The sequence below is a fragment of the Sulfitobacter sp. G21635-S1 genome (genome assembly GCF_027213915.1).
GTDB lineage: Bacteria > Pseudomonadota > Alphaproteobacteria > Rhodobacterales > Rhodobacteraceae > Sulfitobacter.
In genome coordinates this window covers 1-56,003 of sequence record NZ_JAPWGV010000012.1, presented here as the reverse complement: position 1 = coordinate 56,003, position 56,003 = coordinate 1, and the positions used below count along the sequence as shown (strand labels likewise).

52 protein-coding genes are annotated in these 56,003 nt (G+C 64.4%); 31 read left to right on the top strand and 21 right to left on the bottom strand.

The features are described from left to right. Positions 1-30: 30 nt before the first annotated feature. The 10 genes from O4H53_RS13160 (at position 31) to cysE (ending at position 8,734) form a co-directional block, all read left to right on the top strand. Positions 31-456, top strand: coding sequence for a phage major tail protein, TP901-1 family (locus O4H53_RS13160; RefSeq protein ID WP_114273276.1), 426 nt, complete (start codon positions 31-33; stop codon positions 454-456). A 2-nt stretch (positions 457-458) separates the two neighbouring features. Continuing rightward, the gene (locus O4H53_RS13155; protein ID WP_269364333.1) at positions 459-773 is read left to right on the top strand and encodes a GTA-gp10 family protein; all 315 of its coding nucleotides are present in this window, start codon (positions 459-461) and stop codon (positions 771-773) included. Further along, on the top strand, positions 770-982 hold the full coding sequence (locus tag O4H53_RS13150; protein ID WP_269364331.1) for a rcc01693 family protein: 213 nt from the start codon (positions 770-772) through the stop codon (positions 980-982). The genes O4H53_RS13155 and O4H53_RS13150 overlap by 4 nt, the downstream gene beginning before the upstream one ends. Further along, positions 975-1,631: a phage tail tape measure protein gene (locus tag O4H53_RS13145; RefSeq protein ID WP_269364329.1), complete on the top strand. Its 657-nt coding sequence runs from the start codon at positions 975-977 to the stop codon at positions 1,629-1,631. Before O4H53_RS13150 ends, O4H53_RS13145 begins: the two co-directional genes overlap by 8 nt. Before the next feature lie 14 nt (positions 1,632-1,645). Next, positions 1,646-2,278: a DUF2460 domain-containing protein gene (locus O4H53_RS13140; protein WP_269364327.1), complete on the top strand. Its 633-nt coding sequence runs from the start codon at positions 1,646-1,648 to the stop codon at positions 2,276-2,278. Then, positions 2,278-3,165: a DUF2163 domain-containing protein gene (locus O4H53_RS13135; protein ID WP_269364325.1), complete on the top strand. Its 888-nt coding sequence runs from the start codon at positions 2,278-2,280 to the stop codon at positions 3,163-3,165. Before O4H53_RS13140 ends, O4H53_RS13135 begins: the two co-directional genes overlap by 1 nt. Next, positions 3,162-3,596 carry an NlpC/P60 family protein gene (locus tag O4H53_RS13130; RefSeq protein ID WP_269364323.1) on the top strand — a complete coding sequence of 145 codons (435 nt, stop codon included), beginning with the start codon at positions 3,162-3,164 and terminating at the stop codon, positions 3,594-3,596. The genes O4H53_RS13135 and O4H53_RS13130 overlap by 4 nt, the downstream gene beginning before the upstream one ends. Then, positions 3,596-7,525, top strand: a complete 3,930-nt coding sequence (locus O4H53_RS13125) for a baseplate multidomain protein megatron (protein ID WP_269364322.1) — start codon at positions 3,596-3,598, stop codon at positions 7,523-7,525. The genes O4H53_RS13130 and O4H53_RS13125 overlap by 1 nt, the downstream gene beginning before the upstream one ends. Continuing rightward, positions 7,525-7,848, top strand: coding sequence for a DUF7742 family protein (locus O4H53_RS13120; protein ID WP_269364320.1), 324 nt, complete (start codon positions 7,525-7,527; stop codon positions 7,846-7,848). Before O4H53_RS13125 ends, O4H53_RS13120 begins: the two co-directional genes overlap by 1 nt. A 73-nt stretch (positions 7,849-7,921) precedes the next feature. Continuing rightward, positions 7,922-8,734 (top strand): serine O-acetyltransferase, encoded by an 813-nt coding sequence (cysE, locus tag O4H53_RS13115; protein WP_269364318.1) that lies wholly within the window; start codon positions 7,922-7,924, stop codon positions 8,732-8,734. 163 nt (positions 8,735-8,897) lie between these two features. Here cysE and O4H53_RS13110 read toward each other — a convergent pair whose 3' ends face one another. The 5 genes from O4H53_RS13110 to O4H53_RS13090 form a co-directional block, all read right to left on the bottom strand. Continuing rightward, entirely contained in the window at positions 8,898-10,211 is a 1,314-nt protein-coding gene (locus tag O4H53_RS13110) for a pyruvate dehydrogenase complex dihydrolipoamide acetyltransferase (protein WP_269364316.1), read from the bottom strand. Positions 10,212-10,222: 11 nt separating this feature from the next. Continuing rightward, entirely contained in the window at positions 10,223-11,608 is a 1,386-nt protein-coding gene (locus tag O4H53_RS13105; RefSeq protein WP_269364314.1) for a pyruvate dehydrogenase complex E1 component subunit beta, read from the bottom strand. Positions 11,609-11,612: 4 nt separating this feature from the next. Next, entirely contained in the window at positions 11,613-12,623 is a 1,011-nt protein-coding gene (pdhA, locus tag O4H53_RS13100; protein ID WP_269364312.1) for a pyruvate dehydrogenase (acetyl-transferring) E1 component subunit alpha, read from the bottom strand. Between the two features lie 139 nt (positions 12,624-12,762). Then, on the bottom strand, positions 12,763-13,062 hold the full coding sequence (locus O4H53_RS13095) for an FtsB family cell division protein (protein WP_114273264.1): 300 nt from the start codon (positions 13,060-13,062) through the stop codon (positions 12,763-12,765). A gap of 170 nt (positions 13,063-13,232) precedes the next feature. After that, complete coding sequence (locus O4H53_RS13090) at positions 13,233-14,420, bottom strand: phosphoglycerate kinase (RefSeq protein ID WP_269364309.1); 1,188 nt, start codon at positions 14,418-14,420, stop codon at positions 13,233-13,235. A gap of 129 nt (positions 14,421-14,549) precedes the next feature. Here O4H53_RS13090 and O4H53_RS13085 point away from each other — a divergent pair, with 129 nt between their 5' ends. Together O4H53_RS13085 and O4H53_RS13080 are read left to right on the top strand one after the other, a co-directional pair. Continuing rightward, positions 14,550-15,056 (top strand): peptidylprolyl isomerase, encoded by a 507-nt coding sequence (locus tag O4H53_RS13085; protein ID WP_114273261.1) that lies wholly within the window; start codon positions 14,550-14,552, stop codon positions 15,054-15,056. Then, entirely contained in the window at positions 15,049-15,603 is a 555-nt protein-coding gene (locus O4H53_RS13080) for a peptidylprolyl isomerase (RefSeq protein WP_269364307.1), read from the top strand. Before O4H53_RS13085 ends, O4H53_RS13080 begins: the two co-directional genes overlap by 8 nt. A gap of 394 nt (positions 15,604-15,997) precedes the next feature. Here the strand turns inward: O4H53_RS13080 and O4H53_RS13075 are convergent, their stop codons facing one another. The 4 genes from O4H53_RS13075 to O4H53_RS13060 all read right to left on the bottom strand — a co-directional run bounded on the left by O4H53_RS13075 (position 15,998) and on the right by O4H53_RS13060 (position 19,288). Continuing rightward, positions 15,998-16,507, bottom strand: coding sequence for a bactofilin family protein (locus O4H53_RS13075; RefSeq protein WP_114273259.1), 510 nt, complete (start codon positions 16,505-16,507; stop codon positions 15,998-16,000). Then, positions 16,497-17,825, bottom strand: a complete 1,329-nt coding sequence (locus O4H53_RS13070) for a M23 family metallopeptidase (RefSeq protein ID WP_269364303.1) — start codon at positions 17,823-17,825, stop codon at positions 16,497-16,499. The genes O4H53_RS13075 and O4H53_RS13070 overlap by 11 nt, the downstream gene beginning before the upstream one ends. A gap of 195 nt (positions 17,826-18,020) precedes the next feature. Then, a complete protein-coding gene (locus O4H53_RS13065; RefSeq protein ID WP_269364302.1) occupies positions 18,021-18,830 on the bottom strand; it encodes a ferritin-like domain-containing protein in 810 nt (269 codons plus the stop codon). Further along, on the bottom strand, positions 18,827-19,288 hold the full coding sequence (locus O4H53_RS13060; RefSeq protein WP_269364301.1) for a peroxiredoxin: 462 nt from the start codon (positions 19,286-19,288) through the stop codon (positions 18,827-18,829). Before O4H53_RS13060 ends, O4H53_RS13065 begins: the two co-directional genes overlap by 4 nt. Positions 19,289-19,383: 95 nt before the next feature. On the opposite strand from O4H53_RS13060, the gene O4H53_RS13055 reads away from it, so the two are divergent. The 8 genes from O4H53_RS13055 to uvrA all read left to right on the top strand — a co-directional run bounded on the left by O4H53_RS13055 (position 19,384) and on the right by uvrA (position 33,184). Further along, complete coding sequence (locus tag O4H53_RS13055; protein WP_269364300.1) at positions 19,384-22,755, top strand: YhdP family protein; 3,372 nt, start codon at positions 19,384-19,386, stop codon at positions 22,753-22,755. 22 nt (positions 22,756-22,777) lie between these two features. Then, positions 22,778-23,833 (top strand): tRNA preQ1(34) S-adenosylmethionine ribosyltransferase-isomerase QueA, encoded by a 1,056-nt coding sequence (gene queA / locus O4H53_RS13050; protein WP_269364298.1) that lies wholly within the window; start codon positions 22,778-22,780, stop codon positions 23,831-23,833. A 900-nt stretch (positions 23,834-24,733) separates the two neighbouring features. After that, a complete protein-coding gene (locus O4H53_RS13045; protein WP_269364297.1) occupies positions 24,734-25,993 on the top strand; it encodes an MFS transporter in 1,260 nt (419 codons plus the stop codon). A 121-nt stretch (positions 25,994-26,114) separates the two neighbouring features. Continuing rightward, entirely contained in the window at positions 26,115-26,702 is a 588-nt protein-coding gene (locus tag O4H53_RS13040; RefSeq protein ID WP_269364296.1) for a DUF924 family protein, read from the top strand. An 87-nt stretch (positions 26,703-26,789) separates the two neighbouring features. After that, complete coding sequence (gene lpdA, locus O4H53_RS13035) at positions 26,790-28,196, top strand: dihydrolipoyl dehydrogenase (protein ID WP_269364294.1); 1,407 nt, start codon at positions 26,790-26,792, stop codon at positions 28,194-28,196. Positions 28,197-28,493: 297 nt separating this feature from the next. Continuing rightward, positions 28,494-29,054 carry a methyltransferase domain-containing protein gene (locus O4H53_RS13030; protein WP_269364292.1) on the top strand — a complete coding sequence of 187 codons (561 nt, stop codon included), beginning with the start codon at positions 28,494-28,496 and terminating at the stop codon, positions 29,052-29,054. A gap of 12 nt (positions 29,055-29,066) precedes the next feature. Then, complete coding sequence (locus O4H53_RS13025; RefSeq protein WP_269364290.1) at positions 29,067-30,227, top strand: MFS transporter; 1,161 nt, start codon at positions 29,067-29,069, stop codon at positions 30,225-30,227. Positions 30,228-30,307: 80 nt separating this feature from the next. Then, positions 30,308-33,184 carry an excinuclease ABC subunit UvrA gene (gene uvrA / locus O4H53_RS13020; RefSeq protein ID WP_269364288.1) on the top strand — a complete coding sequence of 959 codons (2,877 nt, stop codon included), beginning with the start codon at positions 30,308-30,310 and terminating at the stop codon, positions 33,182-33,184. A gap of 93 nt (positions 33,185-33,277) precedes the next feature. On the opposite strand, the gene O4H53_RS13015 is transcribed toward uvrA, so the two are convergent. The 6 genes from O4H53_RS13015 to O4H53_RS12990 form a co-directional block, all read right to left on the bottom strand. Continuing rightward, complete coding sequence (locus tag O4H53_RS13015; protein WP_269364286.1) at positions 33,278-34,309, bottom strand: hypothetical protein; 1,032 nt, start codon at positions 34,307-34,309, stop codon at positions 33,278-33,280. Between the two features lie 124 nt (positions 34,310-34,433). After that, positions 34,434-35,318 carry a 3-hydroxyisobutyrate dehydrogenase gene (mmsB, locus tag O4H53_RS13010; protein ID WP_269364284.1) on the bottom strand — a complete coding sequence of 295 codons (885 nt, stop codon included), beginning with the start codon at positions 35,316-35,318 and terminating at the stop codon, positions 34,434-34,436. 11 nt (positions 35,319-35,329) lie between these two features. Beyond that, entirely contained in the window at positions 35,330-36,355 is a 1,026-nt protein-coding gene (locus O4H53_RS13005) for an enoyl-CoA hydratase/isomerase family protein (protein WP_269364283.1), read from the bottom strand. 9 nt (positions 36,356-36,364) lie between these two features. Next, complete coding sequence (locus O4H53_RS13000) at positions 36,365-37,507, bottom strand: acyl-CoA dehydrogenase family protein (RefSeq protein WP_269364282.1); 1,143 nt, start codon at positions 37,505-37,507, stop codon at positions 36,365-36,367. 80 nt (positions 37,508-37,587) lie between these two features. Continuing rightward, positions 37,588-38,745, bottom strand: a complete 1,158-nt coding sequence (locus O4H53_RS12995; RefSeq protein WP_269364281.1) for a tetratricopeptide repeat protein — start codon at positions 38,743-38,745, stop codon at positions 37,588-37,590. A 70-nt stretch (positions 38,746-38,815) separates the two neighbouring features. Further along, entirely contained in the window at positions 38,816-40,315 is a 1,500-nt protein-coding gene (locus O4H53_RS12990) for a CoA-acylating methylmalonate-semialdehyde dehydrogenase (RefSeq protein WP_269364278.1), read from the bottom strand. Between the two features lie 125 nt (positions 40,316-40,440). Between O4H53_RS12990 and O4H53_RS12985 the strand changes: the two genes are divergently transcribed. From O4H53_RS12985 to coaD, 3 genes are all read left to right on the top strand, one after another. Continuing rightward, positions 40,441-41,334, top strand: coding sequence for a LysR family transcriptional regulator (locus O4H53_RS12985; RefSeq protein ID WP_269364277.1), 894 nt, complete (start codon positions 40,441-40,443; stop codon positions 41,332-41,334). 60 nt (positions 41,335-41,394) lie between these two features. After that, positions 41,395-41,829, top strand: coding sequence for a CBS domain-containing protein (locus O4H53_RS12980; protein WP_269364276.1), 435 nt, complete (start codon positions 41,395-41,397; stop codon positions 41,827-41,829). A gap of 64 nt (positions 41,830-41,893) precedes the next feature. Beyond that, positions 41,894-42,385 carry a pantetheine-phosphate adenylyltransferase gene (coaD, locus tag O4H53_RS12975; RefSeq protein WP_269364273.1) on the top strand — a complete coding sequence of 164 codons (492 nt, stop codon included), beginning with the start codon at positions 41,894-41,896 and terminating at the stop codon, positions 42,383-42,385. A gap of 2 nt (positions 42,386-42,387) precedes the next feature. On the opposite strand, the gene gap (O4H53_RS12970) is transcribed toward coaD, so the two are convergent. From gap (O4H53_RS12970) to gap (O4H53_RS12960), 3 genes are all read right to left on the bottom strand, one after another. Next, entirely contained in the window at positions 42,388-43,392 is a 1,005-nt protein-coding gene (gene gap / locus O4H53_RS12970; RefSeq protein ID WP_269364271.1) for a type I glyceraldehyde-3-phosphate dehydrogenase, read from the bottom strand. A 163-nt stretch (positions 43,393-43,555) separates the two neighbouring features. Then, the gene (locus O4H53_RS12965) at positions 43,556-43,699 is read right to left on the bottom strand and encodes a hypothetical protein (RefSeq protein WP_269364270.1); all 144 of its coding nucleotides are present in this window, start codon (positions 43,697-43,699) and stop codon (positions 43,556-43,558) included. Positions 43,700-43,766: 67 nt separating this feature from the next. Continuing rightward, positions 43,767-44,768 (bottom strand): type I glyceraldehyde-3-phosphate dehydrogenase, encoded by a 1,002-nt coding sequence (gene gap, locus O4H53_RS12960; RefSeq protein ID WP_269364267.1) that lies wholly within the window; start codon positions 44,766-44,768, stop codon positions 43,767-43,769. 188 nt (positions 44,769-44,956) lie between these two features. On the opposite strand from gap (O4H53_RS12960), the gene O4H53_RS12955 reads away from it, so the two are divergent. After that, positions 44,957-45,934: a DUF808 domain-containing protein gene (locus tag O4H53_RS12955; protein ID WP_269364265.1), complete on the top strand. Its 978-nt coding sequence runs from the start codon at positions 44,957-44,959 to the stop codon at positions 45,932-45,934. Between the two features lie 556 nt (positions 45,935-46,490). Here the strand turns inward: O4H53_RS12955 and tkt are convergent. After that, positions 46,491-48,506 (bottom strand): transketolase, encoded by a 2,016-nt coding sequence (gene tkt, locus O4H53_RS12950; RefSeq protein WP_269364263.1) that lies wholly within the window; start codon positions 48,504-48,506, stop codon positions 46,491-46,493. Positions 48,507-48,755: 249 nt separating this feature from the next. Between tkt and O4H53_RS12945 the strand changes: the two genes are divergently transcribed. The 3 genes from O4H53_RS12945 to O4H53_RS12935 are packed head-to-tail and all read left to right on the top strand — an operon-like array spanning position 48,756 to position 49,989. Further along, complete coding sequence (locus O4H53_RS12945) at positions 48,756-49,265, top strand: hypothetical protein (protein ID WP_269364261.1); 510 nt, start codon at positions 48,756-48,758, stop codon at positions 49,263-49,265. Further along, positions 49,265-49,654, top strand: coding sequence for a cell division protein ZapA (locus O4H53_RS12940; protein ID WP_269364259.1), 390 nt, complete (start codon positions 49,265-49,267; stop codon positions 49,652-49,654). Before O4H53_RS12945 ends, O4H53_RS12940 begins: the two co-directional genes overlap by 1 nt. Further along, positions 49,651-49,989: an MliC family protein gene (locus tag O4H53_RS12935; RefSeq protein ID WP_269364257.1), complete on the top strand. Its 339-nt coding sequence runs from the start codon at positions 49,651-49,653 to the stop codon at positions 49,987-49,989. Before O4H53_RS12940 ends, O4H53_RS12935 begins: the two co-directional genes overlap by 4 nt. A gap of 71 nt (positions 49,990-50,060) precedes the next feature. Here the strand turns inward: O4H53_RS12935 and grxD are convergent, their stop codons facing one another. Continuing rightward, positions 50,061-50,423 (bottom strand): Grx4 family monothiol glutaredoxin, encoded by a 363-nt coding sequence (gene grxD, locus O4H53_RS12930; RefSeq protein WP_269364256.1) that lies wholly within the window; start codon positions 50,421-50,423, stop codon positions 50,061-50,063. A 24-nt stretch (positions 50,424-50,447) separates the two neighbouring features. Beyond that, positions 50,448-50,684, bottom strand: a complete 237-nt coding sequence (locus O4H53_RS12925) for a BolA/IbaG family iron-sulfur metabolism protein (protein ID WP_269364254.1) — start codon at positions 50,682-50,684, stop codon at positions 50,448-50,450. Between the two features lie 221 nt (positions 50,685-50,905). On the opposite strand from O4H53_RS12925, the gene O4H53_RS12920 reads away from it, so the two are divergent. The 4 genes from O4H53_RS12920 to O4H53_RS12905 all read left to right on the top strand — a co-directional run bounded on the left by O4H53_RS12920 (position 50,906) and on the right by O4H53_RS12905 (position 55,919). Further along, complete coding sequence (locus tag O4H53_RS12920) at positions 50,906-51,871, top strand: XdhC family protein (RefSeq protein ID WP_269364252.1); 966 nt, start codon at positions 50,906-50,908, stop codon at positions 51,869-51,871. Continuing rightward, positions 51,868-52,860 (top strand): molybdopterin-binding protein, encoded by a 993-nt coding sequence (locus O4H53_RS12915; RefSeq protein WP_269364250.1) that lies wholly within the window; start codon positions 51,868-51,870, stop codon positions 52,858-52,860. The genes O4H53_RS12920 and O4H53_RS12915 overlap by 4 nt, the downstream gene beginning before the upstream one ends. A 126-nt stretch (positions 52,861-52,986) precedes the next feature. Next, the gene (locus O4H53_RS12910; RefSeq protein WP_269364248.1) at positions 52,987-53,472 is read left to right on the top strand and encodes a (2Fe-2S)-binding protein; all 486 of its coding nucleotides are present in this window, start codon (positions 52,987-52,989) and stop codon (positions 53,470-53,472) included. A gap of 83 nt (positions 53,473-53,555) precedes the next feature. Then, positions 53,556-55,919 (top strand): xanthine dehydrogenase family protein molybdopterin-binding subunit, encoded by a 2,364-nt coding sequence (locus O4H53_RS12905; protein ID WP_269364246.1) that lies wholly within the window; start codon positions 53,556-53,558, stop codon positions 55,917-55,919. Positions 55,920-56,003 lie beyond the last annotated feature (84 nt).

Below are 56,003 nucleotides of genomic sequence, written 5' to 3'. Positions count from 1 at the left end.
GAATTTTCGGGATCAAGCAGGAGACGTGAAATGGCTGTTCAAGCTGGTAAGGACCTTTTGGTCAAGGTGGACATGACAAGCGACGGGCAATTCGAGACCATTGCCGGGCTGCGCGCCACGCGGGTGAGTTTCAATGCGGAGACCGTGGATGTCACCACGCTCGACAGTGCCGGGGGCTGGCGGGAATTGCTGGTGGGGGCGGGGGTGCGTTCGGCCGCCATCAGCGGATCGGGGGTGTTTCGCGATGCGGGCACCGATGAACGGGCGCGGCAGTTGTTCTTTGACGGGCTGACGCCGGATTTCCAGATCATCATTCCTGATTTTGGCGTTGTGCAGGGGCCGTTCCAGGTGACGGCGCTGGAATATGCCGGGTCGCTGAATGGCGAGGCGACATTCGAGGTCAGCCTGATGTCGGCTGGTGAACTGGCGTTCACGCCCGATGCCACGGAGGTCTGAGCATGGCCAACCGGTGGCGGGGGGATGTGGCGGTTGTCATTGACGGTCAGCGCCATGTGGCGCGGCTGACGCTGGGGGCGCTGGCCGAGCTGGAAGAGGCGCTTGAGGCGGGGTCGCTGGTGGCCCTTGTGGAACGCTTCGAGAGCAACAGCTTTGCCAGCCGCGATGTTGTGGCGCTGCTGGGGGCGGGGCTGCGCGGCGGGGGGGCGCGGATCAGCGATGCCGCCCTCGCGCAGGCGGAGATCGGAGGCGGGCCGATGGCGGCGGCGCGGGCGGCGGCGGAGCTGCTGGCGCGGGCCTTTGTGGTGCCGGAGTGAGCAGCGGGCAATCTCTGGACTGGGGTGCGCTGATGCGGGCGGGGCTGCATGGGCTGCGGCTGAGCCCGGATGTGTTCTGGGCGCTGACCCCGGTGGAACTGCAGATCATGCTGGGGCGCGCAGGCGCGCAGGCCCCGATGCTGAGCGATGGGTTGGCGGCGCTGATGGCGGCCTATCCGGATCAGAGGAAGGAAACCGGCGATGGCTGAGTTTGAAGACATGGACGCGCTTGAGGACAATGCGCAGGGGCTGAACAGCACGCTGGCCGAGACCGGTGGGCTGGTGGCGGCCTTTGACGGTGAGTTGGGGCGGATGCGGGTGTCGCTGGCCGCGACCGGCAAAGACGTGGCGACATTGGAGCGGGGCCTGAGCAAGGGGTTGCGCAAGGCTTTTGATGGCGTGGTGTTCGACGGGATGAAACTGTCGGATGCGCTGACCACGGTGGCCCAGTCGCTGATGCGCACGACCTACAACGCGGCGATGCGCCCGGTGACCGATCACTTCGGAGGGCTGATCTCTCAGGGGGTGGGCAACATCATGCAGGGCATCCTGCCCTTTGCCGATGGGGCCGCCTTCAGCCAGGGGCGGGTGATGCCCTTTGCCAGTGGCGGCGTGGTCAGTTCGGCCACGGCGTTTCCGATGCGCGGCGGCATGGGGGTGATGGGCGAGGCAGGGCCGGAGGCGATCATGCCGCTGGCGCGGGGCAGTGACGGCAAGCTGGGGGTGCGCGGGGCCGGGGGCGGCACCACGGTGGTGATGAACATCACCACGCCGGATGTGCAGGGCTTCCAGCGCAGCCAGTCGCAGATCGCGGCACAGATGAGCCGCGCGCTGGGTGCCGGCAATCGCAACAGATAGGAGGGAGCAGCATCATGGCATTTCACGAGGTACGATTTCCCGCCAGCCTGAGCTTTGGCGCGATGGGCGGACCGCAGCGGCGCACGGATGTGGTGACGCTGGCCAATGGCTTCGAAGAGCGCAACACCCCCTGGGCGCATTCGCGCAGGGTCTATGATGCGGGTCTCGGGATGCGGTCGATTGACGATCTGCAGCTGCTGATCGGGTTTTTCGAGGCGCGGATGGGGAAGCTGCATGGTTTCCGCTGGAAGGATTGGGCGGATTACAAATCCTGCCGGGCGTCGCGGGAGCCTGCCTTTGACGATCAGACCATCGGCTATGGTGACGGGGTGAAAGCCGACTTCCCGCTGGTCAAGACCTATCGCTCCGGCGCGCAGAGCTATCTCCGCCCGATCCGCAAGCCGGTTGCGGGCACGGTGCGCCTGGGGCTGGAGCAGGATGAAGTGCAGGAGGGGCTTGATTACGAGGTGGATCTGACCACGGGCATCGTCAGCTTTGCCCATCCGCCCGATCCGGAGATCGAAATCCGTGCGGGCTATGAATTTGACGTTCCCGTCCGGTTCGACACCGACCGCATCCTGACCTCGGTTGCCAGTTTTCAGGCCGGGCAGGTGCCGGATGTGCCTGTCATCGAGGTGCGGATCTGATGGCCGGGGTGAGCGCGGCGCTGCAGGCGCATCTGGAGAGCGGACATACGACGCTGTGTCATGCCTGGCGGATCACGCGGCGGGACGGGGTCGTCTTTGCCTTTACCGATCATGACGTGCCGCTGGTCATGGAGGGTGAGCTGTTCCGCGCCGATACCGGGTTGAGCGCCAGGGCCATTGCGCAGAGCACGGGGCTGGCGGTGGACAACACCGAGGCGCTGGGCGCGCTGAGTGACGTGACCCTGCGCGAGGACGAGATCGAGCAGGGGCGGTTTGACGGGGCGCAGGTGCAGGCCTGGCTGGTCAACTGGGCCGATACATCCCAGCGCAAGCTGCAGTTTCGCGGCACGATTGGGGAATTGCGCCGGGTTGGGGGGGCGTTTCGCGCCGAATTGCGCGGGTTGACCGAGGTGCTGAACCAGCCGCAGGGGCGGGTCTATCAGAAGCCCTGTACCGCGGTGTTGGGCGACAGCACCTGTCGTTTTGCGCTGGAGACGCCGGGCTATGCCGAGACGCGGAATGTGCAGGATGTGGAAGAGGGCCGCATCTTTGCCTGGGACAGCTTTCAGGGGTTCGAGGCGGGGTGGTTCACGCGGGGGCGGCTGGAGGTGCTGGACGGCACCGCGCAGGGGCTCTGGGGGTTGATCAAGCATGACCGGTTCGACGGTGTGCGGCGCGTGATCGAGCTGTGGGAGCCATTGCGGGGGGATCTGGCGGAGGGCACCTCCGTGAGGCTGGTGGCGGGCTGTGACAAGCGGATGGAGACCTGCCGGCTGAAATTCAACAACCTGCTGAATTTTCAGGGGTTTCCGGACCTGCCGGGCGAAGACTGGGTGGTGGCGGTGCCACGGTCAACGGGGGCGAACACGGGCGGGTCGCTGCGGTGAGCCGGATCGTGGAGGCCGCACGCGGCTGGATCGGGACGCCCTATGTGCATCAGCAGGCCAGCAAGGGGGCGGGCTGTGATTGTCTGGGCCTTCTGCGTGGGGTCTGGCGCGAGGTGCTGGGGGCGGAGCCCGAGGCGGTGCCGGCCTATTCGATGGATTGGTCCGAACCGCAGGGCGAGGAGCTGTTGTGGGCGGCCGCCCTGCGGCATCTGCGGGCCAGGCCGCTGGATCAGGCGCGGGCGGGTGATGTGCTGCTGTTCCGGATGCGGGCGGGATCGGTGGCCAAACATCTGGGGCTGCAGGCGCGGGCGGGCCGGGCACCGGCTTTCATCCATGCCTATGCGGGGCGCGGCGTGGTGGAAAGCCCGCTGAGCGCTCCCTGGGCGCGGCGGATCGTGGCGCGGTTTGAATTTCCTCAAGGAGACGGTTGATGGCAACGGTGATTTTTTCGGCTGCGGGTGCGGCATTGGGTGGCTCTGTCGGCGGCACGCTGGCGGGGCTGTCATCGGTTGCCATCGGACGTGCCGTGGGGGCGACGCTGGGCCGCTTTGTCGATCAGCGGTTGCTGGGGCAGGGCGGGCAGGCAGTCGAGACCGGCAAGGTGGACCGGTTTCGCCTGACCCGCGCGGGCGAAGGGGAACCGGTGGCGCAGGTCTATGGCCGGATGCGCATTGGCGGACATGTGATCTGGGTGTCGGATTTTCAGGAGGCGGTGAATGTCTCGGGCGGGGGCAAGGGGGCGCGGCCCACGCCGCAGACAACCGAGTACAGCTATTCGGTGAGCCTGGCCATCGCGCTTTGCGAGGGGGAGATCACCGGCATCGGGCGGGTCTGGGCCGATGGGGAGGAAGTGGCCCGGGACGATCTGAACATGCGGGTCTATACCGGGGGAGCGGATCAATTGCCCGACCCGGTGATGGAGGCGATCGAAGGCGCGGGGCAGGTGCCTGCCTATCGCGGGACCGCCTATGTGGTGATGGAGGACCTGCAGCTGGCGGCTTTTGGCAACCGCGTGCCGCAGTTTTCCTTTGAGGTGTTGCGCCCCGAACAGCGCGGCGCGCCGGGTTGGGCGCATATGCCGACCCATGGGGTGCGCGGTGTCGCTCTGATCCCCGGAACCGGGGAATACGGGCTGGCCACGACAGATGTAACTTACGTCGATGGCGCAGAGGCGCGGTGGAGCGCCAATGTGAACACGCCGCAGGGCAAGGCGGATTTTGCCGTGTCGCTGGAGGCGCTGGGCGAGGAATTGCCCGAATTGGAAGCCGCATCGCTGGTGGTGTCCTGGTTCGGCGATGACCTGCGCTGTGGGGAATGTACGGTCCGCCCCAAGGTGGAAGACCCCACCATCGAAGGGGAAAACATGGCCTGGCAGGTGGCGGGGCTGACCCGAAGCGCGGCGCAGGTCATCGCCCGGCAGGACGGCAGGCCGGTCTATGGCGGCACGCCGACGGACCGTTCGGTGATCGAGGCCATTCAGGCGATGACGGCGGCGGGCAAGGCGGTGATGTTCTATCCCTTTATCCTGATGGATCAGGGGGAAGGGAACGACCTGCCCGACCCCTACAGCGATGCCAGCAGCCAGCCGAAACTGCCCTGGCGCGGGCGCATCACCCTGTCGCAGGCGCCGGGACGGCCCGGCAGCCCGGATGGCACCGCCGGGGCCGAGGCAGAGGTGGATGCGTTCTTTGGCACGGTCACGGCGGCGGATTTTGCCGTGTCGGGCGAGATGGTGAGCTATTCCGGGCCGGATGAATGGTCCTTGTCGCGTTTCATTCTGCATTACGCGGCGCTTTGTGCCGCTGCGGGCGGGGTCGAGGCCTTTTGCATCAGTTCGGAAATGCGGGGGCTGACGCAGATCCGGGGCAGCGGCAACAGCTTTCCTGCGGTGGCACGGTTGCGGGCGCTGGCGGGGGAGGTGCGTGCCCTGCTGGGGCCGCAGGTCAAGATCAGCTATGCGGCGGATTGGTCCGAATATTTCGGCTATCAGCCGCAGGATGGCAGTGGCGACCTTTACTTTCACCTTGATCCGCTCTGGGCGGATGACAACGTCGATTTCATCGGGATCGACAATTACATGCCGCTGGCGGACTGGCGCGAAGGCGAGGATCATCTGGATGCGCAGGATCACGATGCGATCCATGACCTCGATTACCTGCGCGGGAACATCGAGGGCGGCGAAGGCTATGATTTCTATTATCATTCGCCCGAGGCCCGGGCGGCGCAGATCCGGACAGAGATCACCGATGGCGCCTATGATGAGCCCTGGGTCTACCGCTACAAGGACATCCGCAACTGGTGGCAGAATGCGCATCATGATCGGCTGGGGGGCCTGCGGCAGGAGAGCCCGACGGATTGGGTGCCTGCATCAAAGCCGATCTGGTTTACGGAATACGGCTGTGCGGCGGTGGACAAGGGGGCCAATGAGCCGAACAAGTTTCTGGATCAGAAAAGCTCGGAAAGTGCGCTGCCGCGCTATTCGACGGGGGCGCGCGATGATCTGATGCAGATGCAGTATCTGCGGGCGATCTCCTCCTACTGGGATGATCCGGCGCATAATCCGCTGTCTTCGGAATATGAGGGGCGGATGCTGGACATGACGCGGGCCTTTGTCTGGGCCTGGGACGTGCGGCCCTATCCGTTCTTTCCCAACAACCGCGATCTGTGGAGCGACGGGCAGAATTATGCGCGCGGTCACTGGATCAACGGGCGCAGCTCGGCCCGCACGCTGGCCTCTGTGGTGGGCGAGATCTGCAGGCGGGCGGGGCTGGATGCGTTCAGCACGCAGGGGCTGCATGGATATGTGCGCGGCTATGTCGTGGATCAGGTGGCGGATGCGCGGACGGCGCTGCAGCCGCTGATGCTGCGCCACGGTTTCGATGCGGTCGAGCGGGACGGGGTGCTGTCCTTCCGGTCGCGGGACGGGCTGAAGCCGCAGGTGCTGGACCCGGCGCTGCTGGCGGTCAGCGAGGAACTGGACGGGGTAAGCGAACAGCTGCGCGAGGCGGAGGCCGAAATCTCGGGCCGGGTGCGGCTGCGCTTCGTGCAGGCGGATGGCAATTTTGACACCATTGCGGAGGAGGCGGTTCTGCCCGATGAGGCGACCCATGCGGTTGCGACGTCAGAGCTGAACATGGCGCTGACCCGGGCCGAGGGCCGACAGGTGGCCGAACGCTGGCTGGTCGAGGCGCGGGTGGCACGCGGGCATCTGCGGCTGGCCTTACCGCCCTCAAGGCTCGCGCTGGGCGCGGGGGATGTGATTGAACTGCCCGGTGAGGGGCAGGAGGGCGCGGCGCTTTACCGGATCGACCGGGTGGAGCAATCGGACCTGCAGCTGGTGGATGCGGTGCGGATCGAGCCGGAGGTCTATGATGCCGCCGAGCTCACGGATGAGCTGGTGCCATTGCGGCCCTTTGCAGCGCCGGTGCCGGTGCAGCCCTATTTCATGGACCTGCCGCTGCTGCGCGGCGACGAGGTGCCGTATGCGCCGCATCTGGCGGCGACGGCACAGCCCTGGCCGGGGGCGGTTGCGGTCTATCAGTCGAGCACCGATGCCAATTACCGGCTGAACGGGATATTGCCTGCGCGCAGCACCATTGGCGTGACCCTGAACGATCTGGCGGCGGCATCGCCGGGGTTGATCGACCGGGGCGACGCCCTGGAGGTCAGGCTGACTGCCGGCACGCTGGAATCGGTGACCGAAGAGGCATTGTTGAGCGGGGCGAACCTGGCCGCGATCGGAGACGGATCGGCGGACAACTGGGAGTTGTTCCAGTTCCGGACAGCGACTTTGGTCGCACCGGGGGTCTACTGGCTGTCGGGGCGCCTGCGGGGGCAGGCGGGGAGTGACGCGCTGATGCCGCCGGTCTGGTCCGCCGGATCGCGCTTTGTCCTGCTGGATGGCAGGCCGCAGCAGATTGATTTCAGCCCGAACCTGCGCCAGGTGGCGCAGCATTTCCGCATCGGGCCCGCGCGGCGCGGCTATGACGATCCGTCCTATCGCCATCTGGTGACGGCCTTTGCCGGAAACGGGCAGCGCCCGCTGAGCCCCTGTCACCTGAGGGTCGTCAAACAGGCGGATGGCAGCTTTGATGTGAGCTGGATCAGGCGGACGCGGTTGAACGGCGATTCCTGGGAGGTGCCGGAGGTGCCATTGGGCGAGGAGAGCGAGCGCTATCTGCTGCGCATCACGGCGGGTGGCAGCATCCTGCGCGAACAACAGGTGGATGCGCCGGGCTGGACCTATAGCGCGGCGGATCAGGATACCGATGGTCTGACCTTGCTCTTCGAGGTCTCGGTGGCGCAGATCTCGGCGGTCTATGGGCCGGGGCTGGCGGAGACGCGGGTGGTGGGTGGCTGATGCGCGCGGTGCTGCTGAGCGACGTCCGGACGGCGGCGCGGGCCCTGCGGGCGGTGCCCGCGCCACAGCGCGCGGCGCTTTGTGCGCGGCTGTTCCTGGAGGCGGATTGGGCCGACCGCCACACCCGGCGATTGGGGCGGGTGCATCCGTTATGGGGCAATGGCACCTTGCTGGCCGCCGCCGGGGCGCGGCGGCTTGCCCCGCCGGGCCGCTTTGACGATGCGGAGGATTGCGCGTGTTTTCAGATGGTTGTCACGGCGGTCCTGGAAAAATGCGCGGCTGCCTCTTGCAAGCAGGGCTTACATGCACACATGGGAAATTAGTTGCATCACGGGTTTGCCATTGGTTTTCTGATGCGGCATGAGGTAGTCTGAGCGCAGCAAAGGACGTGATGTTATGGCCGAACCCCGCAGAAATATCTCCAGCGTTGACCCGGTCTGGCAGCAGATCCAGCATGAGGCGCAGCAGGCGGTGAAGGATGAGCCGCTGATCGGCGGCTTTGTGCATGCCTGTATCCTGCACCATAAATCCATCGAAAAGGCGCTTTCCTACCGGATTGCGGCAAAGCTGGCGTCGAATGAGATGTCGATGGTCGTGGTGCGCGAGATCGTGGATGAGGCGATTGCCGAGGACCCCGGTCTGGTTGAAGCGGCGCGCGCCGATCTGGTGGCGATTTACGAGCGCGACCCGGCCTGTCACCGGCTGGTGCAGCCGATCCTCTATTTCAAGGGCTATCAGGCGGTTCAGGCGTACCGCGTGGGGCATCACCTGTGGAAGAAGGGCAAGCGCGATCTGGCCTATTTCGTGCAGATGCGGGTGAGCGAGATTTTCGGGGTGGATATTCACCCCGCGGCGCGGATCGGCAAGGGGATCATGATCGACCATGCCCATTCGATTGTCATCGGTGAGACGGCAGTGGTGGGCGACAATGTGTCGATGCTGCATTCGGTGACGCTGGGCGGGACCGGCAAGGAAGAAGAGGATCGTCACCCCAAGATTGGCGATGGCGTGCTGATCGGGGCCGGGGCCAAGGTGCTGGGCAACATCAAGGTCGGCCATTGCAGCCGGATCGCGGCGGGCTCCGTGGTGCTGGAGGAAGTGCCGCCCTGCAAGACCGTCGCGGGCATTCCGGCGAAGATCGTGGGCGAGGCGGGCTGTGATCAGCCGTCGGTGCTGATGGATCACATGTTCGGGACCAAGAGCGTCTGACTGCCAGCTGACATTGTGAAGAATTCAAAAAGTGAAGAATTGAAAAAGCCGGGGCGCGCGTGCGCCCCGGCTTTTGCATGATCACGGCCGCGTCCCTGACGCGGCGGGTGAGGGGCTGTCTGCCCCTCACACTCCCCGAGGATATATGCCTGCCAAAAAGGGATCAGGCGAGCATGGTCATCGGCGATTCGAGGTTGGCCTTGATCGCGTTCAGAAGCTGCGCGCCCAGGGCACCGTCGATGACGCGGTGATCGACCGAGAGGGTGACCGACATGACCGTGGCCACGCTGACCTGGCCTTCGGCATCCACCACCGGCTTTTTCACCCCTGCACCCACGGCCAGGATCGCGCCATGGGGCGGGTTGATGACCGCGTCGAAGTTGTCGATGCCGAACATGCCGAGGTTGGAGATGGCAAAGCTGCCGCCCTGGTATTCATGCGGCGCCAGCTTGCGGTCGCGGGCGCGGGTGGCGAGATCCTTCATCTCCGCCGAGAGGGCAGAGAGGGATTTCATCTCGGCGTCTTTCAGGACCGGGGTGAACAGCCCGCCTTCGATGGCCACGGCGACGGCGACGTCGGAGGGTTTGAGCTTGAACACCTTGTCGCCTGCCCAGACGGCGTTGGCCTCCGGGACCTCCTGCAGCGCCAGGGCGCAGGCCTTGATGATGAAGTCATTGACGCTGAGCTTCACGCCCCGTGCTTCGAGCTGTTTGTTCAGCTGGGCACGGAAGGCCATCAGCGCGTCAAGCTGGATGTCGCGGCGCAGGTAGAAATGCGGCACGGTCTGCTTGGCTTCGGTCAGGCGCGCGGCGATGGTGCGGCGCATGCCGTCGAGTTTGACTTCCTCGTAGTCGCGGCCTTCGTACATTTTGGCGATGGCATCTGCGGAGGGGCCGGCCGGGGCCGCGGCCCTGGGTGCAGCGGCAGCGGCCTCGGCAGGTTGGGAGGCGGCGGCTTTGGGCGTGTCGGAGGCGGAGAGCCCTTCGACATCGGCCTTGACGATGCGGCCATGCGGGCCGGAGCCGGTGACGCCGGAAAGGTCCAGCCCCTTGTCCGCCGCGATGCGACGGGCCAGCGGCGAGGCAAAGATGCGGTTGCCGTCACCGCCTTTGGGGGCAGGTGGGGCGGCAGCGGTTTCGGGCCTGGCGGCTTCGGGTGCCGCCTTTGGCGCGTCCTCTTTCGGGGCTTCGGCCTTTGCCGGTGCGGGGGTGTCACCGATGTCATCGGCGCTTTCGCCCTCTTCCAGCAGCACGGCGATGGGGGTGTTGACCTTGACCCCTTCGGTGCCGTCGGTCACGAGGATCTTGCCGATCACCCCTTCGTCCACGGCTTCGAATTCCATCGTGGCCTTGTCGGTCTCGATCTCGCACATCACATCGCCGGAGGCGACGGTATCGCCCTCCTTGACCAGCCATTTGGCAAGCGTGCCTTCTTCCATGGTGGGCGAGAGGGCGGGCATGAGGATTTCTGTTGGCATCTGTCCGCTCCTTACTTGTAGGTGACTTTTTTGACGGCTTCGATGACCTCGTCGGTGGTCACCAGCGCGTGTTTCTCAAGATTGGCTGCATAGGGCATCGGGACATCCTTGCCGGTGCAGTTGATCACCGGGGCATCGAGATAATCGAAAGCCTGCTGCATGATGACACTTGAGATGTAATTGCCGACCGAGCCTTGCGGCCAGCCTTCTTCCACTGTGACGCAGCGGTTTGTCTTCATCACCGATTTGATGATGCTGTCGGTGTCCATCGGGCGCAGGGTGCGCAGGTCGATGACCTCGGCCATGATGCCTTCTTCTGCAAGTTTGTCAGCGGCTTGCAGGGCATAGCTCATGCCGATGCCGAAGCTGACGATGGTCACGTCGTCGCCCTCGCGCCAGATCCGGGCCTTGCCGAAGGGAACCGTGTAATCCTCGATCTCGGGCACGTCGAAACTGCGGCCATAGAGGATCTCGTTCTCCAGGAAGATCACCGGGTTGGGATCGCGGATCGCGGTTTTCATCAGGCCTTTGTAGTCCGAAGCGGAATAGGGCATCGCCACTTTCAGGCCGGGGATCTGCATGTACCAGGCGGCGTAATCCTGGCTGTGCTGCGCGCCGACGCGGGCCGCGGCACCGTTGGGGCCACGGAACACCATGGGCGAGCCCATCTGGCCACCGGACATATAGAGCGTCTTGGCGGCGGAGTTGATGATCTGGTCGATCGCCTGCATGGCGAAGTTCCAGGTCATGAATTCGACGATCGGGCGCAGACCGCCCCAGGAGGCGCCGACACCGATGCCGGCAAAACCATGTTCGGTGATCGGCGTGTCGATCACGCGCTTGGAGCCGAATTCATCCAGCAGACCCTGGGAGATCTTGTAGGCGCCCTGATATTCGGCAACCTCCTCGCCCATCAGGAAGACGTTTTCGTCGCGGCGCATTTCCTCGGCCATGCCGTCGCGCAGGGCTTCGCGGACCGTCTGTTTCTTCAGCGTGGTGCCTTCGGGCCAGTCGGGGGTTGTATCGACCCTGGGTTCGGGGTGCGACCTGGCCTCTGCCGGGGCCGCTGCGGATTTTTGCGGCGCGTCATCGGCGGCGGGGGCCGCTGCCGGTGCTTCGGGTTTGGCGGAGGTGTCGATGTCATCCGCGCTTTCGCCCTCTTCCAGAAGAATGGCGATGGGGGTGTTCACCTTGACCCCTTCGGTGCCTTCGGCGATCAGGATCTTGCCGATGGTGCCTTCGTCCACCGCTTCGAATTCCATCGTGGCCTTGTCGGTCTCGATTTCGGCCATGATGTCGCCGGAGGCGACGGTGTCACCCTCCTTGACCAGCCATTTGGCCAGGGTGCCTTCTTCCATGGTGGGCGAGAGGGCGGGCATGAGAATTTCGGTTGCCATAGTCTTATGCCTCCTGCGGGACTTCGGTTGCGTAGATATCGGTCCACAGCTCATCAAGTGCGGGTTCGGGGCTTTCCTTGGCGAATTCGGCGCTGTCGTTCACGACTTTCTTGATGTCCTTGTCGATGGCTTTCAGGTCCTCTTCACTGGCATGTTTGCCGGTCAGCAACAGGTTGCGCACGGCCTCGATCGGGTCGCGTTCGTCGCGCATCTTCTGCACCTCTTCGCGGGTGCGGTATTTCGCGGGGTCCGACATGGAGTGGCCGCGATAGCGGTAGGTCTTGATTTCAAGGATATAGGGGCCCTTGGCGGCGCGGCAGTGCGCGACCGCCTTGTCGCCCGCTTCCTTCACCGCCAGCACATCCATGCCGTCGACGGCCTCGCCGGGGATGCCGAAGGCCTTGCCGCGTTCCCAGATCTCAGCGGAGGAGGTGGAGCGTTGCTGCGATGTGCCCATGGCGTATTGGTTGTTTTCGATCACGAAGATCACCGGCAGTTTCCACAGGGCCGCCATGTTGAAGGCCTCATAGACCTGGCCCTGGTTGGCGGCACCGTCCCCGAAGTAGGTAAAGGTGACGTGATCGTTGCCCTTGTATTTGTCGGCGAATGCGATGCCCGCACCCAGCGGCACGTTGGCGCCCACGATGCCATGGCCGCCGTAAAAGCGTTTCTCTTTCGAGAACATGTGCATGGAACCGCCCTTGCCGCGTGAATAGCCGCCTTCGCGGCCGGTGAGTTCGGCCATCACCCCGTTGGGGTCCATGCCGCAGGCCAGCATATGGCCGTGGTCGCGGTAGGTGGTGATGCGGCTGTCGCCTTCCTTGGTGGTGGCCTCAAGGCCGACAACCACGGCTTCCTGTCCGATATAGAGGTGGCAGAAACCACCGATCAGGCCCATGCCGTAAAGCTGGCCTGCTTTTTCCTCGAACCGCCGGATCAGCAGCATGTCCTTGTAATAGGCTTTCAGCTCGTCTGCCGAAACATTGGGTTTCCTGGTGGTTTTTCTGGCGGCCATGGGCATCTCCTCAGTGCGCGCGGGTGGCGGGCTGCGCAATTAGTTTAGCGTTAAACTATTCTGTAGCGGATTCGGTGACAGAAGTGTAGAGCGGTTTTCTGCACGCGTGCAACCGGGCGAAAATCCGTGCGTTTGAGGCTTATCTGATTACAATTTCATCAGGGCGCACCATGCCGAGCACCCGGCGCACCTGTTCGTCGACCAGATCCAGGTCCAGGTAATCGTCCGACATGCGCTTGGTCAGGTTCTCCATACGCGCCACATCCATGCGTACTGTGGACAGCTGGCTGCGCAACTCCTGGCTTTCGGCAAGGATTTCGGCGCGGCGGAACAGGCCGTAATCGCCCTGGACGGCGGCAAAGGTGAAATAGAGGCTGAGCGCGAATGCAATCGCAAAGAACAGCAATGTGCCGAAAGCCGGGCGTGCGGTGCGTGTCATCTGGTCTGCCTCAATTCGTCTCTTGGTGGACGTGACGGGAGTATGACACAGGTGATTCGCCAATGGAATCCCCTCTGTGTGCGCAGATCAGTTTTTTGACATGAATATACCGGTCATTGCACGGGCAACACCGGGGGCAGGGCGGCGGGATTGGCCGCCGAATGCCTGTTTCAGCTGTTCAGCGCCGCGACGCCGGGCAGTTCCTTGCCTTCCATCCATTCCAGGAATGCGCCCCCGGCGGTGGAGATATAGGTGAAATCATCGGCCACACCGGCCTGGTTGAGGGCGGCAACGGTGTCACCGCCGCCCGCGACGGAGATCAGCGTGCCGGCACGGGTCTGGCGCGCGGCGGCCTGTGCGGCGGCAACGGTGGCGGTGTCGAAGGGGGCGATTTCAAAGGCGCCCATCGGGCCGTTCCAGATCAGGGTCTTCAGCCCGGCAAAGGCCGCTTGCAGCACGGCGATGCTTTCCGGGCCCGCATCCAGCACCATCTGGTCCGCTGCCAGTTTTGCATCCGGGCCCAGGGCCATGACCTCATGCGCGGCCCCTTCGGCGAATGCGCGCGCCACCAGCCCGTCGACCGGCAGGATCACCCGGCATCCGGCCTTGTCCGCCTGCGCCAGGATGTCCCTGGCGGTGCCGTAGAAATCCGGTTCTTTCAGCGATGCGCCCATGTCGGCACCAAGGGCTGCAAGAAATGTATTGGCCATGCCGCCGCCGATCACCAGCACATCGAGCCGGTTCACGAGGTTCTCCAGCAATTCGATCTTGGTCGAGACCTTGGCCCCGCCCACCACCGCGCCCACCGGGCGTTCCGGGGTGGCAAGGGCGGCTTCCAGCGCGCTCAGCTCGGCCTGCATCAGACGGCCTGCGCAGGCGGGCAGCAGCCGCGCCAGCGCCTCGGTCGAGGCATGGGCGCGGTGCGCGGCGGAAAAGGCATCGTTGCAATAGATGTCCCCCAGCGCGGCGAGGCGGCGGGCGAAGCCTTCGTCATTGGACTCTTCCCCGGGGTAGAAGCGGATGTTTTCCAGCAGCAGCACATCGGCGTCCGCGTTCAGCCCTTGCTCGGCGGTCTCAAGGCTGTCGATCAGGGCGACGGAACGTCCCAGCGCGCCCTCAAGCGCGGGCAGCAGCGGTTTCAGCGACATCTCCGGCACCACCTTGCCCTTGGGGCGGCCGAAATGCGCCAGCAGCAGGGGCTTGCCGCCCGCGGCAAGGATATCCGCGACGGTGGGCACGATCCGTTCGATGCGGGTGGCATCGGTGACGCGGCCATCCTCCACCGGCACATTGATGTCGACGCGCACCAGCACTGTCCTGCCGCCGAGTTCCATGTCGTCCAATGTCTTCCAGCCCATGCCGTGCCTCCGGTTTCAAATATGCTGGCTGTCTTTTGCCATATCAGGCGCGGGGGTCAATGCATCTGCTTGGCAATCGGCACAATCGACCTTAGGTATCGCTCAACCAATTTTGCGAAGGAGACCCGCATGGCTGAGATCAAAGACCCCGAAAATACGATCCTGATGGAGCTGAAAGGTGGCACCGTGACCATCGAACTGCTGCCGGATGTCGCCCCCAAGCACGTCGCGCGGATGAAGGAACTGGCCCGGGCGGGCAAATATGACAACGTCTGTTTCCATCGGGTGATCGACGGGTTCATGGCCCAGACCGGCGATGTGGAACATGGCAACATGGAAGACGGTTTCAACCTGCGGATGGCAGGCACCGGCGGGTCCGATCTGGGCAATGTGCCTGCCGAATTCTCCAAGGTGCCGCATGCGCGCGGCTCGCTGGGCGCGGCGCGTTCGGCCAATCCCGACAGTGCCAACAGCCAGTTCTTCATCAACTTCAAGGACAATGATTTCCTGAACGGCCAGTATACCGTTTACGGTCAGGTGGTGTCGGGGATGGAGCATGTGGATGCCATCGCCAAGGGCGAGCCGCCCGCCCAGCCGGACCGCATGATCAGCGTCAAGGTTGCCGCGGATGCGTAAACTGATCCTCTGCGGCCTGTGCGCCACCCTTGCCGCCGGCCCCGCGCTGGCCACCGGGCTTGAAATCGTGGTCGAGGGCGAGGCCAATGGCACCGTGACCATCGACCTGCTGGAGGACCTCGCACCCCAGCATGTGGAGCGCATCACCACGCTGGCAGAGCAGGGGGCCTATGACGGCGTCGTGTTCCACCGGGTGATTGACGGTTTCATGGCGCAGACCGGCGATGTGGAATTCGGCAAGGAAGGCGGCGACATGTCCCGCGCGGGCATGGGCGGCTCCGACATGCCGGACGTGCCGGCCGAGTTCTCCGACACGCCTTTTGACAAGGGTGTCGTGGGCATGGCCCGGGCGCAGAACCCGGATTCGGCCAACAGCCAGTTCTTCATCATGTTCGATGAGGGGCATTTCCTGAACGGCCAATACACCGTGGTCGGCCGGGTGACCGGCGGCCAGGACGTGGTGGACGCGATCAAACGCGGCACCGGCGGCAATGGCGCTGTCGAGGGTACGCCGGACGTGATGCGCAAGGTCACCGTGACCGAGTGATCTGTGCTGCAGGCAAAGCAAGGGGCGGGCCGTTTGGTCCGCCCTTTTGCGTTTGGGGAGGTGGATGCGGTGAAGGGTGGTTCTGAGATCAACGTGTCGTGGGGCGCAAGCCGGGTATCGCCCGACCTGGAGGGCGTTCCGAACTTAAGTGTGGTAGGGAACATCTCAGCCCGCAGGCCGGTCATGGTTTGGCAGAGGCTGCAAAATCGCCCTCCGGGGGGAGGTCGGGCGATGCCCGGCTTGCGCCGGGCGGGGTGGGCGCGGGTCGGGCGCGGGGCGTCCGGGCGTTGTGGTTAATCGGGGCTTCGGCCCGTACAGCCAATCCCACATCACCCCCCAAAAGCAAAAAGGCGCCGCAATCTGCGACGCCCTTTGAAACCGGGATGCCGATGCCTCAGGAGGCGGGGTTCGGCTTCTGGGTCGGTGCGTTCTTGGCACCGGGGTTCAGCGGGTCGTCCTGACGCTGGACGGAGCCTTCGAAATGCGCGCCGGATTCAATCGCGATGGTCTTGTGGATGATGTCGCCTTCGACCCGTGCGGTCGAGGTCAGGCGGACCTTGAGGCCGCGCACGCGGCCCACGATACGGCCGTTGATCACCACATCATCGGCAACCACTTCACCCTTGATGGTCGCGGTTTCGCCGATGGTCAGCAGATGCGCGCGGATGTCGCCCTCCACGGTGCCTTCGACGTTGATATCGCCCGTGGTCTTCATGTTGCCGGTCACATGCAGATCGGAGGACAGGACCGAGGCCGGGGGTTTCGCCTTGGGCGCCGATGCCTTGAACTCGTTGGGCTTGGGCTGGGCAGGCGTGGACTGCGCCGGGGCCTGCGGTGTCGCCTGGCGCTGGCTTTCGGCATCCTTGTTCGGGGCGGGATCGTTGATTTTGCTCTTAGAAAACATCGTTTGCAGCCTTGATATAGATCATGGGGTTAACAGCTTTGCCGCCGACTCGGACTTCATAGTGCAGATGAACGCCGGTGACACGTCCGGATGCTCCCATATCACCAATGTGCTGCCCGCGCGAGACCCTTTGTCCGACCTTCACGCGAATGCGCGACTGATGGGCATAGCGGGTCTCGATCCCGAACTCATGCTGGATCTTGACCAGACGGCCATAGCCGGACTGCCAGCCCGCATGGGTGACCACGCCATCCGCAGTGGCATAAAGCGGCGTGCCGATCCCGGCGGCGAAATCGACGCCGGAATGCATCCGCCGGCCGCCGGTCTTGGGATCGCGGCGATAGCCGAACTGGCTGGTGAAGCGAAAGGCGGATTTGACCGGTTTGGCAAAGGGCGCTTTCTGCGCCGCGATCCGGTAGAGGTTCAGCCGGTCCATCTGGTTCAGCAGACGGTTGGCGCGCAGCGTGTCGGGGGAGGGCTCCTCGCCCCGGGTGGTAAAGGAGAGCGGCGTCATCGGGCCACCCTGGCCGGAATAGCCGCGCTTGACGGTGGCCAGGATGCTGTCGGTGGACATGCCCGCATTGCGGAACATCTTGTCCAGCGGGGCGACGGAAACGGTCATCGCCTCTTCGAGCTGGCGGAAAATCGCGTCGTTCTGGTCTTTCATCAGGGCGATCTGCTGGGCCATTTCGTCGGCCTGCAACAGCGCGTCCTGTGCATCGACGATCACCTGATCGCGTTCCTTGGCAGTCTCGGCCAGTGCTTCGGCCAGAAATTCGATGGGGGCGCTGGAGGCGGCGGCCTGCACGACGCCGGTGCCGCCTTCGGCCAGCGACCCCTCAAGCGCGGCAAGCTGGGCGCGGGCGTCCTGACGTTCTTTCATGGTGTCGCGCAGGGTGGACTGGATCACGTCGATTCCGGTTTCCAGCTCGCGGCGGCGGGTTTCGGATTCCAGCAGCTCGGACTGCATCGTGGAAATCTGCTTGAGTGCTGCGTTGAACCGGTTCTGGGCGGCCAGCGCCTCTTCGGCGCGGCCATCGCGCTGTGCGGAAAGATCGTTCAGACGGGCCTGGTAGGTGCGCTGATCGCGCTTGGCCTGTTCGCGGAAGTTGCCCGACCCGATGCTGTCCATCAGCAGGATGGCGGTGGCGACGATGGCCCAGGCAACGACGGCGGCGCAGCCGGCAAAGGCGATGATCTGGGTGCCGGGACGCAGGCGGATAAAGCGCGTGTCACTGTCGGATTTGAGAAACACGCGACGTTCGGGAAAGTACTTCTCCAGCGTCGCATGGACCTTGATGGCAAGCGTAGAGCGCAATGTATATTCCTTTTTCCGTCCCAAAACGGGCGCGGTAATCCCCATACGCGCCCGAATTCAGATTTTCTTAGCTACACTGTGACCTTGGGGCAACCCTGTTGACCTGTCCGGCGGCGGCATTTCACCGGAATGCGGTATATTGGCAAAAATCCGCCGATACCAAGAGCTTGACGATTTGTGTTGAAGTTGAGCGTCTCAGCCCGAGGCGGTCAGCGGCCAGTAGAAGTCCGGGGGAATGCCCGCTTCGGCGCGTTTTTCCTCGTTGAACGGGGGTTTCAGATCGCCGTGGAAGTAGGTCCGCACAAGGCTGTGAAACCGTTCCTTGGGGTCTTCGTCGAAGCGCCCGCAGAGAAAGTGAAACCACTTGGACCCATAGGCGACATGGGCCACTTCCTCGGCATAGATCGTCTCAAGCGCGGCCACGGCGCTGTCAGCTTTGGCCTGTTTGAAGATCTTGATCATGCCGGGGGTCACGTCCAGGCCGCGGGCCTCAAGCACCATGGGCACAACCGCCAGCCGGCCCATCAGGTCATCCACCGTATCCTCTGCCGCGCGCCACATGCCCGCATGGGCGGGCAGCGCGCCGTAATGGCTGCCCATTTCTTCAAGGCAATCGCACATCAGGTTGAAATGTTTGGATTCCTCATCCGCCGCCTTGACCCAGTCGTCGTAGAACCCCATCGGCAGGCGGGTGTCGGTGAACCGCGCGATGATGTCCCAGTGCAGGTCCACCGCGTTCAATTCGATATGGGCGACGGCATGCAGCAGGGCGATGCGCCCCTCGGGCGTGCCGGGGCGGCGGCGCGGCACGTCGCGCGGGCTGAGCAATTCGGGCGCGGCGGGCCGGGCAGGGTGCAGCGGCGGGTCGGCATGGCCGATTTCAGGCGTCTCGCCCGCCGCGCGGGCGGCCTGCCACGCCGCCGCATGGCGGCGCGACAGGGCGGTCTTTTCGCGGCCATCGGCACAGCGCAGCACTGCTTCGGCCATCTGGGCAAGGGCGATCACAGGGCGCGCGCCGCCTCCAGCACCGCCTCCACATGGCCGGGCACTTTGACCTTGCGCCAGACCTGCGCGATCCTGCCGTCGGCGCCGATCAGATAGGTCGCGCGTTCGATGCCCATGGATTTCTTGCCGTACATGTTTTTCTCGACCCAGACGCCATAGGCCTCGGTCACGTCGCCCTGTTCATCCGACAGCAGCGGCACGGTCAGCGCATGTTTGGCCACGAATTTGTCGTGCTTGGCCATGGTATCGCGGGAAATGCCGAAGACCTTTGCGCCTGCCGCCTCGAAGTCCGACAGGTTTGCCGAGAAGCCGATGCTTTCCGTGGTGCAGCCCGGTGTGTCGTCGCGCGGGTAGAAGAACAGCACAACAGGTTTGCCGCGCAGGTCAGAGAGGGTCACCTCGCCGCCGCCGGTCACAGGAAGGGTAAAGTCTGGTGCTTGCTCGGAAATCTCGGGCATGGATCACGTCTCTTTCACTTGGATGCAGGATGTCGGGCTGTCATACTAGGCCAATTCAGGCGCGTGCCAAGAGGGCCGGCCGATTTGGGACACAGATGAGCAAACCCGACACGCCCCGCCCCAGACGCAAGCCGCATCAGCATGTGGCGCGTTTCGGCCTGTGGTCGATCCTGCTGCTGAGCCTTGCCGCCGGGGCGCTGGTGGGGGCGCTGTGGCTGTCGATGGGCCAGCCCCTGCGCGCGCCCGGCTGGCTGCAGGAGCGGATCGAGGCGCGGATCGCGCGTGAGCTGCCCCAGGTCAGGGTCTCTCTGGGCGAGGCGGAGCTGGTGGTGGAGGAAGGCTGGCATCCGCGCGTGCGCCTGCGCAATGTCGCCATCAGCACGCCCGAAGGGGCCGAGATCCTCAGCCTGACGGAGTTCAAGACCGGCTTTGCCCTGCGCCCGCTGCTGGACGGGATCGTGCAGCCGCAATCCATATCGCTCTCGGGGGTGGTGGTGACCCTGCGCCGGGATGCGGCGGGCCGGGTGGCGCTGAGTGCAGGCGTGGGGCCGGGCAGCTTCAGCCGCGAGGCCGCGACCCTGCCGCAGCTGATCGCCCAGCTTGACGGTGTGTTGCAGCGGCCGGCCTTGCAGGCGCTGACCGAGGCGGAGCTGCGCGCCGTGACCCTGCAGTTCGACGACCTGCGCGCGGGCCGCAGCTGGACCGTCGATGGCGGGCGGCTGCTGTTGTCGCGCGAGGCCGGGGTGCTGGCGCTGTCGGCGGATCTGGCGCTGCTCAGCGGCGGGGCCGGGGTGGCGACCCTGTCGGCCAATTATTCCAGCCGCATCGGTGCCAGCGCCGCCGAATTCGGTGTCAGTTTCGAAGGCGTCGCAGCCGAGGATATTGCAACCCAGGGCCCTGCCTTTGCCTGGCTGGGGGTGCTGCGCGCGCCGATTTCAGGCGCGGTGCGCAGCGGACTGAACGATGCGGGGCAGTTCATGCCGCTGAACGCGACCCTGCAGATCGGCGCGGGCGTGGTGCAGCCCAATGCGCGGACCCGCCCGATCCCCTTTGAGGGCGCGCGCAGCTATTTCAGCTATGATCCCGCCGAGGCGCTGCTGCGCTTTGCCGATGTGCGTCTGCGCAGCAAATGGATCAGCGCGGAAAGTTCCGGCACCGCAACCCTGGGTCTGACGCCGGAGGGCCAACTGAGCGATCTGGTCGGGCAGTTCACCATCCGCGATCTGCGCGCCAATCCGGCTGATATCTATCCCGCGCCTGTCGGGCTGGCCGAAACCGACCTCGATTTCCAGATGCGGCTGAACCCGTTCCGCCTGCAATTGGGGCGGGTGCAGATCAGCGACCAGGGCAAGACGCTGCTGCTGGATGGCAAGCTCTCGGCGCGGCCCGACGGCTGGCGGGTGGCGCTGGACGGGCAGATGGACGGGCTGACACCTGAGCGGCTGCTGCAGCTTTGGCCCGAGGGGCTGAAGCCCAAGACCAGGACCTGGCTGGTGGAGAATGTCCGCAAGGGGGAAGTCAGCAACCTTGACCTGGCGTTGCGGGTGGCACCGGGCAGGGCACCGCAGACCTATGTGGGTTTCGATTATGCCGGGGCCGATGTGCAGTTTCTGAAAACCATGCCGCCGGTGACCGGGGGCAAGGGGCATTTCAGCCTGATGGACAACCGGCTGGTGGCGGCCGTGGATGAAGGGGTGGTCACGGCGGATGAAGGCGGCGATGTGCGTCTCGGGGCTTCTTCCTTCATCATTCCCGATGTGCGCGTGCGCGACGGTGCCCCGGCGGTTGTCCGGCTGGAGGCCGAAGCGAGCGTGACCGCGGCGCTGTCCCTGCTGAACCGGGCGCCGCTGAACGTGATGGACAAGGCCAATCTGCCGGTCGATCTGGCAGGCGGGCGCGCCGCGCTGAGCGGTCAGATCGCCCTGCCGCTCAAGAAAGGCAGCAAGGACAAGGTGGTCTTCGACGTGTCGGGCAAGCTGCGCGATGTCAGCAGCAGCGTTCTGGTCAAAGGTCGCGCGCTGTCGGCCCCCGAAATCGACGTGGTGGTGGACAATGACCGGGTGATCCTGACCGGCGCGGGAGAACTGGACGGCGCAGGCTTTGACGGCAGTTTCGTGCTGCCCATAGGGGCGGGGCCGGCAACGGAAGAGGCGCAGGGGACAGCCGGTTTGCGCGCGGAGGTCAGCCTGGATCAGGCGGCGCTGGACGCCTTCGGGATCGCCCTGCCGCCCGGGACTGTCGCGGGGCAGACAAAGGCGCAACTGGAGGTGGACCTGCCGAAGGGCCGCGCGCCGGAGTTCGATCTGCAATCCGATCTGCGGGGGCTGCGCCTGTCGGTGCCGCAGCTGAACTGGGCCAAACCCCCGGCCAGCGCCGGAAAGCTGCGCGTGACCGGGCAGCTGGGTGCCACGCCGCGCGTGGACCGTCTGGCGATTTCCGGCCCCGGCCTGAGTGCCGAGGGCGCGGTGCGGTTGCGTGAAGGCGGGGCGCTGGACCGGCTGAGCTTTGACAGGCTGCGCGCGGGGGAATGGCTGGATGCGGCGGTGGACATTGTCGGGCAGGGCGCGGGCAAGCCGGTGCAGGTGGTGCTGCGCGGCGGTGTGCTGGACATGCGGCAGGCCGATCTGGGCAGTGGCGGCGGCGGCGGCGCACAGGCCAGCGGCCCGCCCGGCCCGCCGATGCAGGTCCGGCTGGACCGGTTGCAGATCACCGATACCATCGCCCTGACCGACCTGCGCGGCAATTTTGCCACGGCGGGGGGGCTGGACGGTTCCTTCCAGGCCCGGCTGAACGGCGGCACCCCGGTCGAGGGGCGGATCGTGCCGCAGAACGGACGTTCCGCCGTGCGGCTGATATCGGCGGATGCGGGCGGGGTGCTGCGCGCCGCCGGGTTGCTGCGGCAGGTGGTGGGCGGGCAATTGTCGCTGACTCTGCTGCCGGTAGGGACCGGCGGGGCCTTTGACGGCACCCTTGAAGTCACGGATGTGCGGGTCAAGGATGCGCCGGGCATCGCGGCGCTGCTGAACTCGATTTCCGTGGTGGGGCTGATCAACGAGTTGAACGGGGACGGCATCTACTTCGATCAGGTCGAGGGCAGGTTCCGCCTGACGCCAAAGCGGCTGACCCTGACCGAAGCCAGCGCCGTCGGCGCCTCGATGGGCCTGTCGATGGACGGGATCTATGCGCTCGATTCCGGCGTGATCGACATGCAGGGGGTGATCACCCCGGTCTATCTGCTCAACGGCATCGGGTCGGTGCTGACCCGCAAGGGCGAGGGGCTGATCGGGTTCAACTATACGCTCAAGGGCCCGGCCAGACAGCCCAGTGTCGGGGTCAACCCGCTGTCGGCGCTGACGCCCGGCATGTTCCGCGAGATCTTTCGCCGCCCGCCGCCAAAGGTGCCGCAGGCTCCGGGGGTGCCGCAGCCACCTCAAAAACCCGTTGTCCGGCGCACGCCGGGGCGATAGACGGCCCGGAAAAAGGCGCACCATGAAACTGTCAGATTTCGATTTCGACCTGCCCGAGGCATTGATCGCGACCCGGCCCGCCGTGCCGCGGTCTTCGGCGCGTCTGCTGGTGGCCGATGGGGCGGCGCTGCACGATTGCCGGGTGACCGACCTGACCAACTGGCTGCGCCCTGGCGACCGGCTGGTGCTGAACGATACCCGGGTGATCCCGGCGCGGCTGTCCGGGGTCCGGGTGCGCCAATCGGCGCAGGGCCAGGTCACCGCCCGGATCGAGGCCACCCTGCTGGAGCCGCGCGCCGATGGCACATGGGCCGCGCTGATCAAGCCGCTGCGCAAGCTCAAGGTGGGGGAGCGGGTGGATTTCAGCCCGGAACTTCACGCGACGCTGGAAGCGGTGGCCGAGGGGCAGGGCCATCTGCGCTTCAACTGCAAGGGCGCGGATTTCGACGCGGCGCTGAACGCGGCGGGGGCGATGCCGTTGCCGCCCTATATCGCGGCGAAACGCCCGGCAGATGCCCGCGACCGGACGGATTACCAGACCATCTGGGCGCGCCATGCGGGGGCGGTCGCGGCCCCCACGGCATCGCTGCATTTCGACGCGCCGCTGCTGGAGGCCCTGGCGGACAGGGGCGTCTGCTTTTCCCATGTGACGCTGCATGTGGGTGCGGGCACCTTCCTGCCGGTCAAGGTGGATGACATCACCCGGCACAAGATGCATGCCGAATGGGGACAGGTCAGCGCCGAGGCCGCATCGGAGATTGCCGCAACAAAGGCGGCAGGTGGCCGGGTGATCCCGGTGGGGACAACCGCCCTGCGGCTGATCGAGACCGCGGCGCGGGAGGGCGAGATCAGGCCCTGGGAGGGCGACACCGACATCTTCATCACGCCGGGCTTTCGCTTTCACGTCGCGGATGCGCTGATGACGAATTTCCATTTGCCGAAATCCACCCTGATGATGCTGGTCTCCGCGCTGATGGGGCCGCAGGCGATCCGTGACATCTATGACCATGCAATCGCGCAAGAATACCGGTTCTTCTCCTACGGGGATTCCAGCCTGCTCATTCCGGGTCAAAAGTGATACAAGTGCCAGGTGCCAGGCAAAACCGGCTTTTGCGTCACATCGCCGACCCGGAGTGCGGCGCTACGTCCGAAGGACGGGGGCAGGGGCCGGGCGGTCATGCGTGAAAATTGCAGCGACGGGCGGGATTGAGCCCGAAGTGACGCAAAGCGCTAGCCGGGCCAGCGCCTGCCCGGGGTGGGCGATGCTTACCTTGGTTCATGCCACTTTATTTCTCAACCGTGATGAACTCCATCGAGGGAATACCCAGCCTCACCAAATCGCCTACCGTCATGCCAAAGGCATGCCGTCTATCAAGGGCGCACCTTCGGTGCGACCGGCGGGCAGGCGATGGCCCGGCGCCTTCGGCTTGTTCCGGGCCTGGGAGCCAGTGACAGACGGCAGCATTGTTCCGCTCACCTGACCTTCACACGCGTCGCAGCGAAGGTCCGGAAAGAGTCCTTATTGACATGAGGCGTCAGCCGGGCATCGCCCGACCTGGAGGGCGTTCCAGACCTGTATGTGATGGGAAACGTTTCAGCCCGCAGACCGGATCATGGCTTGGCTGACGGTGCAAAATCGCCCTCCGGGGGGAGGTCGGGCGATGCCCGGCTGACGCCGGGCGGAGGCGCTTGGGGGTATGCACCGCGCCAATGGCACGGCCGCTTTGTTCGCTCACCTGACCTTGCCCCATACCACGCCCAAGGTCTGGTCCGGGTCGGAATTGCCTGGCACGGCCCAGTGACAAGATTCAGCAAATGCGCCGCCAGGAGTCGGTTTGCGCGACAATCGACAACAAGGGCGGTTCCGGCCCGACATGTGACACGATTCGCAAAAAATCGCCTGAATGTCGTATAACCGGGTGACGCCGCTGCCCAAGAGGTTCAGGGAGGGGCCAAACGGCAGATTGGATTCGCAGCGATGATACAGGTTCTTTCCAGCGCATGGGCGCTTTTGCTGGGCATGTGCCTGTTGATGGTCGGCAACGGGATGCAGGGCACGCTGCTGGGTATCCGTGGCGCGCTTGAAGGTTTTTCCACCTTCGAGATGTCCATTGTCATGTCGGCCTATTTCGTGGGCTTTCTGGGCGGGTCGCGGCTGGCGCCGCACATGATCCGCAGGGTCGGGCATGTGCGGGTCTTTGCGGCACTTGCCTCGCTGATCTCGGCGGTGATGATTCTCTATCCGACCTTTCCGGCGGTCCCGCTCTGGGCAATCGGGCGCGTGCTGATCGGGTTCTGCTTTTCCGCGGTCTATGTGACGGCGGAAAGCTGGCTCAACAATGCCGCCGACAATTCCAACCGGGGGCAGGCGCTGTCGCTTTACATGATCGTGCAGACGCTGGGCATCGTCGTGGCGCAGGCGCTGCTGCTGGCGGCGGACCCTTCGGGCTATGTGCTCTTCGTGATCCCCTCGGTGCTGGTCAGCGTGGCGGTGACGCCGATTCTGCTGACGATTAGCCCGACACCGGCCTTCGATACAACCAAACCCATGAGCCTGCGGGAACTGGCACGGTTTTCGCCGCTGGGCTGCATTGGCATGTTCCTGCTGGGCGGCGTCTTCTCGGCGCAATTCGGCATGGCCCCGGTCTATGGCGCGGAGGCGGGGCTGAGCGTGGCGCAGATTTCGACCTTCGTGGCCACCTTCTTTGTCGGCTCGGTGGTGCTGCAATATCCCATCGGCTGGGTCTCGGACCGGATGGATCGGCGCACGCTGATCGTCATCACCTCTGCCATCGGGGCGGCAGGCTCGGTCATGGGGATGATGCTGGGCGATGTGTTCTGGCTGCTGCTGATCTCGGCCTTCATCGTGGGCGGCATGTCGAACCCGCTCTATTCCCTGCTGATCGCCCATACCAACGACTTTCTCGAACATGAGGACATGGCCGCAGCTTCTGGCGGGATGATCTTTATCAACGGGCTGGGGGCCATCCTGGGGCCGATCATCACCGGCTGGATGATGGGCACCTCGCTGGGGCCGGGCGGGTTTTATCTGTTCACGGCAGTCCTCTTCGTGATCCTGGCGGTCTATGCCACCTACCGCGCCACCCGCCGTCCCGCCGTGCCGGTGGACGAGACCGGAAACTATGTCGCGCTATACCCCACAGCCACGGCCGTCGCCGTCGAATATGCGCAGGAATATGCCATCGAAAGCGAGCAGGATGACGAAAACAACAGTTGAACGCGGCAAACATGTCGCAATTGATATAAATCGTGAGTCGCCGTTGGGGTTAAGATGTTCATAAGGTGGGATGATCTTGCCATAGGTCGCAAGATTGCGTGCAAGCTGAGGAGTGTGATCCATGCAAGGCCCTGATGAAGTACTTTCGTTCTGGCTGGACGAAGTTGGCCCCAAGGGCTGGTACGAGGCCAGCGATGCGCTGGACGCCACCATCCGTGACCGGTTCGAGGCGACATGGGAGGCGGCCTGCGAGGGCAAATTCTCGCTCTGGCTGACCTATCCCTCGGGCGCATTGGCCTACATCATCCTGATGGATCAGTTCTCGCGCAACATGTTCCGGGGCCAGGCCAAAGCCTTTGCCAGCGACCGTGCCGCACTTGCGGCAGCGAAATCCGCGATCGAGCGGGGCTGGGACCTGAAGATCGACGAACCGGCACGACAGTTCTTCTACATGCCGCTGATGCATTCCGAGAATCTGTGTGATCAGGACCGCTGTGTGCGGCTGATGTGCGAACGCATGCCCGAAACCCGCGAGAACAACCTGCTGCATGCGCGTGCGCATCGCGAGGTGATCCGGCGGTTCGGGCGGTTCCCCTATCGCAACGAGGCCCTGTCGCGTGCGGGCACCAGCTGCGAGATCGCCTATGTCAGCGATGGCGGCTACGGGCAGACTTTGCGCGAATTGCAGGCAGAATCCGCCGTCGCCTGACGACTTTCAGTTCTCGCGGTTGTGACAGATCAAAAAGTGGTTTAACGGTAAACTATATCTGTCTGTCACATTGCGAGGACCTCGAGAATGGCTGCAAAATCCTTTGATCTTATCGTGATCGGTGCGGGCCCCGGTGGCTATGTCGCCGCCATCCGGGGGGCGCAACTGGGGCTTTCCGTGGCGATTGTCGAGCGCGAGCATCTGGGCGGCATCTGCCTGAACTGGGGCTGCATCCCGACCAAGGCGCTGCTGCGCTCTTCCGAAGTCTTCCACCTGATGCACCGGGCCAAGGAATTCGGGCTGAAGGCCGAGGGCATCGGTTATGATCTGGACGCGGTGGTCAAACGCTCGCGCAAGGTGGCGGGTCAATTGTCGGGCGGGATCGGCCACCTGATGAAGAAGAACAAGATCACTGTGGTGATGGGCGAGGCGACATTGCCTGCCAAGGGCAAGGTCAGCGTCAAGACCGACGCAAAGAATGGTGGGGGCACCGAAGAACTGACCGCCAAGAACATCGTGCTGGCCACCGGTGCGCGGGCCCGCGAACTGCCGGGGCTGGAGGCGGATGGCAAGCTGGTCTGGACCTACAAGCACGCGCTGCAGCCCGCACATATGCCGAAAAAACTGCTGGTGATCGGTTCCGGGGCCATCGGCATCGAATTTGCCAGTTTCTACAATACCCTGGGGGCCGACACCACCGTGGTCGAGGTGATGGACCGCGTCTTGCCGGTGGAGGATGCGGAGATTTCCGCCTTTGCCAAGAAGGCCTTTGAGAAACAGGGCATGAAGATCATGCAGAAGGCCATGGTCAAGCAGCTGGACCGGGCCGGTGACAAGGTGACCGCCCATATCGAGGTGGGCGGCAAGATCGAGAAACACGAATTCGACACGGTGATTTCCGCCGTGGGCATCGTCGGCAATGTGGAGGGGCTGGGTCTGGAGGACCTGGGCGTGAAGCTGGACCGCACCCATGTGGTCACCGATGAATATTGCCGCACCGGGGTCGAGGGGCTTTATGCCATCGGCGACATCGCCGGGGCGCCCTGGCTGGCGCATAAGGCCAGCCATGAGGGTGTCATGGTGGCCGAGCTGATCGCGGGCGGGCATCCGCATCCGGTCAAACCCGAAAGCATCGCGGGCTGCACCTATTGCCACCCGCAGGTCGCATCGGTGGGCTATACGGAGGCAAAGGCCAAGGAGCTGGGCTTTGACATCAAGGTGGGCCGTTTCCCTTTCATCGGCAATGGCAAGGCCATCGCGCTGGGAGAGGAAAGCGGGATGATCAAGACCATCTTTGACGCCAAGACCGGCGAATTGCTGGGCGCGCATATGGTGGGAGCGGAAGTGACCGAGCTTATCCAGGGCTATGTGGTGGGCCGCCAGCTGGAGACCACCGAGGAAGACCTGATGAACACGGTCTTCCCGCATCCGACCCTGAGCGAGATGATGCATGAGGCGGTGCTGGATGCCTATGGGCGTGTGATCCACATGTGAGCCCGCCGGGGTGTGATCTGACGGACGCGCTGCGCGCGACACGATCTATGGGCGTTTCTTGCGGACCTGAGCCCCTCGGGGCAGATGTTGCGCGGTTTGAGGGGGTGAATTTTCTGCTGAGAAGGTGTTCAGGGCGCGATGCGTCCTGAACGACCTGTTTCGATGGTTTTGCGAGTCTGAACCGCCTCAAGGACAAGCCGCTGCGCGGGGCCTGCGGCCTCCTTGACCCGGTTCAGACTCTTGTTGTGCCAGACTCTTGTTATGGACGGGCCGCAGGGCCGGTGGCATAAGCAGGGCATGGTAAGTCTCAATCGTGTCGTCATGCAGCCGGCCAGCCGCCGGATGATCAATGCCCTGGGTCCCTCGGATCTGGATTGTGCAGAGATATCAGGCAAATGGGGCAAAAGGTTCGATTTCAAATCCTACAGCCAGTTCCGCTATCCCGAGTATGATGTCTGCGGTGAACCCTTTACCGATGCGGCGGGGGTGCCGCTGACCTTTGACCTGATCCTTGCCAATCAGGTCTGGGAACATCTGGACCGGCCCTATGCCGCCACCCGCAACATCCATCGCATGTTGCGCCCGGGCGGATATTTCTGGGTTGCGGTGCCGTTTTTCGTGCCGCTGCATGCGGCCCCGCAGGACAATTCGCGCTGGAGCGCGCGGGGGCTGAAGAACCTGTTGATCGAGGGCGGTTTCGCGCCCGATGCCATCCATGCGGAGCAATGGGGCAACCGGCATGTGGCGATGCGCAACCTCGAAGCGCGCTGGCCGCCGGAATATGACGCAGAGACCGACGACATCAGGAACGACCCTGAGATGCCGATCTGTTCCTGGGCGCTGGCGCAGAAGGTCTGAGGCGAGGGGCGGATGGCAGCGAAACAGACGTCTTTTGCGCTGGTCCTGGCGCTTTGGGCCGCGGGGCTGGGCGCTGCGGCGCAATATGGCAAGGTCTCGGTGATTTTCGACATGCTGCCGGGGGTCTATCCTGCGGCGGGGGCGTCGCTGGGTTTTGCCGTGTCGCTGGTGGGCTTTGTCGGCATCCTGCTGGGGGTGGTGGCCGGGCTGGTGGTGGCGCGGGTCCGCTATCGCCGGGCTTTGCTGATGGCGCTGTGGCTGGGGGCGGTGCTGTCGCTGTTTCAGTCTTTGTTGCCACCGCTGCCGCTGTTGCTGGTGTCGCGGGTGATCGAGGGCGCCTCGCATCTGGCGATTGTCGTGGCGGCCCCGACGCTGATCGCGCAGATCAGCGCGGAAAAGGACCGCGGCTTCACCCTGACCCTTTGGGGCACCTTCTTTGGCGTGGCCTTTGCGGTGCTGGCGGTTCTGGGGCGGCCGCTGGCGCTGGCCTACGGGCCGCAGGCGGTCTTTGCCGCCCATGGCGCCTATATGGCGGGCTGTGCGCTCTATCTGTCGTCGCGCCTGCGCCGCCTGCCGGACGAGGGGCCGCAGCCGGTGTTTTCGCTGTTGCGGGTGCTGCGGGACCATGTGGCGATCTACCGCTCGCCGCGGCAATCCGCGGCGGGGCTGGGCTGGCTGTTCTATACCTTCAGCTTTGTCTCCATCCTGACGGTTCTGCCGCCCTATCTGGATCCGGGACTGCGCGGCTGGATCATGGGGGCCATGCCGCTGGTCAGCATCGCGGTGTCGATGACAGCCGGGGTGGCGCTGCTGCGCCGGATCGCCGCGGTGCGGGTGGTCGAACTGGGATTCGCCGGATCGCTTGCCGCCGCACTCTGGCTCTGGGCCAGTCCGGGCGCGCCGCTGGCCTGTCTGGCGCTGGCCGCCGCGATGGGGTTGATCCAGGGCGCCAGCTTTGCCGCCGTGGCACAATTGAACGATACCGCAGCTTCCCAGGCCCGGGCGAACGGGGCGATGGCGCAGATGGGCAACCTGGGCAATACCATCGGCACGCCGGTGATGGCCGCCGGGTTGATCTGGCTGGGCTATGCCGCGCTGCCGGTGCTGGCGGGGGGCGCTTTCCTGGCCGGGCTGCTGGTCCACCTGTGGCTGGGGCAGCGCCGCGCCGCCTGAATGTTCTTCTTTAGTTCTTATTTTATCGTTGGAGAATCCCGCGTGCGCGCCTATGTAGAAACCGGGAAACGGGGTGCTGTATGGCTGAGCTGAAAAATATCGAAGTGCGCGGCGCGCGCGAACACAATCTCAAGAACATCGACGTGGATATTCCGCGCGACCAACTGGTTGTTATCACCGGGCTTTCCGGCTCGGGGAAATCCTCGCTCGCCTTCGACACGATCTATGCCGAAGGGCAGCGCCGCTATGTCGAATCGCTCAGCGCCTATGCGCGGCAGTTCCTCGACATGATGCAGAAGCCCGATGTGGATCACATCAGCGGGCTGTCCCCGGCGATTTCCATCGAACAGAAGACCACCAGCAAGAATCCGCGCTCCACCGTCGGCACGGTGACGGAGATCTATGACTACATGCGCCTGCTGTTTGCGCGGGTCGGCACGCCCTACTCCCCGGAGACCGGCAAGCCGATCGAGGCGCAGCAGGTGCAGGACATGGTGGACCGGATCATGACCATGGAGGAGGGGACCCGCGCCTATCTGCTGGCCCCGATCGTGCGCGACCGCAAGGGCGAATACCGCAAGGAATTCATCGAACTGCGCAAGCAGGGCTTCCAGCGGGTCAAGGTCGACGGCGCTTTCCACGAGCTGGACGCGCCGCCCACGCTCGACAAGAAGTTCCGCCATGACATCGACGTGGTGGTGGACCGGATCGTGGTCCGCGAGGGGCTGGAGACGCGGCTGGCCGATTCCCTGCGCACAGCGCTTGATCTGGCCGATGGCATCGCGATCCTGGAAACTGCTCCGGCAGAGGGGGAACCCGAGCGCCATACGTTTTCCGAAAAATTCGCCTGTCCGGTCAGCGGCTTCACCATTCCCGAAATCGAACCGCGGCTGTTTTCCTTCAACGCGCCTTTCGGGGCCTGCCCCTCCTGCGACGGGCTGGGGGTTGAGCTGTTCTTTGACGAGCGTCTGGTGGTACCGGACCAGAACCTGAAGATCTATGACGGCGCGCTGGCCCCCTGGCGCAAGGGCAAGAGCCCCTATTTCAAGCAGACCATCGAGGCGATTGCGAAACATTACGACTTCAACCAGCAGACCCGCTGGAAAGACCTGCCCGAGCAGGTGCAGCAGGTGTTCCTCTACGGGTCCGGCAAGGAAGAGATCAAGTTCCGCTATGACGAGGGCGGGCGCGTCTATGAGGTGACGCGCGTCTTCGAAGGGGTGATCCCCAACATGGAACGCCGCTATCGCGAGACGGATTCGAACTGGATCCGCGAGGAATTCGAGCGCTATCAGAACAACCGCCCCTGTGGCACCTGCGGCGGCTACCGCCTGCGCGCAGAGGCGCTGGCGGTCAAGATCGGCCCGGCGGATGATCTGAAACATGCAGGCCAGGTGGTGCAGATGTCGATCCGCGAGGCCTTCGACTGGTGCAACACCGTGCCGGCGGCGCTCAGCCCACAGAAAAACGAGATCGCCCGCGCCATCCTGAAGGAAATCCGCGAACGGCTTGGGTTCCTCAATAACGTGGGGCTTGAATACCTGACACTGGCACGCTCCAGCGGCACCTTGTCGGGCGGCGAAAGCCAGCGCATCCGGCTTGCCAGCCAGATCGGCTCCGGTCTGACCGGGGTGCTCTACGTCCTTGACGAACCCTCCATCGGGCTGCACCAGCGCGACAATGACCGGCTTTTGCAGACGCTGAAGAACCTGCGCGATCAGGGCAATACCGTGATCGTGGTGGAACATGACGAAGAAGCGATCCGCGAGGCGGATTATGTCTTTGACATCGGGCCGGGGGCCGGGGTGCACGGCGGGCAGGTGGTCAGCCATGGCACGCCCGATCAGGTGGCGGCGGACCCCAATTCGATCACCGGCCAATATCTGACCGGCAAGCGCGAAATCCCGATCCCGGCAACCCGTCGCAAGGGCAAGAAAAAGAAAGTGCAGGTGGTCAAGGCGACCGGCAACAACCTGCAGAATGTCACGGTGGATTTTCCTTTGGGGCAATTCGTCTGCGTCACCGGCGTGTCAGGCGGCGGCAAATCCACCCTGACCATCGAAACCCTGTTCAAGACCGCCTCGATGAACCTCAATGGCGCGCGCCAGACGCCCGCACCCTGCGAGACCATCAAGGGGCTGGAACACCTCGACAAGGTCATCGACATCGACCAGCGCCCGATTGGCCGCACGCCACGCTCGAATCCGGCAACCTACACCGGGGCCTTCACCCCGATCCGCGATTGGTTCGCTGGCCTGCCCGAATCCAAGGCGCGCGGCTACAAGCCGGGGCGCTTCAGCTTCAACGTCAAGGGCGGGCGCTGCGAGGCCTGTCAGGGTGACGGGGTGATCAAGATCGAGATGCACTTCCTGCCGGATGTCTATGTGGAATGCGAGACCTGCAAGGGCGCGCGCTACAACCGCGAGACGCTTGAGATCAGATTCAAGGGCAAGAGCATCGCCGATGTGCTGGACATGACCGTGGAAGACGCCCAGGCGTTCTTTCAGGCGGTGCCGTCGATCCGCGAGAAGATGGACGCGCTGATGCGGGTGGGTCTGGGCTATATCAAGGTGGGCCAGCAGGCCACGACGCTTTCGGGCGGCGAGGCGCAGCGGGTGAAACTCTCCAAGGAGCTCAGCAAACGCTCGACCGGGCGCACGCTCTATATCCTGGATGAACCGACCACGGGGCTGCATTTCGAAGATGTGCGCAAACTGCTGGAAGTGCTGCATGAACTGGTCGATCAGGGCAATTCCGTCATCGTGATCGAACATAATCTCGATGTGGTGAAAACAGCCGACCATATCATCGACATCGGCCCCGAGGGCGGCGATGGCGGTGGCCGTGTGGTGGCGACGGGTACGCCGGAAGACGTGGCCGAGGTGGCGGAAAGCTACACCGGCAAATACCTCAAGCCGATGCTCACCAAGGCGCGGGCGAAAGTGGCGGCAGAATAACCCCGGGCTTCATTGTTCCAAAAATATACCACGGGGGTCCGGGGGTGTGAAACCCCCGGTGCGCCGCCCTCCCGGCGGCCGCGACAATCCGGTTCACAGCACCGCGCGGGCAATCCGGATCAGTTGCAACGTCTCGTACTGGCTGTCGCTCAGCCGGATCACCTGACCGTTCAGCACCGCATAATTGACGTCCGGTCCGGGGGCGGGCAGGCGGTACAGACGGCTGAGTTCATATTGGGTCAGCGCGGCGGTGGGCGCCACGTTCAGCCCGCTGCCGATATCGGCCACCTGCGCCAATTCGTTGATCAGCAGCAGGCCGGTGTAATCCTCCTGATCCAGCAGCACCGGCATCCCGTCGATCAGCGCATAGCGCTGACCGTTCGGGGCAGGGGCCAGACCAAAAAGCCGCGCGATCTGCGCCGATTGCAACAGCAGGTTCTCCGAAGGGGTCAGGCCGCGCCGCAGATAATCGTCGCGCTGCCGCAGCCAGAGCCGGTCGTATTCCGCGTCATCGTAGCTGAGCCATTGCTCCTGGGTCACGCCCTGTTTCGCCAGACCGGGCGGCACGCAGGCCGGGGTCTTCTTGGCCAGGCCGGGGGGGCAGTTGCGATAGGTGATCAATTGTTCGATCGGGGTATCGGCGACCACCAGTTGCGGACCGGCCAGGGCAAGGGCAACGCCACCCAGAAGGGTCAGCATGTCGCGGTCCGCCGGGGCCTTCACGCGCAGGATCTCTTCCGCACGCTTGTCCCAGTCGGCACCGCGCAGCTTGCCTTTGCCCGCTTTCAGTGCCTTGTCCGGCTTGTCGTTCCTGGCCTGTTGCTTGTGGGCTTTCCCGGGTTTGTCCGGCTTGCCCTTTGCAATGTCCCCGGTCTTGTCCTTGCCCCTGGCCTGTTTGTCCTTGCCATGGCCCTTGGCCTTGTTGCCCTTGGCGGGTTTTTCGGCTTTTGCACCCTTGCCGTGCCCCTTGCCATTGTCCTTTGCCAGCCAGAGCTGCGCGCTGTGATCCGCGGCGGTCAGGGCGTTGACAGAGGAGGCGCTAACAGGGCCTGCGGCAAATGGCGCGGCGGCCAGGGAACTGGCCAGACCGACGCTCAAGAGGGCGGATGTCATCAGATGTCGCATGTGTTTCCTTCCCGGTACGGCGGCGCATAAACGTCACCTTTACGCATTCAACCGATGGGAAGGCAGATAGGTTCCCGGGCGGGATTGCCCGTCGGCGTGGCTCCGCCGACGGGGCTGGCGGGCATCAGCCGTTGCGGCCACGGGCCGCGAGACGGGGCAGCATGGCGGAAAAATCGCGGCCCTTGCCGTCTTCTTCCTCGACAAAGGTCTTGTAGATTTCCAGCGCCCGCGCCCCCATCGGGGTGTCGGCATCCACCAGCTCAGCAGCCTGTTGCGACAGGCCAAGGTCCTTGAGCATCAGTTCCGCGGCAAAACCGGGTTTGTAACCGTTGTCGGCGGGCGATTTCGGCCCGACCCCCGGCGCCGGGCAATAGGCGTTCATCGACCAGGAATAGCCCGAAGAGGTGCTGACCACGTCGAACATGCGCTGGCGGTCAAGGCCAAGCTTGTCGGCCAGGGCAAAGGCCTCGCAGGTGGCGATCATCGTGGCGCCCAGGATCATGTTGTTGCAGATCTTGGCGGCCTGGCCCGCGCCCGCAGCGCCGCAATGGACCGCCTTCTGGCCCATGATCTCGAACAGCGGTTGCGCTGCGGCAAAGGCCGCTTCGGACCCGCCCGCCATGAAGGTCAGCGTGCCGCCTTCGGCCGCGCCAACGCCTCCGGACACAGGCGCGTCCACCGCAAGAAGCCCTGCATTTTCAGCGGCTTCCGAGGTGTTCCTCGCGCTTTCCACATCCACGGTCGAACAGTCGATGAAGACCGCGCCCGCGCGAATATGGCCAATCGCCTCTGCCGCGACCTGGCGCAGGATCGACCCGTTTGGCAGCATGGTGATCACCACATCCGCGCCGGTGACGGCATCGGCGATGCTGTCGGCGACGGTTACGCCGCTGGCGGTTGTCCCGGCCACGTCATACCCCGCGACCGCATGGCCTGCCTTGGCAAGGTTCGCCGCCATCGGCCCCCCCATGTTGCCAAGTCCGATGAATCCGATTTTGAGCGCGGCCATAGAATGTCCTTTCAGAGTTTCACCGCATCCGCACCCAGCGGTTGCAGCATGTGAGAGATTGCCGCCGGGGGCACTTGGCCCCCGGCATGTTGCCAGCGCGGATTGCGGTCCTTGTCGATGATCGCGGCGCGGATGCCTTCCAGGAAATCGCCGTCTTCCATCGCGCGATAGGTAAAGCGGTATTCCAGATCCAGCGCATTTGCCATTGTAGGGCCAGTGTCGCGCAAGCGGTGAATGATCTCAATCGTGCAGGCCGCCGAGAGCGGCGAGACACGGGAGAGTTTCTTCAATGTGTCCTTTGCAAAACCGGTATCCGCAGTTTGCAAACTGTCCAGAACCGCCTCCAGATCCGCGCCAGAAAAATGCCTGTCAATCTCGGCAAGCTGGTCGCGCAGGCTGCCGGGGGGCGGTGTTCCCCCTTTGATTTCAGCGGGATCGCCGGTGTTTTCCAGTTTTGCAATAACCTCTGGCCAGGACGCTTCCGGCAGAAAGACATCTGCAAACCCTGCAAATATCGCATCATCCGGCCCCAGGCGTGTTGCGGTGGTGCCCAGGTATTCGCCCAGCCTGCCGGGCGCGCGGGCAAGGATCAATGTGCCGCCCACGTCGGGCACCAGACCGATGCCGCATTCGGGCATGGCGATCTGGCTGCTTTCCCCGACAACCCGGTGCGACCCGTGGCAGCCGATGCCGACCCCGCCGCCCATGGTGAACCCCTGCAGGAACGAGACGACGGGCTTGTCATAGCCGAAGATCTTGTTGTTCAGCCGGTATTCATCGGCCCAGAACCGGCGGCCGTAGGCGTAGTCACCCCTGGTTCCGGTCTCGTATAATTCGGCAATATCCCCGCCGGAACAGAAGGCGCGTTCGCCTTCGGCGTCGATCACCACCAGTGCCACGGCGTCATTCCCCGCCCAGTCATCCAGCGCCGCCTCGATCGCCAGACACATGTCATAGGTCATCGCGTTCAGCGCCTGGGGCCGGGTCAGGGTGATGCGCCCGGCGCGGCCCGTGATGCGGATGTCGATATCGCTCATGGCAGGGCCTCAGCGGTTCTTCAGCATGTCGCGGGCGACGATCACGCGCATGATTTCATTGGTGCCTTCAAGGATCTGATGTACCCGCAGATCGCGCACCAGCTTTTCGATGCCGTAGTCCGCAAGATAGCCGTAGCCGCCGTGCAGCTGCAGGCATTGATCCACCACCTTGCTGCCCGTCTCTGTCACGAATTTCTTGGCCATGGCGCAGAACTTGGTCGCATCGGGCGCCTTGTTGTCCAGCTTCCACGCCGCCTGCCGCAGGAAGATGCGCGCGGCCTGAAGCTCGATCTCCATATCCGCAAGGCGGAACTGCAAGCCCTGGAACTGGTCGATGGCCTGACCAAAGGCCTTGCGCTCGCCCATATAGGCGAGGGTCTTGTTCAGCGCCGTCTGCGCCGCGCCCAGCGAACAGGCGGCGATGTTCAACCGGCCGCCGTCCAGACCCACCATGGCATATTTGAAGCCCTTGCCCTCTTCCCCGACAAGGTTGGCAGAGGAAACATCACAATTGTCGAACTGGACCTGTGCCGTGGGTTGGCTGCGCCAGCCCATCTTGTCCTCCAGCCCGCCAAAGCTGAGGCCCTTTGTCCCATCCTCGACCAGCAGGGTGGAGACGCCCGCCGCCCCGTCGTCAGAGGTGCGTGCCATCACCACATAGGCATCGGAATAGCCGCCGCCGGAGATGAAGGCCTTGCTCCCGTTCAGCCGGTAGCCTTCGTTGGTGCGTTCCGCGCGGGTCTTGAGCGCTGCGGCGTCAGAGCCTGAGCCGGGTTCGGTCAGGCAATAGCTGAGCACGGTGTTCATGGCGACCACATCGGGCAGCACCCGGCCTTTCAGCGCATCGCTGCCGAATGTGTCGATCATCTTGGCGCACATGTTGTGGATCGACAGGAAGGCCGCGACAGAGGGGCAGGCCATCGAAAGCGCCTCGAACACCAGTGTCGCGTCCAGACGGCTGAGCCCCGAACCGCCAACCTCTTCCGAGACATAAAGACCGCCAAAGCCCAGTTCACCGACGCGCGGCCACAGGTCCCGGGGAATGGTGCCGTCCTTTTCCCAGGCATGGGCATGGGGCGCGATCTGATCCTGGCCGAAATCACGCGCCATATCGAAGATGGCTGTTTGTTCCTCTGTCAGTGCAAAGTCCATCGTGCTCCCTCCCCAAATCACGTTATTGAACGCTTGTTAATATCCATTCCTTGCAGAAATATTGCGAGCGATTTCCGGTGTCAGTCACCGGATATTTCGGCCAGCGCATTCCCCGCAGAGGGGTCTCCCAGTCGGGCGGCGGTTTCGAACCAGTGGCGGGCCTGAAACAGGTCGTGTGGCAGGCCGTCCGCATCGCGGTACATCTCGCCCAGGCGCCGCGCGGCCCCTGCATGGCCTTCATTGGCCGCATCCCAGAACCATTGCGCTGCCGTGCGCCGGTTCTGCGCGGTGCCATCGCCGTCATAAGTGGCCCTGCCCAGCAGGTACTGGCAGGCCCGCCCGCCCAGCTGCGCCTGTTGCAGGGCGGTCTGATAGGCCGCTGCCCGGTCCATGGGCAGGCCGACCCCGTCCCAGAGGGCCTGCGCGTAGTTGCAGGTGCCGGCCTGGTGTTTGGCGGTCGTGGCCTGCCGGAACAGGGTCGCGGCCCGGGTCAGATCCGCATCCACCCCCAGGCCATCGCGATAGGCCTCGCCAAGGCGGTTCTGCGCCGCTGCATCGCCCTGGGCCGCCGCAAGGGCAAACCACTGCGCTGCGGCGGCGGGATCGGGGTCTTGCAGCAGCCCGTCGGACAGAAAGATGCCCACCAGCCGCTGTCCGGGGCCATCGCCCAGGTCAGCCGCCTGTTGTGCAAGCTCCCGGGCGCGGGGCAGGTCGGCAGGCACGGCAGTGCCTTCGTAATAGAGCAGGGCGAGGGTGCGCATGGAAGAGGCAAGGCCCGACCCCGCAGCGCGTTCCAGCAGGGCGATGGCGCGGGGCACATCCACGTCGGTCTGCGCCCCGGTCAGCAGGTGGATTGCCAGGTTGTTCATCGCCAGCGTATCCCCCGCCTCGGCGGCGCGGGCCAGTTTGTCGATCTCGGTCTCTTCCATGATCAGACGCCCATCCGCGCTGATCCGCAGCAGTCCCGCGCTTGCGTCGATGTCGATGCGCGCCTCGCTGCTGGTGGGGTAAGATGTGCCGTCCACGATCACCTGCGCGCCTGTCAGCTGGATTTGGCGGCCATCCAGCACCACCTCGACCCCGCCCGCGATGGGATTGAGCATCTGTTCCTGCCCGCCGGAGACGGAGAAGGTGACGCCATTCATGGTCATGCTCGGGCTGTTCTGCGCGGCGGGCGGGCCCGCCAGAAGGGCCACACAGGGCAGGCTCAGCAGCAGAATCCTCGCGAAAAGGCGCATCCGTTCCTCCGTTCGGGTGGCAAAGGGGCCGTCTTGCGGCCCGCTTTGGTCTTGCAGGTGGTGTGGATGTTTACTCCATCACAGGGATGGAGAATTCACCACCCTCCTTGATGCCCGAAGGCCAGCGCGCGGTCACGGTCTTGGTGCGTGTGTAGAACTTGAACGCATCCGGCCCGTGCTGGTTCAAATCGCCAAAGACGGATTTCTTCCAGCCACCGAAGGTGTGATAGGCCAGCGGCACCGGGATCGGCACGTTGACGCCCACCATGCCGATGTTGATCCGGTTGGCAAAATCACGCGCCGCGTCGCCGTCGCGGGTAAAGATCGCGGTGCCGTTGCCGTATTCATGGTCCATCGCCAGACCCAGCGCTTCCTCATAGGTCTGGGCGCGCACGCAGGTCAGCACAGGGCCGAAAATCTCGTGCTTGTAGATGTCCATGTCCTTGGTCGCGCGGTCAAAGAGGTGCGGGCCGACGAAATAGCCGTCCTCATAGCCCTGCAATTTGAAGTCGCGCCCGTCGACAACCAGTTCCGCGCCCTGGTCGATGCCGGTCTGCACCAGACGTTCGATGTTGGCCTTGGCGGCGGCGGTCACGACCGGGCCGTAATCCACGTCCTTGCCGGCGGTATAGGGACCGACTTTCAGCTTTTCGATGCGCGGCACCAGTTTCTCGATCAGGCGGTCGGCGGTTTCGTCACCCACCGGCACAGCCACGGAAATCGCCATGCAGCGTTCGCCCGCAGCGCCATAGCCCGCGCCCACCAGCGCATCGGCGGCCTGATCCATATCCGCGTCGGGCATGATGATCATGTGGTTCTTGGCGCCGCCAAAGCATTGCACCCGTTTGCCGTTGGCGCAGCCGGTGGCATAGATATATTCCGCGATGGGGGTGGAGCCGACAAAGCCGACCGACTGGATCACCTCGTCGTGCAGGATCGCGTCCACCGCTTCCTTGTCGCCGTTGACAACCTGCAGGATGCCCTTGGGCAGGCCCGCTTCTTCCATCAGTTCGGCCAGCATCAGCGGCACGGAAGGGTCACGTTCGGAGGGTTTGAGGATGAAGGCATTGCCGCAGGCGATGGCCGGCGCGAACATCCACATCGGGATCATGGCGGGGAAGTTGAAGGGGGTGATGCCCGCCGTCACGCCAAGCGCCTGGCGCATGGAATACATGTCGATGCCGGGGCCTGCGCTGTCGGTGAATTCACCCTTCAGCAGTTCCGGCGCGCCGATGCAGTATTCCACCACTTCCAGGCCACGCTGCACGTCGCCGGCGGCATCGGGCAGGGTCTTGCCATGCTCGCGGCTCAGCGCCTCGGCCAGCTTGTCCATGTCGCGGTTCAGCAGGGCCACGAATTTCATCAGCACCCGCGCCCGGCGCTGCGGGTTTGTTGCCGCCCATGCGGGCTGGGCGGCCTGTGCATAGGCCACGGCCTGGGCCATTTCGGCACCATTGGCCAGCGGCACGCGCGCCTGAACTTCGCCGGTGGCGGGGTTCATCACATCGGCGAAACGGCCGGAGGTGCCTTTGACATGGGTACCGTTCAGATAATGGGTCAGTTCTTGCATAGCGGATCTCCCTTGGGTTGGCGGCAGATTAGTCTTGCAAAAAGGCATGTTAAAGGGGCAAGTTTTCAAAATGGTTTTGCATTTTTGCAAGACGATCTGCAGGAGAAGGCGAAAGGGCCGCGCGCATGGAAAATTGGGACGACATCCGCCTGTTCCTGGCCGTCGCGCGGGAGCGCAGCCTGTCGGGCGCGGGCAAGGTGCTGCGGCTGGACCCGGCGACGCTGGGCCGCCGGGTGGCACGGCTGGAAAAGACGCTGGAGGTTGGCCTGTTCGTGAAATCGCCGCAGGGCTATGCGCTGACGGAAGCGGGCGCGCAGCTGCTGGAGCGGGCAGAGGCGGTGGAACAGGCGATGCGGCTGGCCTCTGCCGGGGTGGCGGTGCCCAGCGACCGGATGACCGGACAGATTCGCATCGGTGCGCCGGACGGGGCGGCGAATTTCCTGTTGCCGCAGGTCTGCGCCGCGCTGGGGCGCGACCATCCCGAGCTGGACATCCAGATCGTCGCCCTGCCGCGCGTCTTCAACCTGTCGCGGCGCGAGGCGGATATGGCCATCGGTGTCTCCGCACCCACGGCGGGACGGCTGATCGTGCAGAAGGTCAGCGATTATCACCTGCATCTGGCGGCCTCGGACGGCTACCTTGGTGCGCAGGGCGTGCCGGCCTCGGTGGCCGATCTGAAACATCACCGCATCGTGGGCTATATCCCCGACATGATCTTTGACCGCGAGTTGGATTATCTTGCGGATCTGGGCCTGACGCGGGTGGCGCTGGCCTCGAATTCCGTCTCGGTTCAGTTGCAGATGGTGGCGCGGGGCGGTGGCATCGGCGTGGTCCATGATTTCGTGCTGCCCTTCGCGCCCGAAGTGCAGCGCATCCTGACCGCCGAGGTCAGCCTGAAACGGTCATTCTACCTGATCCGCCATGCCGACGATCAGTCCAACCGCCGGTTGAGCCGCTTTGCCGACCTCTTTGGTGCCGCGATCCGCTCGGAACTGGCGTTGCTGGAGGCAAAAGCTTGACAGCTAAACGCTTTCTGGTGACGCTGGACTTACGGGGTGCGTCAAAACAGGAGGAACGCCATGCTGGTGTCGCAAATTCTCAAATCGAAATCCGATGATGCGGTGGTGACCTCTGCGCCCACCCTTCTGATTTCAGAGGCGGCGCGGATGTTGTCGGAGAAGCGGATCGGCACATTGGTGATCTCCAAGGACGGCAAGACCCCGATCGGCATCCTGTCAGAGCGTGATATCGTGCGCGAACTGGGCAAACAGGGCGCGGGCTGCCTGAGCATGACCGTGGACAAGCTGATGACAACCAAGCTGGTGACCTGCAGCCGCGACGACCGCGCCGATGCGATCCTGCAGCAGATGACAGACGGCAGGTTCCGTCACATGCCAGTGCTGGAAAACGGCGCATTGGTGGGGCTGATTTCGCTGGGCGACGTGGTCAAGGCGCGCCTGTCCGAACTCTCGATGGAGAAAGATGCCCTGCAGGGCATGATTATGGGCCACTAGCGCTTGCGCCTCAGGCGCGCGCATGTTTGCTTGCGCGCGAAAACGACCAGATCCAGGAAGTCCCATGCGCATTGGCCTTTACCCCGGCACCTTCGACCCCATCACATTGGGCCATATCGATATCATCCGCCGGGCGACGCGGCTGGTGGACAAGCTGGTGATCGGCGTGGCCATCAACCGCGACAAGGGGCCGCTGTTCGACCTGGACGAAAGGGTCGGGATGATCCAGGACGAATGCGCCGAACTGGGTCGGCAGACTGGGGTCGAGATTGCGGTGCATCCGTTTGAGAACCTGCTGATCAACTGCGCGCGGGACGTGGGCGCGCAGATCATCATCCGGGGCCTGCGGGCGGTGGCGGATTTTGAATATGAATACCAGATGGTCGGCATGAACCGGCAGCTTGATGACACCATCGAGACGGTGTTCCTGATGGCCGAGGCGCAGCATCAGGCGATTGCCAGCAAGCTGGTCAAGGAAATCGCCCGTCTGGACGGGGATGTCAGCAAGTTCGTGACCCCCAGCGTCAATGCCAAGCTGCTGGAACGCTTCGGCTGAGCTTACATGCGGCTGGCGATCACGCCGGCCGTGTCCAGCATCCGGTTGGAAAACGCCCATTCATTGTCATACCAGGCCAGCACCCGCAGCAGGGTGCCGTCCTGAATCCGCGTCTGGTCGGTGGCAAAGACGGCGGAATGGGGGTTGCCCCTGAAATCGGTCGAGACCAGCTTGCGGTCGGTCACCCCCAGCACACCCCTGAGCGGACCTTCGGCCGCCGCTGCGCGAAAGGCATCGTTGACCGCCTCTGCAGTGGTGGACTTGTCCAGCGTCACCACCAGATCGCAGCAGGATACATCCGGTGTCGGCACCCGGATGGCATGGCTGGTGATCCGCCCCGCCAGATGCGGCAGCACATGGTCGAGCGTGCGCGAGGCGCTGGTCGAGGTCGGCACCATCGACAGCGCACCGGCGCGCGCGCGATAGAGGTCCTCATGGGCGGCATCGGTCAGGTTCTGCGAATTGGTATAGCAATGCACCGTGGTCATCATACCGTGCCGGATGCCAAAGGCCTGATCGAGGATATGCACCATCGGCACCAGGCAATTGGTGGTGCAGGAGCCGTTCGACACCACCCTGTCCCCGGCGGTCAGGCTGTCATGGTTGATGCCGTATACCACGGTCTTTGCCTCGCCCTTGGCAGGCCCCGAGATCAGCACGCGGCCCGCGCCGTTGCGCAGATGCGCCTCGGCCCGGACCGGATCGGTCATATGGCCGGTGCATTCCAGGGCGATGTCCACATCCTGCCAGTTCAGCCTTTCGGGCCGGGGCTCTGCCGTGACACGGATCGGGCCGCGGCCCAGGTCCATGGTGCCTTCACCCAGGGTCACGGTGCCGGGATAGATGCCATGCACGGAATCGAACTCGAACAGATGCGCGGCTGTCTCCAGCGGGGCCAGATCGTTGATCGCCACCACCTCGAACCGCCCCGGCGCCTGGCGCATCAGGCTGCGCAACACGCTGCGCCCGATGCGGCCGAACCCATTGATCCCCAGCCTGATGGTCATCACGACACCTTTTTGATCAAATCCAGATGCCCCTAGATTGCGCCCTCAAGGGGCCAAGTCAACGGGGGCGGGGGCAGAAACAAGTACCGATACAATATCGTGGGAGCGGCGGGGCAGGCGGCACTTTGCAAAATGCAGGGGGGAGGTTTGCAAATACCCGGCGTCAGCGCCAGAAGGCGATCCATTCGATCAGGTCGAACAGTTTCTTGCCCAGATAGATCAGGTGTTCATTGCCGAAGATCATCGTGTCCGCGACAAAAGCCGCGATCAGGATCAGGCCGAGGAAGATAGCGATACGGTTGGTCACGGGGGCGCGCCTGCCTTTGTGCATCAGGTCAGACCGATATGACAGCCCCGCGCCGCCCGCGCAAGCGTCAGCCCAACTGGCCCATGGCCACGGCCACATCCGCCATCCGCACCGAAAACGCCCATTCGTTGTCGTACCAGCCCAGAACCCGCACGGTCCGGCCCGCGACCACGATGGTCTGATCCGGTGCGAAGATGCAGCTTTCCTCGGTGTGGTTGAAGTCGATGGAGACTTTCTGCTCGGGGTCATAGCCCAGAACCCGCTTCATCGACCCTTCCGCGGCGGTCTTGGCGGCCAGGTTGATCTCTTCGACCGTGACATCGCGGCAGGCCTGAAAGGTCAGATCCACGGCGGAGACATTTGGCGTCGGCACCCGCATCGCGGTGCCGTCCAGCTTGCCCTTGAGGGCCGGCAGCACCTCGCCCAGGGCCTTGGCCGCACCGGTGGAGGTGGGGATCAGCGCCATGGCAGCGGCCCGCGCGCGGTACAGATCCTTGTGGCGGCGGTCCAGCGTCGGCTGGTCGCCGGTATAGCTGTGGATGGTGGTCATCAGCCCGCTTTCGATGCCCACCGCGTCATGCATGACCTTGGCCATCGGTGCCAGGCAGTTGGTGGTGCAGGACCCGTTGGAGATCATCCGGTCGGACTTTACCAGCGTGTCATGGTTGACGCCGTAGACAATGGTCTTGTCCACGTTCTTGCCCGGAGCCGAGAGCAGGACCCGTTTCGCACCCTGTTCCAGGTGCACATTGGCCTTGTTGCCATCGTTGAATTTGCCGGTGCATTCCAGCACCACGTCGCAGCCGTGCCAGTCCAGCTCTTCGAGGTTGTAGGTCGACATCACCTCGATATCGTTCTGGCCCAGGTTCAGATAGCCGTCGTCGATGGTGATCTCACCGGGGAAACGGCCATGGACAGAGTCGTATTTCAGCAGATGCGCTGCGGTTTCCAGCGGGCCGGTTGCGTTGATCTTGACCACTTCGATGTCGTCGCGCCCTGTGGCGGCGATATGGCTCAGGGTGCAGCGGCCGATCCGGCCAAATCCGTTGATACCGACTTTGATGGTCATTTGGTCATCCTCTGGGTGCAGCTTTGGGCGCTCTATAGCGGTCCGTGCTGCGGATGCGAAAGGGGCAAACGCGCGTGATTTCAGATTGTTAGCGATAAACCTTGGTGTTAGCGGTAAAGGCATGGCAGCTTTGCATTTGCCGCGCGGGGCGCGCAGGCTAACTGTGCCAGAACAACAAGGGGCACAAGATGAGCGGATTGATTGCATTGCTGGATGATGTGGCGGCCATCGCCAAGGTGGCGGCGGCCTCTGTCGACGATGTGATCGGGCAGGCGGCCAAGGCGGGCAGCAAGGCGGCGGGGGCCGTGATCGACGACGCGGCGGTGACGCCGAAATACCTGCATGGGTTCGAGGCCGCGCGCGAATTGCCGGTGGTCTGGCGCATCACCAAGGGATCGCTGCGCAACAAGCTGGTGTTCCTGCTGCCGGCCGGTCTGGCCCTGTCGAATTTCGCGCCCTGGGCGATTTCGCCGCTGCTGATGCTGGGCGGGGCCTATCTGTGTTTCGAGGGGGCCGAAAAGGTCGCCCATGCGGTGGGACTGTCCACCGGGCACGGGGATTACCCGGGCAAGGAAAGCGTGGTGGAAGACCCCGCGCATCTGGAAGAGCAGAAGGCGCAAGGTGCCATCAAGACCGATTTCATCCTGTCGGCAGAGATCATGACCATTGCCCTTGCCGCGATCCCGCCCAGCAGCTTCTGGATGGAGGCTGCGACCCTGGCGGTGGTTGCCGTGATGATTACCGTAGCCGTCTATGGCGCGGTGGGTCTGATCGTGAAGATGGACGATCTGGGGCTGGCCATGGCCAAGCGGGGGCGGCTCTCGCTGACCCGCGCGCTGGGGCGGTTGCTGGTGAAGGGGATGCCGGGGTTCCTGCGGTTGCTGACCATTGTCGGCACCGCTGCGATGCTCTGGGTCGGCGGGTCGATCATCATTCACGGGCTGGAGGAACTGGGGTTCGGCACGCTGGGCCACTGGATCCACGACGCGGCTGTCGCGGTCGCGCATCAGGTGCCTGCGGGGATCGAGGCGGGTACGGAATGGGTGGCAAAGGCGGCGATGGACGGTGTGTTCGGGCTGTTGCTGGGCCTGCTGCTGATCCCGGTAGGTGAGAAATTGATCACACCGCTGTGGCGCGCACTGCCCTTCGGGAAAAAGCCTGCCTGACCGGGTGCAGGGGACCTCTGCGGCGCGCAGGTCCGCCGTATGATCCAAAAACGCCCCGCCCGGCGCAGGCCGGGCATCGCCCGACCTAGTATGGCGGAAACGAAATGCGCATCATTTCCCACTGCCCCCGGATCGCTTGCGATCCGGTTCGCACCCGACCCCGCCCCCGTCAAACCGCAGGTTTGCCTCCGGCAAAACGGCGGGTGCGAAACTCCGACCTCGCAAGATGCTGCGAAGTATGGAAAAATGGAAATGCCCCGCCAAATGGAGAGCCGCTCTCGGTGTCGGGTGCGAACCCGCCGTCGAGAGCTGCATTCAATGAACCGAACTTTGAGTCCGGGTGACTAGGCTGAAGCATCCAGCGACACGAATGTCCCGAGCGTGCAGGGAATTTCATGGATTGCGCTTAGCATCCGCGCCAGCCGGTTCCAACATCGCACCGGCCGGCACAGCAACTTCCCGGCTGCGCCGGGAAGGTTTGCTCACCCGGCCATATCCACCCTGTGCCCTGAAAGGCGGGCAGATATGGCCGGTTTGCTTTTCGATGGCCGCAGGCTCAGAGCAGCGCCTTGGCCTTGTTCGCCACGTTCTGGGCGGTGATGCCGAATTTCTCGAACAATTCCTCCGCCGGGGCGGAGGCGCCGAAACGGTCCATGCCGACGAAATCGGCCTTGCCGAACTTGCCGCGTTCGCCCAGCAGCCATTGGTCCCAGCCCTGGCGCACACCGGCCTCGATGCCGACACGGACGGCACCACCGGGCAGGATGCGCTTGCGATAGGCGTCGTCCTGGGCGGCAAACAGCTCCATGCAGGGCATGGAGACCACCCGCACGCCGATGCCTTCTGCCTGCAACAGCGCGCGCGCCTCAAGTGCCACGCTGACTTCGGAGCCGCTGGCGATCAGGATCACCTGACGCTTGCCCTCGGCCTCGGCCAGCACATAGGCGCCTTTTTCGACCATGTTGTTGTTCTTGTGGTCCTTGCGCACGGTCGGCAGCCCCTGACGGGTCAGCGACAGCACCGAAGGCGTTTTCCTGGAGGTCAGCGCGATTTCCCAGGCCTCTGCCGTCTCCACCGTATCGGCGGGGCGGAAGACATAGGTGTTGGGGGTTGCGCGGCTGATTGCCAGATGTTCGACCGGCTGGTGGGTCGGCCCGTCTTCACCCAGACCGATGGAATCATGGGTCATGACAAAGACGGTCGGGATCTGCATCAATGCTGCCAGACGCATGGAGGGGCGGGCGTAATCGGTGAAACACATGAAGGTGCCGCCATAGGGCCGCACGCCGCCGTGCAGCGCCATGCCGTTCATCGCCGCCGCCATGCCGTGTTCGCGGATGCCCCAATAGACATAGCGCCCGCCGCGGTTGTCCAGGTCAAAGACACCCAGATCGCCCGTCTTGGTGTTGTTGGATCCTGTCAGGTCGGCAGAGCCGCCCACGGTTTCCGGCATGATCGGATTGATCACTTCCAGCACTTTTTCCGAAGAGGCGCGGGTGGCCAGCTTGGGCGCGGCTTCCGACATCTGCTTCTTGAAGGCCTTGATGGTGGCGCTCAGCTTTTTCGGCGGGTCCAGGGCCAGGGCGCGGTTGAAGGTCTCGCGCTTGTTGCGCGACATCGCGTCAAAGCGTTCCTCCCAGGCGCGGCGTTCGTCCGCGCCGCGCTTGCCGATCGCCTCCCAGGCGGATTTCACATCCGAAGGAATTTCGAAGGGCCCGTAGGGCCAGCCATAGGCCGCCTTGGCATCGGCCAGCTGACCCGCATCGGTCAGCGCGCCATGGCCTTTCGAGGTGTCCTGCGCCGCATGGCCCAGGGCGATATGGGTCTTGCAGGCGATCATCGTCGGCTTGTCGGACTTGCGGGCCTCGGTCAGGGCCGCGTCGATCTCTTCGGGGTTATGGCCGTCAATCTCGATGCAATGCCATCCGGCGGCGGTAAACCGGCCGATCTGGTCGGTGCGGTCGGACAGGGAGACAGGCCCGTCGATGGTGATGTTGTTGTTGTCCCACAGCACGATCAGCTTGCTCAGGTTATGACGCCCCGCCAGCGTGATCGCCTCCTGGCTGACACCTTCCATCAGGCAGCCGTCACCTGCGATGACATAGGTGTGGTGATCGACGATCTTGCGGCCATAGGTGGCGCGCTGGATCTCTTCGGCCATGGCAAAGCCCACGGAATTGGCGATGCCCTGACCCAGGGGTCCGGTTGTCGTCTCGATCGCATCGGCAAGGAAATTCTCGGGGTGCCCGGCGGTGCGCGCGCCCATCTGGCGGAAATTCTTCAGCTCTTCGATGGGGAATTGCGCGTCGCCCACCAGGTGCAGCAGGGAATAGATCAGCATCGACCCGTGACCGGCGGAGAGGATGAACCGGTCCCGGTCAGGCCACAGCGGGTTGGCGGCGTCGAATTTCAGATGCTTTTCGAACAATACGGTGGCGACATCGGCCATGCCCATGGGCATCCCGGAGTGACCGGAGTTCGCGGCGGCGACCGCATCCAGGGCCAGGGCGCGGATGGCGGTGGCTTTGGACCAATGGTCCGGGTGTGCTTTGGCAAGGGCGTCAAGATCCAAGGGAAGCTTCCTTATAGCGCGTCAGGGTTGCGCCCGTGCATAGCAGTCAAGGGGCAAAGTTCAAGCGCAACAGGCACGGGCGCTGCTTTGCGGATCAACTTCGCCGGTCAAGTTGCTGATCTGAAAGGGGGGCGCATTTGTCCGATCCTTTGGTTAGGATAATAAAAATCCTTGTGCAGGGGCGATTCGCCCGGAATTCTGCCGGGGCAGTGACGGTCGGTGACAGACAGGACGTGAAGGAACCGGGGAATGAGTGACATAGATGAACTGCAACGCCGCATCACCGCGGCCATGGACCGGGTTGCCGCCGGCCTTGAAGGCCTGGGCAAGGACGCGGGCGCGCCGGACCCCGAAATGGTCCAGGCGCTGGAGGACGAGCGCACCGCAAACGCGCAGCTGACCGAGCGGGTGCGCACCCTGAAAGCCCGCGCTGAATCCGAAAACGCAACGCTGCGCACCCAGGTCGAGGAATCGCAGGCCCGGATCGCCCAGCTTGATATCGAGCTGCAGCGCGTCCGCCGCGCCAATGCGCAATTGACCGATGCCTGCGCCGCCTTGCAGGAGGCCAACGCCGAAGGGGTGGGGGATGCGCATCTGATCAACAAGGCGATGCTGGCCGAACTGGAAGGGCTGCGCGCCGCCCGCGCCGCCGATGTGGCCGAAGGCAGCGCCATCCTCGCCGCGCTTGGTCCGCTGCTGGACAGCGCAGGGGACACCGCCGCCACCGCCGATACCGACGAAGCCGAGGAGGACGCCTGATGCCAGAGGTACGAATCACAATTGGCGGGCGCCAGTTCGAGGTTGCCTGTCAGGAGGGTGAGGAAAGCTATCTGCATTCCGCCGCCAAGATGCTGGATGACGAGGCGCAGGTGCTCTCCGATCAGGTCGGGCGCATGCCCGAGGCGCGGATGCTGCTGATGGCGGGCCTGCTGCTGGCCGACAAGACCGCCAGCGTCGAAGACCGCATGGCCGAGGTAAAGGCCGAACTGGCGGAGCGCGAGGCGGAACTCGCCGGGCTGCGCAATGTCAAGATCGAGCCGGAGCGCGTCGAGGTGCCGGTGGTGCCGCAGTCGGTCAAGGACACGCTGGCGGAACTGGCCGCAAGGGCAGAGGCGCTGGCCGCCGAGGTCGAGGAAAAGTCGGCGTGATCCGCCCCGCGCTGTGCATCGCGGCGCCTTTGCTGCCCGCCTGCGCTTGGGCAGAGATGCAGGTGCAGGCGATGCGCTATACCTGCGAGCGGGGTGTCGAGGTGCCGGTGGTCTATGTCAACGACGAGACCGGTCCAGGCATCGCTGTCCTCCATGTCGAGGGCGGCATGTACAACCTCCAGTCAGAGCAAAGCGCGTCGGGCGCGCGCTATGGCTATCCGTCCGACGGGTCGCATTACGTCTGGTGGACCAAGGGCGAGACTGCCACGCTGCTCTGGCACGACGGCACCGACGGCTCGGAAGAAACCCTGCTGGCGGAATGCCTGGTGAAGTGACAGCGCCGGTGGGCCGGACCGCATCCGGTCCGGCTTGGCCCGGCAGGCGGCCTGTCGCCGCGCCGGGGCGCTTAGCCGTTCGCTTCGCGGATCTTGTCAGCGGCGTCCTTGTCATAGGCCACGCCGTTTTCCTCGAACAGCGTATCCAGCTCGCCTGACAATGTCATCTCGGTGATGATGTCGCAGCCGCCAACGAATTCTCCCTTGACGTAGAGTTGCGGGATGGTCGGCCAGTCGGAGAAATCCTTGATCCCCTGGCGGATCTCTTCGTCTGCCAGCACGTTCACGTCGGAATAGGTGACACCCATATAGTTCAGCACCCCCGCCACGCGGGAAGAGAACCCGCACTGCGGCATTTCCTTGGTGCCCTTCATGAAAAGCACCACATCGTTTGCAGTGATCGTATCCTTGATCCGCGTTGTCGCATCGCTCATCGTTTTATCCTCGATAAATCCTGTTCAGACTGGGGCGCGCGTGGTCAGCGCCAGGGCGTGCAATTCGCCATTGGTCCCGTCCATCTTGCCCTTGAGCGCAGCATAGACCGCGCGTTGCTGTTGCACCCGGTTCATCCCCTTGAAAGAGGCATCCTCCACCATCGCCGCCATATGCACGCCATCGTTCCCCTCGACCACGATTCGGGCGTCGGGAAAGGCCGCGCGGATCAATTCTTCGATCTCACTGGCTTGCATCGGCATGGCAGGTCTCCGGTTATCATGTCGTCGCGACAGATGTAGTTGCCACAGCGGGGCAGTGCAAGCCATCCGCTGCCGCCTGACCCATCTGTGACCAAGGTCGCGCTGGACCTTTGCACGGGCCGGGGGTGTTCTTATCTGATTGAGCGCGGGTGCCCCGCGCATTACATTCCGGGGCAAGAGTGCATCGGACCTCTGGTCCCGGGACGAGAAGGATGATCAGCATGGCAGCGCAGACAGCACCGGAACAGGCCCTGGCGTGGATCGACGCGGGCCAGCGCGTGGCCCTTGCCACGGTGATCGAGACCTGGGGTTCTGCCCCGCGCCGGGTGGGCGCGCAACTGGTCGTTTCGGGCGAGGGCCAGATGGAGGGCTCGGTTTCCGGCGGCTGTGTCGAGGGCGCGGTGGTGATCGAGGCGCTGGAGGCGCTGGAGCAGGGCGGCACCCGGCTGCTGGAATATGGCGTCAGCGATGGCGATGCCTTTGCCGTGGGTCTGGCCTGTGGCGGCACCATCCGCATTCTGGTGGAACCGGTGGGGGAGGCCGGCATGCCCGAGGCGATGCTGCGCGATCTGGTCGCGGCCCGTGCCGGACGGCGCCCCGTCGCCTATGAGGTGGCGCTGGACGGCAGCGCGCGCAGGCTGGTGCACGAGGGGCATGAGGACAGGTTCCGCATGGACCGCTCCGGCGTTGACGCAGATGGCAAGACCTTTATCGCCATTCACAATCCGCCGCTGCGGCTGATCGTGGTGGGCGGGGTGCATATTGCCCAGCATCTGGTCGGCATGGCGCGCAGCACGGGGTTTGATCCCGTTGTGGTGGACCCGCGCGAGGCCTTTGGCGCGAAGGCGCGGTTTCCGGATGCGCGGGTGATCAACGACTGGCCCGATGCCGCCTTGGAGGCGATCGGGCTGGATGCCCGCTGTGCGGTGGTGCTGCTGACCCATGATCCCAAGCTGGACGATCCGGCAATCACCTGCGCCCTGCGCTCAAAGGCCTTCTATATCGGCGCGCTCGGCAGCACGCGGACACATGGCGCGCGGGTGGCGCGGCTGGCGGAGGCGGGGTTTGCCGAGCATGAGATCGGGCGCATCCATGGTCCCATCGGGCTGAACATCGGGGCCGCAGGCCCGGCAGAGATTGCGGTGGCGATCCTGGCGGAGATGATCCAGACGCTGAGGCAATCGTGAAGTTTGGCCCGGTCCCGCTTTCTCAGGCCGAGGGGGCGGTGCTGGCCCATTCCGTGCCGACCCGGGGCGGGCGGCTGCGCAAGGGCCGCGTGCTGTCGGGCGCGGATCTGCAGGCGTTGGCGGAAACCGGCATTGCAGAGGTGATCGTGGCCCGGCTGGGGCCTGATGACCTGGGCGAGGATCTGGCGGCGGAACGGCTGGCCACTGCCGTGCTGGGACAGGGAAAGGGGCTGAAGCAGACCCGCCCTTTCACCGGCCGCGTCAACCTGCTGGCCGAGGGGCCGGGGGTGGCGGAACTGGATGTGGCCGCACTTGAGGCGGTGAATGCGGTGCATCCGATGATCACCATCGCCACCGTGCCGCCCTGGCAGCAGATGCGCGACGGCGGCATGGTGGCGACGATCAAGATCATCTCCTACGGGGTGCCGGAGGCGGACCTGGCACAGGCCTGCGCGGCGGTGGAGGCCGCAGGCGCGATCACCCTGCGCCAGCCGGTGCTGAAGACCGCCACATTGATCATCACCGAAATCCCCGGCGGTGTCGGCGACAAGGGCCGCAACGCCATCGCAGGCAGGCTGGAAGCGCTGGGAGTGACGCTGGAGACGGTGAAACTGGTGCCGCACCGGCGCGCCGAGCTGGCAGCGGCGCTGGCGGCCTGCACATCGGAGCTGCTGCTGGTCCTGACCGGCTCTGCCACCTCGGACGGCGAGGACGTGGCACCCGCCGCCCTGCGCGCGGCCGGTGGCAGGGTCACACGCTTTGGCATGCCGGTCGATCCGGGCAACCTGCTGTTCCTGGGGGCGCTGAACGGCCGCCCCGTGATCGGCCTGCCGGGATGCGCCCGCGCACCGGCGCTGAACGGTGCCGACTGGGTGCTGTCCCGGGTGATCTGCGGCGTACCGGTCAGCTCTGGCGATATCGCGGGCATGGGGGTGGGCGGATTGCTCAAGGAAATTCCGACCCGTCCACAGCCCCGCCGGGGCCGCTGAAGCGGCGCGGATGCGCAGCCTTGGTACTTTAGTCCAATATCCCGTGATATCCGTTTTTATCTATTCTCAATAGAGGCTCTGCGTGATTTACTCACGTTCAAACAAGGTCACAAATGGGAGGATTTCATGACACAGGTCAAAATGACCGTGAACGGCAAAACCGCGTCCGGCGACGTGGAGGGCCGCACGCTCTTGGCACAATTCCTGCGCGATGATCAGGGCCTGACCGGCACACATATCGGCTGTGACACCAGCCAGTGCGGCGCCTGCGTGGTCCATGTGAACGGGCAGGCCGTGAAAGCCTGCACCATGCTCGCCATCGAGGCGGACGGTGCCACCGTTGACACCATCGAAGGGCAGGCCAATGCGGATGGATCGCTCAATGTGATCCAGCAGGCGTTTCAGGACCACCACGGCCTCCAGTGCGGTTTCTGCACCCCCGGCATGGTGATGTCGGCGGCGGCCCTGCTCAAGGAGAACCCCAAGCCGACAGAGGCCGAAGTGCGACACTACCTTGACGGCAACATCTGCCGTTGCACGGGCTACCACAACATCGTCAAGGCGATCATGGCCGCATCCGGCCAGGACGTCAGCGCGATCGCAGCAGAATAAGCACATCAACGCGTGGGGTCGGACCCACCCTGCAAGAGGAGATGTAGGGTGGGGGCCACCCAAGACATTCGGGAGGAATGAAGATGCCTAAAGACGGCGGAATTGGTGCCAGCACGAAGCGGCGCGAGGACGTCCGGTTTCTGACAGGGAACGGACGATACACCGACGATATCAACCTGCGGGGACAGGCCTATGTCTTTTTCCTGCGCTCCGACGTGGCACATGGCAAGCTGACCAGCGTGGACACGTCGGCGGCCGAAGGCATGGACGGGGTCGTCAGGATCTTCACCGGCAAGGACTTTGAAGGCGTGGGCGGCATGCCCTGCGGCTGGCAGGTCACCGACAAACACGGCCAGCCGATGCAGGAACCGGGCCACCCGGTGCTGGCCCAGGGCAAGGTGCGCCATGTGGGCGAACCCATCGCCGCTGTCGTGGCCGAGACGCTGGCCCAGGCCCGCGATGCCGCCGAGGCGATTGTCCTGGAGATCGAGGAACTGCCCGCCGTCATCAACATGAAGGAGGCGGTCAAGGACGGCGCGCCCAAGGTGCATGAGGAGCTGCCCTCGAACCTCTGCTATGACTGGGGTTTCGTGGAGGAGAACAAGGAGGCGGTGAACAAGGCCTTTGAAGAGGCCGCGCATGTCACCACGCTGGAACTGGTCAACAACCGTCTGGTCGCCAACCCGATGGAACCGCGTGTGGCGGTGGGCGATTACAGCCGTTCGGACGGCGAACACACGCTCTACACCACCTCGCAGAACCCGCATGTGATCCGCCTGCTGATGGGTGCCTTCGTGCTGGGCATCCCCGAGCACAAGCTGCGCGTCGTGGCCCCCGATGTGGGCGGCGGTTTCGGCACCAAGATCTTTCACTATCAGGAAGAAGCCTTCTGTACCTTTGCCGCCAAGGCCTGCAACCGTCCGGTGAAATGGACCTCCAGCCGGTCGGAGGCCTTCATGTCGGATGCCCATGGCCGCGATCACGTGACCAAGATCGAACTGGCGCTGGACGGGGACAACAACTTCACCGCGATCCGCACCGATACCTATGCCAACATGGGGGCCTATCTGTCGACCTTCGCGCCCTCGGTGCCGACATGGCTGCATGGCACGCTGATGGCGGGCAACTACAAGACACCGCTGATCTATGTGAACGTGAAGGCGGTGTTCACCAACACGGTGCCGGTGGATGCCTATCGCGGTGCCGGACGGCCCGAGGCGACCTTCCAGCTTGAGCGGCTGGTGGACAAGGCGGCGCATGAGCTGGGCGTGGACCCGATCAAGCTGCGGCGTCAGAACTTCATCACCGAATTCCCCTATGCCACCCCGGTGGCGGTGGAATATGACACCGGCGATTATTTCGCCACGATGGACAAGCTGGAAGAGATGGCCGACATCGCGGGCTTTGCGGCGCGCCGCAAGGAAAGCGAGGCCAAGGGCAAGCTGCGCGGCTTTGGCGTGAACTGCTATATCGAGGCCTGCGGCATCGCGCCGTCGAACCTTGTGGGCCAGCTGGGCGCGCGGGCGGGGCTTTATGAAAGCGCCACGGTGCGGGTCAATGCCACCGGCGGGCTGGTTGTCATGACAGGTTCCCACAGCCACGGGCAGGGGCATGAGACCTCCTTTCCCCAGGTGATTGCGGAAATGATCGGCATCGACGCCTCGATGGTCGAGATTGTGCATGGCGACACCGCGCGCACGCCGATGGGCATGGGCACCTATGGCTCCCGCTCCATCGCGGTGGGCGGATCGGCCATGGTCCGCGCGACGGAAAAGATCATCGCCAAGGCCAAGAAGATCGCCGGCCATATCCTGGAGGCCTCCGAAGGCGATATCGAACTGAAGGATGGCATGTTCAGCGTGGCGGGCACCGACAAATCCCTGGCCTGGGGCGATGTGACGCTGGCAGCCTATGTGCCGCACAACTACCCGCTGGAGGATCTTGAGCCGGGGCTGGAGGAGACGGCATTCTACGATCCGTCGAACTTTACCTACCCCTCGGGCGCCTATGCCTGCGAGGTGGAGCTGGACCCGGAGACCGGCCAGGTCACCATCGAGCGGTTCTCGGCGGCGGATGATTTCGGCAATATCATCAACCCGATGATCGTTACCGGCCAGGTTCATGGCGGGCTGGCACAGGGGATCGGCCAGGCACTGTTGGAGAACTGCGCCTATGACAGCGACGGCCAGTTGCTGAGCGCATCCTACATGGATTACGCGATGCCGCGGGCCAGCGATCTGCCCTTCTATGACGTGGACCATTCCTGCCAGACACCCTGTACCCACAACCCGCTGGGCGTGAAAGGCTGCGGCGAGGCGGGGGCGATCGGCTCTCCTCCGGCGGTGGTCAACGCGGTGCTGGACGCAATGCGCTCCGGCGGCAAGGATGTGGCCCATATCGACATGCCGGTGACGCCATCGCGCGTCTGGGCCGCGATGCAGGGGTGATCTGAGACGGGGGGTGGGGGGGGGGGGGGGGGGGGGGGGGGGGGGGGGGGGGGGGGGGGGGGGGGGGGGGGGGGGGGGGGGGGG

What these genes read in the sequence shown, in the direction of transcription:
- O4H53_RS13160 (WP_114273276.1), top strand. Translation starts at nt 31, where the DNA reads ATGGCTGTTCAAGCTGGTAAGGACCTTTTGGTCAAGGTGGACATGACA.
- O4H53_RS13155 (WP_269364333.1), top strand. Translation starts at nt 459, where the DNA reads ATGGCCAACCGGTGGCGGGGGGATGTGGCGGTTGTCATTGACGGTCAG.
- O4H53_RS13145 (WP_269364329.1), top strand. Translation starts at nt 975, where the DNA reads ATGGCTGAGTTTGAAGACATGGACGCGCTTGAGGACAATGCGCAGGGG.
- O4H53_RS13140 (WP_269364327.1), top strand. Translation starts at nt 1,646, where the DNA reads ATGGCATTTCACGAGGTACGATTTCCCGCCAGCCTGAGCTTTGGCGCG.
- O4H53_RS13135 (WP_269364325.1), top strand. Translation starts at nt 2,278, where the DNA reads ATGGCCGGGGTGAGCGCGGCGCTGCAGGCGCATCTGGAGAGCGGACAT.
- O4H53_RS13125 (WP_269364322.1), top strand. Translation starts at nt 3,596, where the DNA reads ATGGCAACGGTGATTTTTTCGGCTGCGGGTGCGGCATTGGGTGGCTCT.
- O4H53_RS13120 (WP_269364320.1), top strand. Translation starts at nt 7,525, where the DNA reads ATGCGCGCGGTGCTGCTGAGCGACGTCCGGACGGCGGCGCGGGCCCTG.
- cysE (WP_269364318.1), top strand. Translation starts at nt 7,922, where the DNA reads ATGGCCGAACCCCGCAGAAATATCTCCAGCGTTGACCCGGTCTGGCAG.
- O4H53_RS13110 (WP_269364316.1), bottom strand. Translation starts at nt 10,211, where the DNA reads ATGCCAACAGAAATCCTCATGCCCGCCCTCTCGCCCACCATGGAAGAA.
- O4H53_RS13105 (WP_269364314.1), bottom strand. Translation starts at nt 11,608, where the DNA reads ATGGCAACCGAAATTCTCATGCCCGCCCTCTCGCCCACCATGGAAGAA.
- pdhA (WP_269364312.1), bottom strand. Translation starts at nt 12,623, where the DNA reads ATGGCCGCCAGAAAAACCACCAGGAAACCCAATGTTTCGGCAGACGAG.
- O4H53_RS13095 (WP_114273264.1), bottom strand. Translation starts at nt 13,062, where the DNA reads ATGACACGCACCGCACGCCCGGCTTTCGGCACATTGCTGTTCTTTGCG.
- O4H53_RS13090 (WP_269364309.1), bottom strand. Translation starts at nt 14,420, where the DNA reads ATGGGCTGGAAGACATTGGACGACATGGAACTCGGCGGCAGGACAGTG.
- O4H53_RS13085 (WP_114273261.1), top strand. Translation starts at nt 14,550, where the DNA reads ATGGCTGAGATCAAAGACCCCGAAAATACGATCCTGATGGAGCTGAAA.
- O4H53_RS13080 (WP_269364307.1), top strand. Translation starts at nt 15,049, where the DNA reads ATGCGTAAACTGATCCTCTGCGGCCTGTGCGCCACCCTTGCCGCCGGC.
- O4H53_RS13075 (WP_114273259.1), bottom strand. Translation starts at nt 16,507, where the DNA reads ATGTTTTCTAAGAGCAAAATCAACGATCCCGCCCCGAACAAGGATGCC.
- O4H53_RS13060 (WP_269364301.1), bottom strand. Translation starts at nt 19,288, where the DNA reads ATGCCCGAGATTTCCGAGCAAGCACCAGACTTTACCCTTCCTGTGACC.
- O4H53_RS13055 (WP_269364300.1), top strand. Translation starts at nt 19,384, where the DNA reads ATGAGCAAACCCGACACGCCCCGCCCCAGACGCAAGCCGCATCAGCAT.
- queA (WP_269364298.1), top strand. Translation starts at nt 22,778, where the DNA reads ATGAAACTGTCAGATTTCGATTTCGACCTGCCCGAGGCATTGATCGCG.
- O4H53_RS13045 (WP_269364297.1), top strand. Translation starts at nt 24,734, where the DNA reads ATGATACAGGTTCTTTCCAGCGCATGGGCGCTTTTGCTGGGCATGTGC.
- O4H53_RS13040 (WP_269364296.1), top strand. Translation starts at nt 26,115, where the DNA reads ATGCAAGGCCCTGATGAAGTACTTTCGTTCTGGCTGGACGAAGTTGGC.
- lpdA (WP_269364294.1), top strand. Translation starts at nt 26,790, where the DNA reads ATGGCTGCAAAATCCTTTGATCTTATCGTGATCGGTGCGGGCCCCGGT.
- O4H53_RS13030 (WP_269364292.1), top strand. Translation starts at nt 28,494, where the DNA reads ATGGTAAGTCTCAATCGTGTCGTCATGCAGCCGGCCAGCCGCCGGATG.
- O4H53_RS13025 (WP_269364290.1), top strand. Translation starts at nt 29,067, where the DNA reads ATGGCAGCGAAACAGACGTCTTTTGCGCTGGTCCTGGCGCTTTGGGCC.
- uvrA (WP_269364288.1), top strand. Translation starts at nt 30,308, where the DNA reads ATGGCTGAGCTGAAAAATATCGAAGTGCGCGGCGCGCGCGAACACAAT.
- O4H53_RS13015 (WP_269364286.1), bottom strand. Translation starts at nt 34,309, where the DNA reads ATGCGACATCTGATGACATCCGCCCTCTTGAGCGTCGGTCTGGCCAGT.
- mmsB (WP_269364284.1), bottom strand. Translation starts at nt 35,318, where the DNA reads ATGGCCGCGCTCAAAATCGGATTCATCGGACTTGGCAACATGGGGGGG.
- O4H53_RS13005 (WP_269364283.1), bottom strand. Translation starts at nt 36,355, where the DNA reads ATGAGCGATATCGACATCCGCATCACGGGCCGCGCCGGGCGCATCACC.
- O4H53_RS13000 (WP_269364282.1), bottom strand. Translation starts at nt 37,507, where the DNA reads ATGGACTTTGCACTGACAGAGGAACAAACAGCCATCTTCGATATGGCG.
- O4H53_RS12995 (WP_269364281.1), bottom strand. Translation starts at nt 38,745, where the DNA reads ATGCGCCTTTTCGCGAGGATTCTGCTGCTGAGCCTGCCCTGTGTGGCC.
- O4H53_RS12990 (WP_269364278.1), bottom strand. Translation starts at nt 40,315, where the DNA reads ATGCAAGAACTGACCCATTATCTGAACGGTACCCATGTCAAAGGCACC.
- O4H53_RS12985 (WP_269364277.1), top strand. Translation starts at nt 40,441, where the DNA reads ATGGAAAATTGGGACGACATCCGCCTGTTCCTGGCCGTCGCGCGGGAG.
- O4H53_RS12980 (WP_269364276.1), top strand. Translation starts at nt 41,395, where the DNA reads ATGCTGGTGTCGCAAATTCTCAAATCGAAATCCGATGATGCGGTGGTG.
- coaD (WP_269364273.1), top strand. Translation starts at nt 41,894, where the DNA reads ATGCGCATTGGCCTTTACCCCGGCACCTTCGACCCCATCACATTGGGC.
- gap (WP_269364271.1), bottom strand. Translation starts at nt 43,392, where the DNA reads ATGACCATCAGGCTGGGGATCAATGGGTTCGGCCGCATCGGGCGCAGC.
- gap (WP_269364267.1), bottom strand. Translation starts at nt 44,768, where the DNA reads ATGACCATCAAAGTCGGTATCAACGGATTTGGCCGGATCGGCCGCTGC.
- O4H53_RS12955 (WP_269364265.1), top strand. Translation starts at nt 44,957, where the DNA reads ATGAGCGGATTGATTGCATTGCTGGATGATGTGGCGGCCATCGCCAAG.
- O4H53_RS12945 (WP_269364261.1), top strand. Translation starts at nt 48,756, where the DNA reads ATGAGTGACATAGATGAACTGCAACGCCGCATCACCGCGGCCATGGAC.
- O4H53_RS12940 (WP_269364259.1), top strand. Translation starts at nt 49,265, where the DNA reads ATGCCAGAGGTACGAATCACAATTGGCGGGCGCCAGTTCGAGGTTGCC.
- grxD (WP_269364256.1), bottom strand. Translation starts at nt 50,423, where the DNA reads ATGAGCGATGCGACAACGCGGATCAAGGATACGATCACTGCAAACGAT.
- O4H53_RS12925 (WP_269364254.1), bottom strand. Translation starts at nt 50,684, where the DNA reads ATGCCGATGCAAGCCAGTGAGATCGAAGAATTGATCCGCGCGGCCTTT.
- O4H53_RS12920 (WP_269364252.1), top strand. Translation starts at nt 50,906, where the DNA reads ATGGCAGCGCAGACAGCACCGGAACAGGCCCTGGCGTGGATCGACGCG.
- O4H53_RS12910 (WP_269364248.1), top strand. Translation starts at nt 52,987, where the DNA reads ATGACACAGGTCAAAATGACCGTGAACGGCAAAACCGCGTCCGGCGAC.
- O4H53_RS12905 (WP_269364246.1), top strand. Translation starts at nt 53,556, where the DNA reads ATGCCTAAAGACGGCGGAATTGGTGCCAGCACGAAGCGGCGCGAGGAC.